The sequence below is a fragment of the Nocardioides sp. NPDC006303 genome, from assembly GCF_040613175.1.
GTDB lineage: Bacteria > Actinomycetota > Actinomycetes > Propionibacteriales > Nocardioidaceae > Nocardioides.
In genome coordinates, this window is the sequence record NZ_JBEXRR010000003.1 from 56675 (window position 1) to 114345 (window position 57671).

At 65.0% G+C, this 57671-nt stretch carries 49 protein-coding genes and 1 pseudogene (2 of these 50 running past the window's edge); 18 read left to right on the forward strand and 32 right to left on the reverse strand.

What is annotated here, in order from left to right:
* From ABZY89_RS03390 to ABZY89_RS03425, 8 genes are all read left to right on the forward strand, one after another.
* A protein-coding gene (locus ABZY89_RS03390; protein WP_355224633.1) for a M24 family metallopeptidase crosses the window boundary here: on the forward strand, positions 1–491 show its end. It extends 754 nt beyond the left edge of the window; the window shows 491 of its 1245 coding nt (coding positions 755–1245); its start codon lies beyond the left edge, outside the window; its stop codon occupies positions 489–491.
* 101 nt (positions 492–592) lie between these two features.
* Complete coding sequence (locus ABZY89_RS03395; RefSeq protein WP_355224635.1) at positions 593–1375, forward strand: enoyl-CoA hydratase-related protein; 783 nt, start codon at positions 593–595, stop codon at positions 1373–1375.
* Positions 1372–2535: a CoA transferase gene (locus ABZY89_RS03400; RefSeq protein ID WP_355224637.1), complete on the forward strand. Its 1164-nt coding sequence runs from the start codon at positions 1372–1374 to the stop codon at positions 2533–2535. The genes ABZY89_RS03395 and ABZY89_RS03400 overlap by 4 nt, the downstream gene beginning before the upstream one ends.
* Positions 2532–3500 carry a cyclase family protein gene (locus ABZY89_RS03405; protein WP_355224639.1) on the forward strand — a complete coding sequence of 323 codons (969 nt, stop codon included), beginning with the start codon at positions 2532–2534 and terminating at the stop codon, positions 3498–3500. Before ABZY89_RS03400 ends, ABZY89_RS03405 begins: the two co-directional genes overlap by 4 nt.
* A gap of 307 nt (positions 3501–3807) precedes the next feature.
* A complete protein-coding gene (locus ABZY89_RS03410; protein WP_355224641.1) occupies positions 3808–5190 on the forward strand; it encodes a helix-turn-helix domain-containing protein in 1383 nt (460 codons plus the stop codon).
* Between the two features lie 124 nt (positions 5191–5314).
* A complete protein-coding gene (locus ABZY89_RS03415) occupies positions 5315–6778 on the forward strand; it encodes an aldehyde dehydrogenase family protein (protein WP_355224642.1) in 1464 nt (487 codons plus the stop codon).
* A 100-nt stretch (positions 6779–6878) separates the two neighbouring features.
* Entirely contained in the window at positions 6879–8435 is a 1557-nt protein-coding gene (locus ABZY89_RS03420) for an AMP-binding protein (protein ID WP_355224644.1), read from the forward strand.
* 79 nt (positions 8436–8514) lie between these two features.
* Entirely contained in the window at positions 8515–9624 is a 1110-nt protein-coding gene (locus tag ABZY89_RS03425; protein WP_355224646.1) for an NAD(P)-dependent alcohol dehydrogenase, read from the forward strand.
* 107 nt (positions 9625–9731) lie between these two features.
* On the opposite strand, the gene ABZY89_RS03430 is transcribed toward ABZY89_RS03425, so the two are convergent.
* Genes ABZY89_RS03430 through ABZY89_RS03440 form a run of 3 tightly spaced genes read right to left on the reverse strand, consistent with a single transcriptional unit; the run spans position 9732 to position 12774 of the window.
* Entirely contained in the window at positions 9732–10310 is a 579-nt protein-coding gene (locus tag ABZY89_RS03430) for an NAD(P)H-dependent oxidoreductase (RefSeq protein ID WP_355224648.1), read from the reverse strand.
* 29 nt (positions 10311–10339) lie between these two features.
* A complete protein-coding gene (locus tag ABZY89_RS03435; protein WP_355224650.1) occupies positions 10340–11347 on the reverse strand; it encodes an SDR family oxidoreductase in 1008 nt (335 codons plus the stop codon).
* A 47-nt stretch (positions 11348–11394) separates the two neighbouring features.
* Positions 11395–12774, reverse strand: coding sequence for a VOC family protein (locus ABZY89_RS03440; protein ID WP_355224652.1), 1380 nt, complete (start codon positions 12772–12774; stop codon positions 11395–11397).
* A 187-nt stretch (positions 12775–12961) separates the two neighbouring features.
* Here ABZY89_RS03440 and ABZY89_RS03445 point away from each other — a divergent pair, with 187 nt between their 5' ends.
* Positions 12962–13888 (forward strand): lipocalin-like domain-containing protein, encoded by a 927-nt coding sequence (locus ABZY89_RS03445; RefSeq protein WP_355224653.1) that lies wholly within the window; start codon positions 12962–12964, stop codon positions 13886–13888.
* 182 nt (positions 13889–14070) lie between these two features.
* Here ABZY89_RS03445 and ABZY89_RS03450 read toward each other — a convergent pair whose 3' ends face one another.
* A complete protein-coding gene (locus ABZY89_RS03450) occupies positions 14071–15189 on the reverse strand; it encodes an alcohol dehydrogenase catalytic domain-containing protein (protein WP_355224654.1) in 1119 nt (372 codons plus the stop codon).
* Between the two features lie 225 nt (positions 15190–15414).
* Between ABZY89_RS03450 and ABZY89_RS03455 the strand changes: the two genes are divergently transcribed.
* A complete protein-coding gene (locus ABZY89_RS03455; RefSeq protein ID WP_355224656.1) occupies positions 15415–16320 on the forward strand; it encodes an IclR family transcriptional regulator in 906 nt (301 codons plus the stop codon).
* Between the two features lie 55 nt (positions 16321–16375).
* Here the strand turns inward: ABZY89_RS03455 and ABZY89_RS03460 are convergent, their stop codons facing one another.
* The 10 genes from ABZY89_RS03460 to ABZY89_RS03505 all read right to left on the reverse strand — a co-directional run bounded on the left by ABZY89_RS03460 (position 16376) and on the right by ABZY89_RS03505 (position 28703).
* Positions 16376–17587, reverse strand: coding sequence for a CaiB/BaiF CoA-transferase family protein (locus ABZY89_RS03460; RefSeq protein ID WP_355224658.1), 1212 nt, complete (start codon positions 17585–17587; stop codon positions 16376–16378).
* A gap of 75 nt (positions 17588–17662) precedes the next feature.
* Positions 17663–18322 (reverse strand): enoyl-CoA hydratase/isomerase family protein, encoded by a 660-nt coding sequence (locus ABZY89_RS03465; RefSeq protein WP_355224660.1) that lies wholly within the window; start codon positions 18320–18322, stop codon positions 17663–17665.
* A gap of 198 nt (positions 18323–18520) precedes the next feature.
* Positions 18521–18874: a cupin domain-containing protein gene (locus tag ABZY89_RS03470; RefSeq protein ID WP_355224661.1), complete on the reverse strand. Its 354-nt coding sequence runs from the start codon at positions 18872–18874 to the stop codon at positions 18521–18523.
* A gap of 496 nt (positions 18875–19370) precedes the next feature.
* Complete coding sequence (locus tag ABZY89_RS03475) at positions 19371–20177, reverse strand: alpha/beta fold hydrolase (protein WP_355224663.1); 807 nt, start codon at positions 20175–20177, stop codon at positions 19371–19373.
* A gap of 32 nt (positions 20178–20209) precedes the next feature.
* Positions 20210–21514, reverse strand: a complete 1305-nt coding sequence (locus ABZY89_RS03480) for an acyl-CoA dehydrogenase family protein (protein WP_355224664.1) — start codon at positions 21512–21514, stop codon at positions 20210–20212.
* A gap of 110 nt (positions 21515–21624) precedes the next feature.
* On the reverse strand, positions 21625–23412 hold the full coding sequence (locus ABZY89_RS03485) for an FAD-dependent monooxygenase (protein ID WP_355224665.1): 1788 nt from the start codon (positions 23410–23412) through the stop codon (positions 21625–21627).
* Between the two features lie 10 nt (positions 23413–23422).
* Positions 23423–25222: an FAD-dependent monooxygenase gene (locus ABZY89_RS03490; protein WP_355224667.1), complete on the reverse strand. Its 1800-nt coding sequence runs from the start codon at positions 25220–25222 to the stop codon at positions 23423–23425.
* A gap of 512 nt (positions 25223–25734) precedes the next feature.
* Positions 25735–26694: a fumarylacetoacetate hydrolase family protein gene (locus ABZY89_RS03495; RefSeq protein ID WP_355224669.1), complete on the reverse strand. Its 960-nt coding sequence runs from the start codon at positions 26692–26694 to the stop codon at positions 25735–25737.
* Positions 26694–27842: a cupin domain-containing protein gene (locus ABZY89_RS03500; RefSeq protein WP_355224671.1), complete on the reverse strand. Its 1149-nt coding sequence runs from the start codon at positions 27840–27842 to the stop codon at positions 26694–26696. Before ABZY89_RS03500 ends, ABZY89_RS03495 begins: the two co-directional genes overlap by 1 nt.
* A 300-nt stretch (positions 27843–28142) precedes the next feature.
* Entirely contained in the window at positions 28143–28703 is a 561-nt protein-coding gene (locus ABZY89_RS03505; RefSeq protein WP_355224673.1) for a TetR/AcrR family transcriptional regulator, read from the reverse strand.
* 181 nt (positions 28704–28884) lie between these two features.
* On the opposite strand from ABZY89_RS03505, the gene ABZY89_RS03510 reads away from it, so the two are divergent.
* Both ABZY89_RS03510 and ABZY89_RS03515 read left to right on the forward strand, forming a co-directional pair.
* Positions 28885–29676 carry an SDR family oxidoreductase gene (locus ABZY89_RS03510; RefSeq protein ID WP_355224674.1) on the forward strand — a complete coding sequence of 264 codons (792 nt, stop codon included), beginning with the start codon at positions 28885–28887 and terminating at the stop codon, positions 29674–29676.
* Positions 29677–29697: 21 nt separating this feature from the next.
* On the forward strand, positions 29698–30621 hold the full coding sequence (locus tag ABZY89_RS03515) for an alpha/beta hydrolase fold domain-containing protein (protein WP_355224675.1): 924 nt from the start codon (positions 29698–29700) through the stop codon (positions 30619–30621).
* Here ABZY89_RS03515 and ABZY89_RS03520 read toward each other — a convergent pair.
* Positions 30618–31547 carry an AraC family transcriptional regulator gene (locus ABZY89_RS03520; RefSeq protein ID WP_355224677.1) on the reverse strand — a complete coding sequence of 310 codons (930 nt, stop codon included), beginning with the start codon at positions 31545–31547 and terminating at the stop codon, positions 30618–30620. The two genes, ABZY89_RS03515 and ABZY89_RS03520, sit on opposite strands and share 4 nt — an antisense overlap.
* A gap of 126 nt (positions 31548–31673) precedes the next feature.
* Here ABZY89_RS03520 and ABZY89_RS03525 point away from each other — a divergent pair, with 126 nt between their 5' ends.
* A complete protein-coding gene (locus ABZY89_RS03525; RefSeq protein WP_355224679.1) occupies positions 31674–32468 on the forward strand; it encodes an alpha/beta fold hydrolase in 795 nt (264 codons plus the stop codon).
* Positions 32469–32584: 116 nt separating this feature from the next.
* On the opposite strand, the gene ABZY89_RS03530 is transcribed toward ABZY89_RS03525, so the two are convergent.
* Complete coding sequence (locus ABZY89_RS03530; RefSeq protein ID WP_355224681.1) at positions 32585–33910, reverse strand: aspartate aminotransferase family protein; 1326 nt, start codon at positions 33908–33910, stop codon at positions 32585–32587.
* A 99-nt stretch (positions 33911–34009) separates the two neighbouring features.
* Here ABZY89_RS03530 and ABZY89_RS03535 point away from each other — a divergent pair, with 99 nt between their 5' ends.
* Both ABZY89_RS03535 and ABZY89_RS03540 read left to right on the forward strand, forming a co-directional pair.
* Entirely contained in the window at positions 34010–35026 is a 1017-nt protein-coding gene (locus ABZY89_RS03535) for a phosphotransferase (protein ID WP_355224995.1), read from the forward strand.
* A gap of 26 nt (positions 35027–35052) precedes the next feature.
* Positions 35053–35769 (forward strand): GntR family transcriptional regulator, encoded by a 717-nt coding sequence (locus ABZY89_RS03540; protein ID WP_355224683.1) that lies wholly within the window; start codon positions 35053–35055, stop codon positions 35767–35769.
* 183 nt (positions 35770–35952) lie between these two features.
* On the opposite strand, the gene ABZY89_RS03545 is transcribed toward ABZY89_RS03540, so the two are convergent.
* The 13 genes from ABZY89_RS03545 to ABZY89_RS03605 all read right to left on the reverse strand — a co-directional run bounded on the left by ABZY89_RS03545 (position 35953) and on the right by ABZY89_RS03605 (position 49751).
* A complete protein-coding gene (locus tag ABZY89_RS03545) occupies positions 35953–37413 on the reverse strand; it encodes an NAD(P)/FAD-dependent oxidoreductase (protein ID WP_355224685.1) in 1461 nt (486 codons plus the stop codon).
* A 45-nt stretch (positions 37414–37458) separates the two neighbouring features.
* Positions 37459–38349: a 3-hydroxybutyryl-CoA dehydrogenase gene (locus tag ABZY89_RS03550; protein ID WP_355224687.1), complete on the reverse strand. Its 891-nt coding sequence runs from the start codon at positions 38347–38349 to the stop codon at positions 37459–37461.
* 22 nt (positions 38350–38371) lie between these two features.
* Positions 38372–39970 carry a long-chain-fatty-acid--CoA ligase gene (locus ABZY89_RS03555; protein ID WP_355224688.1) on the reverse strand — a complete coding sequence of 533 codons (1599 nt, stop codon included), beginning with the start codon at positions 39968–39970 and terminating at the stop codon, positions 38372–38374.
* Positions 39971–40027: 57 nt separating this feature from the next.
* Positions 40028–40273, reverse strand: coding sequence for a hypothetical protein (locus ABZY89_RS03560; protein ID WP_355224690.1), 246 nt, complete (start codon positions 40271–40273; stop codon positions 40028–40030).
* A gap of 90 nt (positions 40274–40363) precedes the next feature.
* Complete coding sequence (locus tag ABZY89_RS03565) at positions 40364–41269, reverse strand: phytanoyl-CoA dioxygenase family protein (protein WP_355224692.1); 906 nt, start codon at positions 41267–41269, stop codon at positions 40364–40366.
* A 31-nt stretch (positions 41270–41300) separates the two neighbouring features.
* On the reverse strand, positions 41301–42170 hold the full coding sequence (locus tag ABZY89_RS03570; RefSeq protein WP_355224694.1) for an NAD(P)-binding domain-containing protein: 870 nt from the start codon (positions 42168–42170) through the stop codon (positions 41301–41303).
* Between the two features lie 215 nt (positions 42171–42385).
* Positions 42386–43474 (reverse strand): Zn-dependent alcohol dehydrogenase, encoded by a 1089-nt coding sequence (locus tag ABZY89_RS03575; protein WP_355224695.1) that lies wholly within the window; start codon positions 43472–43474, stop codon positions 42386–42388.
* A 14-nt stretch (positions 43475–43488) separates the two neighbouring features.
* On the reverse strand, positions 43489–44472 hold the full coding sequence (locus ABZY89_RS03580; RefSeq protein WP_355224697.1) for an alpha/beta hydrolase: 984 nt from the start codon (positions 44470–44472) through the stop codon (positions 43489–43491).
* 154 nt (positions 44473–44626) lie between these two features.
* A complete protein-coding gene (locus tag ABZY89_RS03585; RefSeq protein WP_355224699.1) occupies positions 44627–46105 on the reverse strand; it encodes an aldehyde dehydrogenase family protein in 1479 nt (492 codons plus the stop codon).
* A gap of 85 nt (positions 46106–46190) precedes the next feature.
* Entirely contained in the window at positions 46191–46907 is a 717-nt protein-coding gene (locus ABZY89_RS03590) for a gamma-glutamyl-gamma-aminobutyrate hydrolase family protein (RefSeq protein ID WP_355224701.1), read from the reverse strand.
* A gap of 52 nt (positions 46908–46959) precedes the next feature.
* Positions 46960–48339: a glutamine synthetase family protein gene (locus ABZY89_RS03595; RefSeq protein ID WP_355224703.1), complete on the reverse strand. Its 1380-nt coding sequence runs from the start codon at positions 48337–48339 to the stop codon at positions 46960–46962.
* Positions 48332–48961 (reverse strand): hypothetical protein, encoded by a 630-nt coding sequence (locus ABZY89_RS03600; protein ID WP_355224705.1) that lies wholly within the window; start codon positions 48959–48961, stop codon positions 48332–48334. The genes ABZY89_RS03595 and ABZY89_RS03600 overlap by 8 nt, the downstream gene beginning before the upstream one ends.
* A 190-nt stretch (positions 48962–49151) precedes the next feature.
* Positions 49152–49751 carry a TetR family transcriptional regulator gene (locus ABZY89_RS03605; RefSeq protein ID WP_355224706.1) on the reverse strand — a complete coding sequence of 200 codons (600 nt, stop codon included), beginning with the start codon at positions 49749–49751 and terminating at the stop codon, positions 49152–49154.
* A gap of 492 nt (positions 49752–50243) precedes the next feature.
* Between ABZY89_RS03605 and ABZY89_RS03610 the strand changes: the two genes are divergently transcribed.
* Positions 50244–51116, forward strand: a complete 873-nt coding sequence (locus ABZY89_RS03610) for a phytanoyl-CoA dioxygenase family protein (RefSeq protein ID WP_355224708.1) — start codon at positions 50244–50246, stop codon at positions 51114–51116.
* A 689-nt stretch (positions 51117–51805) separates the two neighbouring features.
* Here the strand turns inward: ABZY89_RS03610 and ABZY89_RS03615 are convergent.
* The 3 genes and pseudogenes from ABZY89_RS03615 to ABZY89_RS03625 form a co-directional block, all read right to left on the reverse strand.
* The gene (locus tag ABZY89_RS03615; protein ID WP_355224710.1) at positions 51806–52969 is read right to left on the reverse strand and encodes an acyl-CoA dehydrogenase family protein; all 1164 of its coding nucleotides are present in this window, start codon (positions 52967–52969) and stop codon (positions 51806–51808) included.
* A 28-nt stretch (positions 52970–52997) separates the two neighbouring features.
* Positions 52998–53217 (reverse strand): annotated as a pseudogene (locus tag ABZY89_RS03620) (3-hydroxyacyl-CoA dehydrogenase family protein); the annotation flags it as partial.
* Positions 53218–54112: 895 nt separating this feature from the next.
* The gene (locus ABZY89_RS03625) at positions 54113–54712 is read right to left on the reverse strand and encodes a TetR family transcriptional regulator (RefSeq protein WP_355224712.1); all 600 of its coding nucleotides are present in this window, start codon (positions 54710–54712) and stop codon (positions 54113–54115) included.
* A gap of 279 nt (positions 54713–54991) precedes the next feature.
* On the opposite strand from ABZY89_RS03625, the gene ABZY89_RS03630 reads away from it, so the two are divergent.
* A complete protein-coding gene (locus tag ABZY89_RS03630) occupies positions 54992–56404 on the forward strand; it encodes an APC family permease (RefSeq protein WP_355224714.1) in 1413 nt (470 codons plus the stop codon).
* Positions 56405–56920: 516 nt separating this feature from the next.
* A protein-coding gene (locus tag ABZY89_RS03635) for a zinc-binding dehydrogenase (RefSeq protein WP_355224716.1) crosses the window boundary here: on the forward strand, positions 56921–57671 show its 5' portion. The gene runs 320 nt beyond the window's last position; only the first 751 of its 1071 coding nucleotides appear in the window; the start codon lies at positions 56921–56923; its stop codon lies off the right edge, out of view.

A 57671-nucleotide genomic window follows, 5' to 3' on the forward strand; every position in this document is an offset into this window, starting at 1 on the left:
TGGTGCTGTCCGAGATGATGCCGGCGGTCGGCGGCATCGAGGCGCAGGTGCAGATGTGCGTGGCGGTCGGCGATGTCGCACCTGAGTTCCACCGCGCGGCCGAGGTGGCGCGCGAGTCCTATGAGCGGGGCCTGGAGGCGATCCGTCCCGGCGTGAAGTTCGGCGAGGTCGCCGATGCCATGGCCGAGCCGCTCGAGAGGGCCGGAGCGTGGCACATCACGCCGCTGATCCACAGCCTTACTCCTCTGACCATGGTCGGCCGCGTCACGCGAGGCACCGACCGCAGCATCACCGACCGCTTCAAGCAGGTCGTTGAGCTTCCCGGCACCGACCTCGATGTGGTCCTCGAGCCCGGTATGACCTTCCAGCTCGAGCCCGACGCAGTCTTCGGCCGTCGACAGGTGAACATCGGCGGCAACGTCATCGTCACCGCCGACGGTCATGAGGAGCTCAACACCCTGCCCACCCGACTGCGCCTCGCCGCTTCCTGAGAAGCGTCGCGTGCCGGTTCCACCAAGACAGCCAGCACGCCTGACGCCTGCCCGGCGTACGTGTGCAGCATCTGAACCACACCTGAGGAGTCATGCCTTCCATGAACGAGCTCGAGTATGAGGTCGCCGAACATGTAGCGACCATCCGGCTCAACCGACCAGAGAAGCGCAACGCGTTCACGTTCGAGATGGTCGATGCCTGGGCCGACCGGCTTCTCGAGGCGCAGGCGGATCCGCTGGTGCGCGCCATCGTGGTCACCGGAGCAGGCAAAGGTTTCTGCTCCGGTATCGACTTGTCTTGGGTGGCCGAGCACGAGCAGAAGCCGTTGGAGTTCAAGCAGGCGCTCACCGACCACATCCACCGGGTGCCGCTGGCCCTGGAGAACGTGGACAAGCCCGTCATCGCCGCCATCAACGGCGACGCCATGGGCGCAGGGCTCGACATGGCACTGATGTGCGACCTGCGGCTGATCTCGGACAACGCCCGGCTGGCAATGTCGTACGTCAAGGTCGGACTGGTCCCTGGGGACGGTGGCTGCTGGCTCCTCCCCCGGCTGGTCGGGATGCCGAAGGCCCTAGAACTGCTGTGGACCGGTGACATGGTCGCTGCCGACCAGGCCGCCGAGATCGGCTTGGTGAACAGCGTCCACGACTCCAAAGGGCTCATGGACGCCACCTACGCGTTGGCGCGCCGTATCGCCGCCGCGCCGCCCGTGGCTGTGCGGATGATCAAACGTACGGCGTATCAGTCCCAGCGGCTGGACCTTCGGACAAGCCTGGATCTGATCTCTTCGCATATGGGTGTGGTCCGTTCCACCTCAGACTCGGTCGAGGCCTACCGCGCCTTCTCCGAGAAGCGCGTCGGGGAGTTCGTCGGCCGATGACCGCTCTCGAGGGACTCCGTGTCGCGGACTTCTCCCGGATCCTCGCCGGCCCGCTCACGACCATGCTGCTCGGCGACCTCGGAGCCGAGGTGGTCAAGGTCGAGCGCCCCGGAGGTGGTGACGACACCCGAGCCTGGGGACCTCCGTACGCACCGGGCGGCGGAGCGACGTACTTCCTGTCGGTGAACCGCAACAAGAACAGCGTCGTCCTCGACCTGGCAACCGACGAGGGCCGCCGGCAGGCTCAGGACCTCGCGGTGAAGAGCGGGATCGTCGTGGAGAACTTTCGGCCCGGGGTGATGGACCGCCTCGGCCTCGGATACGAGCAGCTCGTGTCGCTGAGGCCTGACATGATCTACTGCTCGATCAGTGCATTCGGGTCGGGCGACGGCGCGTCGTTGCCCGGTTACGACCTGATCGTCCAGGCTGTCGGTGGCCTGATGAGCGTCACCGGAGCACCAGAGCAGGAACCTCAAAAGGTCGGGGTCGCGCTGATCGACGTCATCACCGGGCTCTACGCCGCCCTCGGGGTGGTGGCTGCCGTGCGCCACCGCGAACGAACCGGCGAGGGTCAGCGAATCGAGGTCGACCTGCTCAGCTGCGCCCTGGCCGCTCTGTCCAATCAGGGATCCGCCTACACCGCCGGCGGGGTCGTGCCGCAACGGATGGGAAACCAGCATCCGTCGATCGCGCCGTACGAGACCCTGCCGACCGCCGGCGGCGAGCTCGCAGTCGCGGTCGGCAACGACCGTCAGTTCCGGTCGATGAGCACAGTGGTCGGCGTGCCCGACCTGGCAGACGATCCGCGCTTCTCGTCCAATGCGAGCCGAGTTCACCACCGAGAAGCGTTGCGAGTCGCGTTGAGCACGCAGCTGGCCTCAGCACCGGCAGCAGAATGGTCACGACTGCTCAACGAGGCTGGGGTTCCCGCTGGCCCGGTCAACGACGTCGCGGCCGCCTTCGAGTTCGCCAGGTCGCTCGGCCTGAACCCGACCGTCGAGATCGGCGGCACCGAGCTCACGCGCAACCCCCTTCGCATGGAGCGGACACCGGTGACGTATCGGCTGCCGCCACCACCGTGGTCGGACGACGTCTCGACCGGAACTGAACCAGAGACACCTGACGAGCGCGCGAGCGCACCGCAAAGGAGACCAGCATGAATGTGAAGACGACCGACCCTGTGGCCGCACGTTCCGTCACCGCAGGCAAGGTGAGCCGCAGCCCCTTCGGGCCATCGGACGAGATCGGCATGCTCAACCTCATGACCGACGAGTCTCGCGCCGCGGCATGGGCGGCCGCCGATCCGACGACGATCTACGACCTGTCCGTCGACTACCACGTGGGAATGCCGTCGTGGGACGGACTCGGCGACCCGACGTACCAGATCTGGATGTCTCACACACCGCACGGCAGCGTCAACGAGAACGTCCTCGGCATCGGGGCAGAGCAGAACCAGCATGTCACCTACTCGGGCGACTGCATCTCCATGTACACCCACACCGGGACCCATCTCGACTCGCTGAACCACTTCGGCCTCGACGGGATGGTGTGGAACGAAGTAAGTGCGGACCAAAGCCTGGGTAGCCGTCACTGGCTGAAGAACGGCGCCGAGCAGCTGCCGCCGGTCATCGCGCGCGGCGTACTTCTCGACGTTGCCGCAGCAGCCGGTGTCGATGTGCTTCCCGACTCGCAGGTCGTCTCCGCTGACGACCTCTCCGCGGTGATCGAACGCCAGGGCACCGAGATCCGCGAAGGCGACGTCGTCCTCATCCGCACCGGCCGCATGCGGCTGTGGAACGACAACAAGCGCTATCTGCACAACGAGGCGGGCCTAGACAGGGGCGCTGCGGCGCTCCTGGCCGAGGCGGGCGCCATGATCATCGGAGCAGACAACGTCGCGCTTGAGGTCATGCCCAGCACTGACCCGAACAACTGGCACCCCGTCCACACCTACCTGCTCGGCGAATGCGGAATTCCGATCATGGAGAACGCGAACCTCGAGGAGATCTCCGAGGCTCAGCTGTGGGAGTTCGTCATGGTGGGCGCCGGCCTGCGTCTACGCGGGGCGACAGCGTCGCCTATGCGTCCGCTGGCGTTCCCGATCCGCGCGGGAGCGCTGGCCTGAGAGGCGCTCCGCGAAGGACAATGTAGCGATGGACATGGGCGAGACGAGGGGGCTACGCCCCGAGATCGAGACGGCCTGGCACCGCGCTCAACTAGCGGGCCTTGATCCTGGCATGGAGGTCCGCGAGTCGGTGATGTCCGACGTCGATCGTCGTAGTCGACTCGCTCTGGCGGCCGAGCCAGTACTCGATCGAATGGCCCAAGACCTCTCAGACACGCGATTCAGCGTCCTGCTTGCCGACAAGGGATCGGTCATAGTCGACCGGCGCTACGGGGTGCGAAGCCTCACCGGTGCGTTGGATCGGGTCATGGCCGTTCCTGGCAGTCGCTACGTCGAGTCGGTTTCCGGAACCAACGCTCTGGCGACCGCCTTTGAGCTCCGTGCTCCGATCTCCGTGAGCGGTTCAGAACACTTCCTGGAGGCCCTGCACCAGTTCTCATGTTTTGGTGCCCCCATCGTGCACCCGGCGACGCGGCGCCTCGAAGGCGTCCTCGACGTCACCGGCCACGTCGAGGACGCCACTCGGCTCCTGGGACCATTCTTGATGCGGGCGGTCCGCGACATCGAGCAGCACCTGCTCGAAGGGTCGCGAGTCGCCGAGCAGAAGATGCTGGCCGCCTTCCAGATCCGCGCCGCCAACCGGCCGAACCCGGTGGTCGTCCTGAGCGATGACGTTTTCCTGGCAAACCGTCACGCGATCGACCTCCTCGGCACAGCGGACCATGCTCGCCTACGGGAGATGGCCATCGATGCACCGCGGAGCCGGACCGTGAGATCTGCCATCAGGCTCGCTGGCGGCATGGAAACCACGGTGCACTTCGAACGGGTCCAAGGAAGCCCCGGTGGGGTGATCTTCGACTTCGAACCGCTGGTTCCTCGTCCGCCCGTTCCTCGGTCCACCGCAGGTGCCAAGAGCTCGCCGCGCCGGATCGGCGCGATCGCCCCAGGCGATGTCGTCGTGATCCACGGCGAGCCCGGGACAGGACGTACGACAGCCGGGCTCGAAGCTCTGGGGGCTGATGCCCAGGTGGTCTCTGCTGCTGACGAGATCGAGGTCGGAGCGGCTCGTTGGTTGCTTCGGGCACGACGTGCTCTCGAGTCCGGTGGGCCGGTTCTGTTCGACGACGCGGACCTCCTGACGCCCGCAGCAGCAGGGCTGCTCGGCAAACTGCTCGACGCTCACGCCGGCGCCACTGTGGCCTTGGTCGCTTCGTCCGACCTGGTCCCCGCAGGAGAAAGCGCCATCTCGAACCAGCACGCGGCGTTGCTCGCCAGAGCATCGAAACGCCGAGAGGTCCTACCGCTCAGACAGCGCATGGAGGAGTTCCCGGATCTCGTCGCGTCGCTCCTCGTCGGCCTACCGGCAGGTGTCGGACGGAAGCTCACCCCCACCGCCATGCACATCCTGAAGTCAGTGTCGTGGCCGGGAAACCTCCGGGAGCTTCGCAGAGTCTTGATGGAAGCCACGTCAGCGCGCACCACTGGAGACATCACGGGCGCCGACTTGCCCGCGGCGTACCGGACCGGTCCCCGTCGTCGACATCTCGGTCTCCTCGAGCAGGCCGAGCACGACACGATCGTGGCGGTCCTGGCCGAGGAGGGCGGCAACAAGACCAAGGCGGCCGAGCGGCTCGGCATCGGGCGCAACACGCTGTACGAGCGCATCAGGCGTCTCGGTATCCAGACGTAGACCGTTCGTGAGGTCGGGAAGGGCGCGCCCCCTGGATCCACCGTCCCGAATCCGAACAGTTAGTGACGCTCGTCACGATGCATGGTCGGGGTGACCGATCCCTCAGACCCAAGGAGCGTCACCGATGACCACCCAAGCCGAACGCCGGGCCACGACCACCTTCGACAGCGACTACGTCTCGACGATCAACGGCCGACCCGCCACCTCGGACACGACGGCTCCGGCATTCAACCCGGCTACCGGCGAGGTCATCGCTCAGGTGCCGGTCATGAGCAAGGGCCAGCTCGACGAGGCGGTCGCTGCCGCGCGTGCCGCCTTCCCAGGCTGGGCCGCGACGCCGATCGAGGAGCGTCAGCGCATCGTCAGCGCGATCGGTGACCGGCTGGAGGAGCACGCCGAGGAGTTCATGGCGCTGCTGACCCGCGAGCAGGGCAAGCCGCGCGCCGGCGCGGAGTGGGAAGTCTTCGGCTCCGTTGCATGGTTCCGCGAGATCGCTAAGCAGTCACTGCCCGATGAGACGCTCCTCGACTCCGCGGAGCGTTCAGCCGTCACCCGATACACCCCGGTCGGCGTCGTCGGCGCCATCGTCCCGTGGAACTTCCCGATCCTTCTCTCGGTGTGGAAGATCGCGCCCGCTCTGGTCGCAGGGTGCACCATCGTCGTGAAGCCGTCGCCGTTCACGCCACTGTGCGACCTGAAGCTGGTCGAGCTCGTCCAGGACCTCGTCCCGCCCGGCGTGCTCAGTGCGGTCGCGGGTGACGACGACCTCGGCAAGTGGATGACCTCCCACCCCGACATCAACAAGATCGCCTTCACCGGGAGCACCGACACGGGCCGGCACGTGATGAGCTCCGCCTCCGGGACGCTCAAGCGGCTCACCCTCGAGCTCGGTGGCAACGACCCGGCCATCGTGCTCCCCGACGTCGACCCGGCCAGAGTCGCTCCCCAGCTCTTCTGGGCTGCCTTCCAGAACAACGCACAGTTCTGCAACGCCGCCAAGCGGCTCTACATCCACGAGGACGTCTACGACGCCGTCCGCGATGCTCTGGTCGCCTACGCGAAGACGATCAAGGTCGGCAACGGTGCCGACGCCGACACCGGCCTCGGACCGATCCAGAACGAACCGCAGTTCAAGAAGGTGCAGGAGTTCTTCGCCGACTCTCACGCCCAAGGCCACGCCTTTGCCCTCGGTGGTGAGATCGACACCGAGGGTGCCGGCTGGTTCGTCCCGGTCACCCTGGTCGACAACCCGCCCGAGGACTCCCGGCTGGTGGTGGAGGAGCCGTTCGGTCCCATCCTTCCCCTCCTGAAGTGGACCGACGAGGACGACGTCATCGCTCGCGCCAACGACACCATCTACGGGCTCGGAGCCTCCGTTTGGGGCAAGGACCTCGACGCACTCCAGCGGATCGCGCGACAGATCGACGCCGGCACCGTCTGGCTCAACGAGGTGCATCAGTACACGCCTTACCAGGTCTTCGGCGGTCACAAGCAGTCCGGCATCGGCGCCGAGAACTCCTTGCATGGCTTGGCCGAGTACACCAACTGGCAGTCCATCACCCTGAACAAGGATGCCGAAGCGGTCTGAGCGACCGAGTCGACGGCGAATCCACACAACGACCGGACCGGGCGGCTGGCTATCCACGACGCCCGGTCCGGAGCATCCACCGAGAGGACCCAGTATTCCGATGAGCATCGACACCGAGTCCGGGACCAAGAGCCGCCCCGACATGGTCGGCCCCGGTGACATCCTGCGGCTCAGCGCACAACGCTTTGGCGACAAGACGGCCCTGATCACCGCCGGCGGCACGTTCACCTACGCCGACCTGGACGACCTCGCTGCCCGCGCAGCCACCGGGCTGCGAGCCAACGGCGTCGAGCCAGGACAGGTGGTCTCCCTCTACGGCCCCAACACGTGGCAGTGGATCGTCGCGTACCACGCCGCCCTACGCGCGGGAGCCGTCGTCAACCCCGTCAACGTGATGCTCACCCCACCCGAGATGGCCTTCGTCGTCCGCGACTGCGGGGCTGTGGCGGTACTGACGTCCGCTGACCAGTTCGAAGCGATCCGCGCGATCGCAGACGAGGACAACGCGGTCGGCCTCGTCCTTGCCCTCGACAGTGAGGACGAGCGCGGCTTCGCAACGCTTTTCGACCATGAGCCGCTCGTCGATCCGGCGCCGGTGACGCCGGAGTCGATGTCGACCATCGGCTACACGTCCGGCACCACCGGGCACCCCAAGGGGGCAATGCAGTCTCAACAGGCGGTACTCCTCAACTGTTCGCTGACCGCGACGATGCATGGTCGTACCGAGAACGACGTCGTCGTCACCGCCCTTCCGGCGCCCCATGTCTACGGCAACGTCGCCATCAACGGCACCTTCCTCGTAGGCGGAACTGTCGTCCTGATGGAGCGATTTGTCGCCGAGGAAGGTCTCGCACTCATCACCAAGTACCGGGCGACGATGTTCGAGGGCGTACCCGCGATGTACTCGATGCTGCTGTCCTCCGAAGCGCTCGCCGACGCCGACCTGAGTGCGCTGCGGGTGTGCACGGTGGGCGGCCAGACAATCTCGATCAGCACCATCAACGCGTGGCAGAAGCGCTCCGGTGCCCCGCTTCTCGAGCTCTGGGGGATGACAGAGATATCCGGCCTCGGCACTACCCATGCCGTCCACTCGCCTCGGGTCCCCGGTTCGATCGGAGTATCGCTTCCCGGCGTCCAGGTACGTGTCGCCGACCTCGAAAACGTGAGTGTCGACGCTGCCCCTGGCACCCCCGGCGAGCTCATGGTCCGTGGACCGATCGTGATGATGGGCTATTTCGGCAACGATGCCGAGACGGCCAAGACGATCGAGGCCGACGGCTGGCTTCACACCGGCGACATCGCCACCGTCGACGAGAACGGGTACTTCTTCGTCGTCGACCGTCGCAAGGACCTCATCATCACCGGCGGCTACAACGTCTACCCGGCCGAAATCGAGCGTGTCCTCAGCGCACATCCCGCAGTCTCGATGGTCGCGGTCGGCCCCGTACCCGACGACGTCAAAGGCGAGCTGGCCTGTGCGTACGTCGTGCTGCGTGCCGGTACGAGCCCGAGCGAGGCCGAGCTCATCGAGTTCACCCGCGACAAGCTCGCTGCTTACAAGCGACCCCGGACCGTTCGCTTTGTCTCGGCGCTTCCGACCACGTCGACGGGAAAGATCATGCGCCGCAAGCTTTCAGAGGCTGCTCCACCCGCCTGATCAGCGGCGTCATCGAGCCCATCAGTAGCTGTCCGTCACCACCACTTCCCGCCCTACCGAACCAAGAGGATGAGACGTCATGACAACTCAAACCACCACCGCCGCGGTCCTACGAGAGCAGGGAGGCGCGCTCTCCCTCGAGACCGTCGATGTCGCCCGACCTGGTAAGGGTGAAGTGCTCGTGCGGATGGTCGGTGTCGGCATCTGCCATACCGACCTCGGTGTCATCGCAGCTCCGGCCGAGGGGCAGCTGCCCATTGTCCTCGGTCACGAGGGTTCGGGCATCGTCGAGGCCGTGGGTGACGGCGTCAGCACGGTGAAGGTGGGAGACCGCGTCGCACTGTCCTATGCGTCGTGCGGACGCTGCGACATCTGCGAACGCGGGCTGCCGATGCACTGTCGCGAGTTCATCGGCCGCAACCTCGTCGGGGCGCGCGTCGACGGCACCTCTCCCCTCTCCGTCGACGGCGAACCAGTCCTGGGCGCGTGGTTCGGGCAGTCCTCTTGGTCCGGGCTGTCCATCACCAACGAGCGCAACTGTGTCGTCGTCGGCGACGACGTGCCCCTGGAGCTGCTTGGTCCACTCGGATGTGGCATCCAGACCGGCGCCGGCGCCGTGCTCAACACCCTTGCGCCCGAACAGGGCTCCTCCATCGCAGTCTTTGCGGTCGGCTCGGTCGGCCTCGCCGCCGTCCTCGCTGCACAGGCGGCGGATTGCGGAACGATCATCGCCGTAGACATCGACGACGCACGGCTCGAACGCGCCCGCGAGCTCGGCGCCACCCACACCGTCAACTCAGCGCAGGTCGACGCTGCCCAAGCGATCGTCGAGATCACCGATGGTCTCGGCGCACAGTACAGCGTGGACTGCATCGGACTTCCTGACGCGGTCCGCGCCGCTATCGAGTGTCTCCAGACACCGGGTGTCTGCGCCTCGGTCGGGTTCCAGGGACTTCCGAACGAGATCGCAATCGACCAGGGCCACCTGCTCTTCGGTCGAACCCTGATCGGGGTGATCGAGGGCGACGCCGTCCCGCAGGAGTTCGTACCGCGCATGCTGGACCTCTATCGCCAGGGCCGGTTCCCGTTCGACGACCTCATCACCCCCTACCCGTTCACGTCGATCAACGAGGCCCTCGACGACGTCCATCACGGCAAGGTGACCAAGGCCGTCCTCACGTTCGAGTAGCTGACGGAGCCGGCGGGAGGCACTACGCCCGACCGACGTGATGCTCCTTCCACGGATCTGGTCCGCGGAAGAAGCATCACCTCAGCTATGAGCACGAGTTGCAGGACTTACCGCCGTTCGCCTTCTCGCAGCTGACGAAGGACGCGTTCGCGGCGGTCTATCTCGTCGAGCATCACGAAGGCGGCCTTCTCGAGGCCGTCCGACGCGTTGAACGTGTCGCCGTCAACCAGAGTGCTCACGTGAGGAATACTGACTGACTCGAGGGCCGGGATCGCCTTCACCGCCAACAGAACTGGGCGTAGTGCCTGGGTAGCACGGGTGCCGGCAGAGACTCCGCCGTAGCTGACGAACCCGACAGCTTTGTCGCGCCATTCCAGGTACAAGTAGTCGATGGCGTTCTTTGTCGCAGCGTTGAAGCTGTGGTTGTACTCAGGGACGACGAACACGACAGAGTCGGAGCTGTCGATGATCGCGCTCCACCGTTTGGTGTGGTCATTCTGATACTCGCGCAAGGCGGGGTGTTCCGGCTCGTCCAGGATGGGCAGGGAGAGATCGGCCAGGTCGACGAGGTCGACGTCGAATGCCTCGTGCTTCTGGGCCAGGGCGGCGAACCAGGCACCGACCGGCGCGCCGGCTCGACGTGGTCTCGTGCTGCAGACGACAACGGTGAGTCGTGGCTTGGACATGTGCGGTAGCCCTTCCTGGCGATGTCGGACTAGATGAAGAGATCGAGTTCGAGGTCGGACTCTGCGGTGCCGGGAACCGCCGCATAGCCCGAGAGGTCGGTCTCACCGCTACACCGAAGGACGTCGGAGTCGATGTGGCAGTGCCCCGTTTCGAGACCTGGTTTCGCCTCGAGGATCACCGCGGCTGCGTCGGCCATGATCTGCGGGCTGCGCGCGGCCCTCATGCCTTCGTCACCTCCCACGATGTTCTGCACCGCGGCGGTTGCGATGAGGGTCTCGGGCCAAAGACAGTTGGCAGCCAGAGATCCCCGATACTGCTCGGCAAGACCGAGCGTGAGCATGGTCATCGCGTACTTGGTCAGGGTGTAGGGAGCGTGCGTGGCCAGCCACCGCCGCGCAACGTTGAGCGGCGGGGACAAGGTCAGCACGTGTGCGTGCTCTGAGTTGAGCAGGTGAGGCAGTGCCTCGGTGACGAGTGAGAAGGTGCCTCGCACGTTGACGTCGAGCATCAGGTCGAAGCGCTTGGGGTCGAGGTCACCCCAGCCGGAAAGGTTGATCGCCGAGGCGTTGTTGACCACGATGTCGATCCCGCCGAATCTCGTTACGCATTCAGAGACGGCACGTGACACCGCTGCCCGGTCCCGGACGTCCCCAACGACGGCGAGCGCCTGGCCCCCAGCGGCCTCGATCTCCGCTGCGGCAGTGTGCACCGTACCGGGCAATCTGGGGTTCGGCGTATCAGTCTTGGCCAGCAGAGCGATGTTGGCGCCTTCACGCGCGAGGCGTAGTGCGATCGAGAGGCCGATGCCTCGACTTCCACCTGAGATGAGAGCGGTGCGACCAGTCAACGATGAATTCGTCACTGCAGTTCCTGCCTGTAGATGTGGTTCGGTCTTGGACCCGAGGAGCTCGGCGACGTGCAACGTCGAGACCTCGGCGACGTCGTCCAGCCGGACCGGCAGCTCATGCCGTCGGATCACACGACGTCGTCGGCTCGAGAAACGTACGGCGAGCAGCAGATGCGTCTCCGCGATCACCCCCGGCACCTCGTAGTGCCCCTTCTAGAGCGGCCTCCATGACGAGATCACCCGGTCGAGCGTGTCCGCACCAGCTGGGTCTCGAGGCGCTCGAGGGAGTCTTCCTGGACTCCGGCGTAGAGCTCGAACGGTTCGGCCACTGCAGCTCCGAGGGCGTGTTCGAGCGAGGCCTTCGCTTCAGATGCGGAGTATGACTTCTGCTCCGTGCCCCCGAGGTTCGACTGAAAGATGCCCGCGGCGCTCACTGGAAGGAAGTCCTCGTAGATGATCGGGCTCGCCTCGACGACTCCTTGGGCGATGAGCGATTCCAGGTCCGAGAGGTCGGCCCCCCTCGGGACCTCGTCGACGACGAGTCGGTAGTTGAAGTAGCCGAGCTCTTCGCGCCGCAAGACGGTCAGATCGTCCGGGAACCGACTGAATACTGCTTCGAGGTGCTCTTCGAAATCGCGCGCTTGCGCGCCCTTGGTTCCGCGGGCTTCTGCGAGCAGCTCTTCGTACAGGGCGCGGCCCTTGGGAGTCAGGGCAAGGCCGCGCTGCTCGATCTCGCCGAATCGGGCAGCGTGGGTCCCCATGACACCGTCATCGCCGCCATGGAACTTGATGCGCTCCTCGAGCGCCTTGAAACTGGTCTGCCGCAGCAAGATCGGGTGCTCGCGCCGCGGTGGCCCCTCGATGACATCCTTTGCGTCGATCCCCCGGGCGAGCATCTCCGCCTGAACTGCGTCGATGTCGAGGGTCCGCGGAGTCAGGTGATTGATGTGCGGACCTCGGAAACACGCGACATCAGCGACGAGGCGGTGAACGTCGTTGAGCTTCTTGTAAGTGCCAGCATCAACGACGGTGTCGCCGTGCCAACGGAACGTCTCCAAGACCTCGGTCACGAACTCCGCTGCAGCATCCTCTTCGAGCCCGCCGTCGCGTTCGTACTGCTCTGTGAGCTCAAGGGTGCGATCGGTGAAGATTCGGCGCTGGGACAGCAGTCGCGATGCCTCGTTCCTCAACTCCGCATCATCGATCAGCTCCAACCTCAACAACGAGGTGAAAACCCGGAACGGGTTGCGGTTGAGGCCGGCCAGATCCACGGGCCGGAAGGCCGTCGAATGCACGGGGACGCCCGCGACCGAAAGGTCGTAATAGCCGACAGGGTGCATTCCCATCACGGCGAACATCCGACGAAGCGTCGCGAGCTCTTCGCCCGTTCCCACCCTGATGGCACCGTGTCGCTCTTGGCCGAGGCGCTCGTACTCGCCCCGTCGCCTCAGGTCTGCTTCCATCTCGGCGTCGGCGGAAAGGACCCTCGCATTGACGCCATCGACGATGTCCAGCAGGTCCCCGTACAGCGGCACCTCGGTGCGATACATCTTCGACATCGCCATGAAGAACGCGGTGCGGATCTCGTGCTCTGACGTGAAGCCGGGGATGGTCATGACGGGGGTCCTTTCGTACGACGCTCGGCGCAGACGGAGAGATAGGAAGGCGCCACCATCGACACCTGACCCGCATTGCGGACCAATTGGTTCGTATTATGGCACAATATGACCGGCCTCTATGGCTGTCAACACCCCAAGCCTCACCCAATCGACCACACCAACGAACACACGAGGGACAGATGCCATGAAGCCCATTTCCGTCGACGGCAGACCGACCCTGCTTCGCTGGCCGCGAGATGAAGCCGCTCACCTCGACTTCCCCTGGGAGGTCTGGTGGGTCACCGCGGAAGTCGAGTCAGTCGCCGGCCGCCGGTTCGCGGCTCACTTCATGGCTTCGCACACCGCTGGCCGCATGATGCGCATCCACGTGTCGTTGCGGGAGATGGACGACGGACCCCTGTTGTCACGGCACCTCAAGTCCGCGTCGGCCGTGGCGGGAATTGCGACGGATCGCCTCTCATTGCGCGCCCCGCTGGGTAGCTTCTACGGGTCCTTCGCGGACGGGTATCGGGTGGCTGGCGACCTAGAGGGTTCCGGCGGGTTCGACCTCGCGCTTGACCCTGCCTCTCCTGTGCTGCTCAACGGCGGAGCGGGTTCGTTCTTGCTTGGAGAGGCCGTCACAACGCAGTACTCCGTGCCAGGTCTCCGCGTCAGCGGGAAGATCCTCATCGGGCGGGAGTCCCACCAGGTCGAGGGCTCCGCGTGGTACGACCGCCAATGGATACGGCACGGCCGCTTCAGTGACACGGGCGGCGCGTTTGCTTGGTTCGGGGTCGTCCTCACAGATGGGCGAGCGGTCAGCCTCTGGGACACCAGTGTTCGGCCTGGCGGCGGCTCCACCTGGGCAACTGTGCTTCAACCGGACGGCACGCACATTGTGACCACAGCAGAGACCGAGGTTATCGGCGGGGAGGCGATCTCGTCTGAATCGGGTCAGACAATCCCTCACGGCTGGGTCCTGTCGATGCCTGGAATCGACGCTCGGCTTCAGGTCCGTCACCGGCTCGCTCAAGAATCGAGTCGTACGTTCTACACCGGCGTCTTGGAGGTGACGGGAACCGTCGCTGGAGACTCGGTTCAGGGTAGGGGGTTCTGCGACCTCGTCGGCTGACGAACCCAGGCCCAGCTGGCCGCTCACTGCGGCCGTGACGCGTTCACAGGCCATCACGAGGCGACGCGTCGGGGAGGGGTCGGGCTGCCACGCGAAGCGACTGCCCCAACCCGCTACCCCGCCAGATAGACCAGGAAGCTCCGCCGGAGCTCACGTGGACACCGCCGCACCCCAGCCGCCGATCAGCTTTCCCAAGGGGTGACGACAAAGTTCGACCATCCTCCGTTGCGCTCCTCGATCGTCGCAATCGCGTCGTTCACGCCTTCCAACGAGAACTTGGCATGCTCGAACAGGTCGAGGTTCACCAGCCCTGACGCAGCCAGATCAGCCATCTCCTGTCCCTGCTCGGGCGTGAACCACATGTTGCCCACGTAGGTCTGGTCAAAGTTCATGACGGCCAGTGGGCTGAGCGCGACCTCCTCGATGACACCACCGACGTTCACGTGGGTTCCTCCACGAGAGAGTGCCGCAGCTGCGGCCAGGAAGGCCTTGGCGGGACTGCCGGTGGATAGCGCATCGATCACCACATCGGCGCCGGCACCATCGGTCACGGACCGCGCCCAGTCCGCGATCGACTGATCACTGTCGACAGTCGAGTGGACATGAATACGGTCAGGTGCGAGCGCCTTGATCTTCTCGAGGCGCTCGACATTCCTACCTACACCCAGAATCCGCGGCGCGCCCAGAGCGAGCGCGAACAGCGCTATACCAACGCCGAGCGTGCCCGAGATCCCATTGATCAACACGCTGGTGGTCATGTCCACGTTGGCTCGCCGAAGTGCGGCATACCCTGTGCCGAGGTAGCCCCAACGTGCGGCCGTCTCGAAGCTCAGGGAGTCCGGCAGCCGCACCAAGCTGTACGGCGGGGCTGTCATGTACTCGGCAAAGCCCCCGTGGGGGTAGTCACCCATGGACTCCGGAGACTTGGCCCCGGACCCCAGGTAGCCGTTGAGCGCCATGTGCTCGCAGGCCATGACGTGCCCCTTCCGGCATTGCGCGCAGTTGGTGCAGTAGCGCGCGGGGTTGACGTAGACCCGATCACCCACCTCGAACCCGTGCACCAGTGATCCCTTCTCGACGATCACGCCCGCTACATCGAGCCCGTACACCGCAGGAAGATCGAGCAGGTGAAGACCGACGGGAGGAGGAGTGTGGATCACATTGGTCATGTTGGGAACGACCCCGCACGCTCGGACCTCAATGAGGACATCCGATGGTCGGACCGTGGGTTTGTCGATGAGGTCCACCGTCATCGGCTTCTGGCGTTCATGGAGGCGGGCGGCCCGCATCTGCTCAGTCAACTCAATCTCCTCATCTCTGCATCCGTGGTTTGGCTGCGGCAAGTGCAACGTCGACCGGCCGTCAGCGAGGTCACTGGTACGGGGGTGAACCCATATCCGGGAGATGCTCGAAGCGATTGCCCAGTCGACGAAGACCATCCGTCGGTCCTTATAGCGGACCAGTCGGTCCGCATTAAAGAACACTATGTGCCGGGAATGTGACTGTCAACACATTCCACTCAGATCTTGAGTTCCGATGGCGACGGCGACGAGTCGTCTGCCCCCAACCCCTTGCAACGAACCTCACAGGCGCGGTTTTGTGTCGCTGACGCTTGCGCCAAACCATGCAACTGGACCGATCGATGCCATACTGGTCTGCATCGTGGACCGATCGGTTACAGAAGGGGGCGCCGCGTGCGCAGTGTGCGAACGACGTTCAAGATCCTTGAGGCAGTGGCTGAGAATCAGCCGATCGGACTGAGCGAACTCTCGCGCCGACTCGAGCTCCCCAAGAGCACGGTGCAACGCAGCTTGGCCACGTTGTCAGATCTCGGTTGGATCCGTACGGACCGCAAGGACTCCGGGCGCTGGACGCTTGGAGACCGCGTACGCACGCTGAGCGACAGCGTCGACGATCTCGGTCGCCTTCGCGAAGCCGCACTGGGTGCCCTTCAGCGGCTGAACAACGAGACGCTGGAGACCATCCACCTCGCGGTCGTCGAAGGCAGCACCATGCGGCTGGTCGAGCGTCAAGACAGCAAGCACCCACTTCGGCTGGTCAAGCCGATCGGCACCCGCAGCCCGCTTCATGCCAGCTCTACCGGTAAGGCCGCACTCGCCTTGCTCCCCCAGACCGAGATCGACGCCTACATCGCCGATGGGCTGTCCGCCGAGACCATCCACACGCTGACCGACCCGCAGAAGCTTCTCGAGGATCTCGAGCAGGTCCGAGAGCGCGGATACGCCCTGGCAGACGAGGAACTCACCGACGGAATTCGGTCGATAGCAGCCGCCATCACGCCAGAGGACCGCCCCGTGGCGTCCATCAGCATCTCCGGGCCCGTCAACCGCCTGGGACCAGACCTGATCGAGTCCTACGGCCGTCTGGTTCAGGAGGCGGCCGAGGAAGCCGCCAAGAATCTTCGATCGTGACACCCACGGGCGATATCCACACACGTGGGCGTCACTGACGTCCTGTTGCGCCTGACTAGGCCTGTAGGGCGCAACCTTCGGTCAGAAGCCGCGCGATCTCGCCCTCGGAGTAGCCGGCAGCGGCAAGGACCTCAACGGTGTGCTCACCAAGGACGGGCGGGTGGTGGCGGATGGGGAGGAACCGACCATCCGTCCAGATCGGACCTCGCAGGAGTCGGCTTTCTCGCTCGCCTTGAGCGACGGTCTGAACCATCTCGAGAGCCTGGACCTGTGCGTCTCCGAAGACCTGGTCCATCGTATAGATGGGCCCACTCGGCACTCCTGCCGCCCGCAGCTCTTTGAGCCACGCATGAATCGAGCGCTTACCAAACAGGTCATTCAGTTCGGCGGCGAGTGCGTCTCGATTCGCAGTTCTGAGAGCCGGGGTGAGGTACTCCGGACGCATTGACAGATCAGGGGCGCCGAGGATGTCGCACAGCACACGCCACTGGGCGTCGGTCCCTACCGCCACGTTCATGCTGCCATCCGCCGCTTGAAACGTTCCATATGGAGAGATGATCGGATGGTCGTTGCCCTGCGCTTCAGGCACCTCTCCCACGGAGAGATAGCGCTGCGCCTGAAACGACATCAGGACGAGCGCGCTCTCGAGAAGCGACGTGTTGATGCGCACGGCCCGCTGGTTCCGGCTGCGGCCGACCAGTGATGCCACGATGCCCAGAGCTGAGAACATCCCAGCCACCATGTCCGAGATCGGCACGCCGACTCGCATCGGTGTCTGATCCCCGGCGCCCGTGACCGACATCAGCCCGGACATGCCCTGGGCGATCTGGTCAAGCCCGGCATCCCGTCGCATCGGGCCGATCTCGCCGAATCCTGAGATGCTGGAGATGACGAGGTCGGGCCGCGTGGACTTGAGGGTCTCCAGGTCCAGATCGAGCTTGGCCAAGACGCCTGGACGGAAGTTCTCTACCAAGACGTCCGCGTCCGCCACCAGTCGCCCCAGGATCGCCTTGGACTCTGGCCGGCGCATGTCGAGGGCGATGGATCGCTTATTTCGATTGGTGCTCAGGTAGTAGAGCGAGGCATCGTCGTCGCCATAGGGCGGCCAGATGCGTGTGACGTCTCCACCAGGAAGCCCTTCTACCTTGATGACCTCCGCACCCAGATCGCCGAGCAGGGCTGTGCAGAAAGGCCCGGCGAGCGCTCGAGTCAGGTCTACGACCTTGATTCCAGCAAGCGGGAGGCGGTCAAAGTGTTGGTCGATCACGGAAGGGCATCCTCATTGACTGGGTCTGTTCTGAAAGCGATGACAGGGACAGTTCTCAGGCGCTGTGCGCAACAGCTAGTACGCACTCACGGCGGCCGGGGAATCCGCGAGCTTCCGCAGGAGTGCACGAGTCCTCGCGACGGTGTGCCAGTCGCCCTGCGCGACTTCGGCGACGAACTGCTCCAGGGGGATGTCGAGTCGGTCCGTGCACTCGTCCACCAAGCCGGCGTGGTGAGCCTGGTCTCCACTGAGGGTGGCGGCGGTGCACATGAAGTGTGCTGCTCGACTCGGGCCAAGGAGCTGGATCAGCCGATCCATCGAGGCTTCGTCGTACACGATCCCGTGGCGCACCGCCGGCACACGGAAGAAGGACTCCGGCGTAGCGAATCGCAGGTCACAGGCCAGGGCGATGCTGCATCCGCCTCCGACGCAAGCCCCGTCGATGACGGCCACACTTGGGGCCGGGAAGCTCGCGATCGCGCTGAGCGCTCGGACGGCCAGTTCGCGGTACTGAATCGACACCTCGCCGGTAGAGGTCTTCACCGCCGAAAGGTCTGCGCCGGCACAGAAGACGCCACCACTTCCCTGGATGGCCAGCACGCGTACGTGCTGCAAGGCCGCCGCCTCGGCAAGGAGGTCGACGATCGCCTCCCACATCTCGGCGGTGACTGCGTTCCGCTTTTCGGGGCGGCGTAACTCGAGCACAGCCAGGCCGGCATCGACGGTCAAGTGCACGTGTTCGGTGACTGTTTTTGCCACAAGCTTGGCCTTTCACTCCATGACATTCCCCGCCAACAACCGGACGACCCGGTGAGTTGAACCGCTATGCGGTCCACACGGTTCATATAGAGGGACGATATCCGGGTTCATGAGCGGCTGTCAATCGATGCGGCCCGCGCGAAACCGCGCGAGACAGGCCGCCAACAGTCGGCGTCAGGCCTCGCGCTCAGCGCCGACGAGGACGACTGCCAGCAGGGCCGGCTTGTCCGCCTTGTTTCGCCAGGCGTGCCGCGCACCCAGCTGGACCACGACGTCGTGCTCCTTGAGAAGCACCTCCTGCTGGTCGTCCACCTCGAGGTGGATCTCCCCGTCGAGGACGATGATGTAGTCGATCGAGTCGGTCCGATGCATACCGGGACTGTCCGGCTCTTGAGCGGCTGCCATCTCGGGGTGGAGGCGTACGAACTCTTCTCCCGCCGCCGCGGCATCGAAGTCGTCACGCAGAGCCCAGGAGTCCGGCGGGATCTGGAGGAGGACCAGGCGGGTCTCCCCCGCCTTCGGGATCATCGGCGTGTCTGTGTCGACCGTGTCGGCGACACCATTCGTCAGAATTCGCGGCCTCGCAGGCTCAGCCCAGGCAAAGGACGACGCCATCCCGCGCATCGCCTCGAAGATGTGCGTCCGAGGCGGAACACCGTCGCTCAGAACGACAGCCTTGCCCTCTTTGTGACCAGTGACTACTCGACGGATCATGACAACCCACTTTCTCGGACGAGCCGGCTCGCTTGGCCGACAGATTTGGAGAGTTTTTGAACTGCCCACAGACACATAGCGGGATCGCGATAGCGGGCACTGTCCCAGGAGCGCTGATGCGCTTCAGTGAACCACCATGCGGACCATATGGTTCACATACAGGGACGCTACGAGCGAATGTGGAACGTGTCAAGGGTCACATCGACTCGGATGCGACACGGCGGCGATGGAAGGATTGGCGCAGGCGCGCTTGGCACCACCGGCAGTCACCAGTGGTATCGATGCACCTTTCGCGTGCCGTTCGGCGTGCTCACATCCGCCGAAGAAACTGCCGGAGCTCGCCCGTGAACGCTTCAGGCTCTTCGACAGGGGTCATATGTCCAGCGTCCGCGAGGGACGTGAACGCCGCGCCAGGGATCCGGTTGAACAACTCCGACGCCGGAAGGCGGCATTGCTGGTCCAGGGCACCTACCAAGACATGAGTAGGAACCTTGATGTCCTCCACGGGCCGCTCGCTGATCGGCGCCCGCCCCGCGAGCACACCACGCAGCACGCTCGAGATACGCGAAGGGTCGCAACCGAGCATCATCGTTTCCATGTGGGAGCGGCAATCGGCGCTGCGGTTCACGTAGTCCACGAACGTCGGAGACACGAGAAAGTCCTCAACGGCCGCGCTGAACTCGCCGTTGTCGATGCGGTCCGCGACGCGATGCATCGACGCTCGATGTTCTTCCACGTCAACAGAACCCCCACCGACGTCTGCCAGGAACAATCCGGCGACGAGCCGCGGATATCGGGCGGCGACATTGAGGGCCACGCCGCCGCCCATCGAGAACCCCACGAGCACAGCCGATGAGATTCCCAGCCTCTCCAACAACGAGGCAGTCAGGTCGGCGAAACCGTCCTCGGTGAACGGGTAGTCCGTCGTCAGAGCCCGTGACTCCCCATGCCCAGGAAAGTCCAGGGTCAGGGTCCGGGTCGTGCTGGCGAGCTCGGCAACCTGGTGACGCCACATGTCTGAGCTGCACAGGAAACCGTGCAGCAGGACAACCGGAGTCTCACCCCGTCCCTGATCGCTTACAGCGATATCAGCGCCGGACAGCTGGATCTTCTTCATTCGCAACGCTCCTGAACTCCGTTCTGGTCGCCCTACGCCTCGGCGTAGCGAGCACGAGTGGCTGCCCCGGCGCGAGTCGCTGCTTCAAGGTCGATGACCTCAGCCCATGCGCCTGTGCGAGAAACATCGATGGACTGTTGACGGCGTAGCTCCAGTCGAGCGATCTGGTTGCGATGGACCTCGTCTGGGCCGTCAGCCAGGCGGAGATAGCGGGCAGTCACATAGGCAGCCGCAAGTCCGTAGTCATTGGTCACCCCAGCGCCGCCGAACGCTTGCAACGCCCAGTCGATGACGCGCGTCGCCATGTTGGGAGCGACCACCTTGATCAACGCGATCTCCGACCGCGCGACCTTGTTGCCGAATCGGTCCATGGCCCAGGCGGCCTTGAGGGTGAGCAGGCGTGCCTGCTCGATCATCATCCGAGACTCGGCGATGCGTTCTAGGGTCACCGTCTGCGCGGACAACGGCTGTCCAAACGGCGCCCTCAGCTCTACTCGCCTGCACAGTCTTTCCAGCATCCGCTCGGCGAGACCGATCAGACGCATGCAGTGATGGATGCGGCCGGGACCGAGACGCCCTTGTGCGATCTCGAACCCTCGGCCCTCACCCAGCAGGATGTTGGTAGCAGGTACTCGCACGTCCGTGAACTGGACCTCCGATGCCTTGTCGAGAGTTCCGACGTACCCGAAGATCGGCAAGGGTCGAATGACGTCGACACCGGGGGTGTCCGCCGGCACGAGGATCATGGACTGCTGCGCGTGGCGATCCGGGGAGTCCGGTGCTGACTTGCCCATCACGATCATGACGCGGCACCGTGGATCGGTTGCGTTCGTCGTGAACCACTTGCGGCCGTTGATGACGTACTCATCGCCGTCGCGGACGATCGAGGTCTCGATATTGGTCGCGTCGCTGGATGCGACAGACGGCTCGGTCATCGCAAACGCGGACCTGATCTCGCCATCGAGCAGAGGCTCCAGCCAGCGCGCCTTCTGCTCTTCAGTGCCAAAACGGGCAAGCACCTCCATGTTCCCGGTGTCTGGCGCTGCGCAGTTGAAGACCTCCGGAGCCATCAGGGAGCGGCCCATGATCTCGCAGAGTGGCGCGTAGCCCAGATTGTCGAGTCCGCTTCCTCCCTGGCTCTGTGGCAGAAACAGGTTCCACAGTCCTGACGCGCGAGCCCTCGGCTTCAGCTCGTCGATGATCGCAGCATGCCCGTACGGTCCGGCCGCCTCCGCTTGCTCGAAATGGATCGCCTCGTTCGGGTAGATGTGTTCAGCCATGAAGTCTTCTAGCCGCTTCTGCAGCTCGACGACGTGGGGCGCGTATTCGAAGTCCATGATGTCCTCTGCTCGGGAGATGCAGGCATACGCCGCATAATCGCGTCCACGATCGGGAATGCCGTCTCGCCCGGCGCCGCCTGTGTCGCCAGCGCATCGGACTTTTTCGGCTACTGGCTCGTGACCGCACTTTCCTTCTCCGACTGAACGACTTTCGCGCCAGTGGCGAGGATGTGGTGGAGGGCAGCGCGCAGCTCGGCAGCCGGGGACTCAGAACGATCAGCAGCACGCCATCCGATCACCCGGTCAGGACGCACCAGCAACGCCCCACGGTCACTGACCTCCCGCAACCGGGCCCAATCACCGACCACGTCGTCATACTCACACCGATAACCCACGCTGTAGACCGGGAGCTCCACACCCAACTCCTCACTCACCTCCGCCGCCGCCTCAGCCCACGGCTCTCCCCCAATACCCACGATCAGACAGAACCGCCCGTGACCGGCCAGATCGAGAGTCGAGATCTGACGCCGCTCGTGCTCGATCCACGCATGCGGCAGATAGCCACCCGGATGAGTCGTCGGGTGGTAATACAGCAACGGGTCCCGCGTGTACTCCGGGAATGGAGTGCCATCATCGACCACCGCACCCGAGGTGTACCGATGACCCAACTCCACACCCTGCGCATTCGAGCGGTAGTTGTGGAGGAACAGAGCATCACGAAGACGCTCACGCCTCTCCTCAGCTCCGTCCTCGTCGGACGTCAGCTGGTTCAGCGACGCCCAACCCTCCGCCGTGGACTGGTCCCGACGCAGGCCCAGAGCTTCGATGGTGGGGACTTGGTTCATCAGGTTTGTGATGGCCCGCTCGACGATGTCGGCACCGACAGGCTGGCGCTCCTGTTCGTAGCTGTCGAGCAGGTCCTCCGCGGCGCGCCCTGAGGTGACGAACGCCAACTTCCAAGCGAGGTTCCAGGCGTCCTGGATGCAGGTGTTGCTTCCGAGACCGCCCGAGGGAGGGTGGCGATGGGCAGCGTCCCCGGCGATGAACGCACGACCATGGCGGTAGGTCGTGGCCACGAGCTGGTTGACCTCCCACTTGCTGATGCCCTTCACCCGAACGGCAAGCTCGTCGTCACCGACGAGGGTGCGCACGGCGAAGGTGATCGCTTCGTCGGAGGTGTCGGGGTCCCCTGTTGACGGGTCGTATTCACGCACCAGCATCCAGTCGTCCCATGGGCGTACGCAGACGAACGTGCCTGACCCGACCGGTGAGTCGCTACCAGGCTGCATCAGCGTGTAGATGACGCCCGGCCGGTGAGCTGTGTATTGCGTGAGGTCGGTCTCGATCCACGCGTTGACCATGTGTCGTAGGCCGGCTTGGCCCTCGAACTCGAAACCGAACTGCTCCGCGACGCGCGACCGCCCTCCGTCTGCACCGACCACGTACCGCGCATGCACCTCGTACTGCTCGCCGGTGTCGACATCACGGCATCGGGCCACCACACCGTTTTCAGTTTCGGCGACCTCGAGCAACTCGTTGGAGAACCGGACATCCGCACCTCGTTTCCGCGCGGCGTCGAGGAGTACAGGCTCGAGAACGTGCTGCGGTGCGTTCAACGGCGGACACGGGCTCGAGGCGTGGTAGTCCGCTGTCCGGTGTCCCGTCCCGTACGCCTGGTAGCGGTACAGTTCTCGACCCGCGAAGCTGGTGGCGAGGACGTTGTGATTCATCTGCGAGAGGGGGACCGCGACCTCCTTGACCGCCTCCTCGAGCCCCAGGTCCCGAAGCACTTCAACCGCGCGCTGGTTGGTGATGTGAGCGCGAGGCTGGGGTGCCGTGCCGGGGTGCTTGGCGATCGTCAATGCGTTGACTCGGTGGTCCGCAAGTGCGACCGAAAGAATCAGACCAGTTACTCCAGCACCCACGACCAGAACATGGACTTCAATGATCTTCACTAGCTGTTCCTTAGTTGTCCGTTGCACCGGCGAGTCGGCTTGAGGCGAACGATTCGGTCGTCTTGCCGAGACCTCTGGCGAGGATGTGGTGGAGGGCAGCGCGCAGCTCGGCAGCCGGGGACTCAGAACGATCAGCAGCACGCCATCCGATCACCCGGTCAGGACGCACCAGCAACGCCCCACGGTCACTGACCTCCCGCAACCGGGCCCAATCACCGACCACGTCGTCATACTCACACCGATAACCCACGCTGTAGACCGGGAGCTCCACACCCAACTCCTCACTCACCTCCGCCGCCGCCTCAGCCCACGGCTCTCCCCCAATACCCACGATCAGACAGAACCGCCCGTGACCGGCCAGATCGAGAGTCGAGATCTGACGCCGCTCGTGCTCGATCCACGCATGCGGCAGATAGCCACCCGGATGAGTCGTCGGGTGGTAATACAGCAACGGGTCCCGCGTGTACTCCGGGAATGGAGTGCCATCATCGACCACCGCACCCGAGGTGTACCGATGACCCAACTCCACGCCCAAGGCGTTTGATCGATACTGCTGGAGAGACATCGCCTCGGTGAGTTGGCGACGTCGATCTTCGGCACCGTCGTCGTCCGACGCCAGCTCGTCCAGCGCCGCCCAACCCTCCTCGACCGACTGCCCCGGGCGCAGACCGAGCGCGTCGATCATCGGCATCTGGTTGTGCATGCCGATGATCGCTCGTTCGACCACGTCATGACCGACCGGCTGGCGCTCGTCGTGATAGCTGTCCAGGAGCTCGTCGCCCGCGCGCCCAGAAAGCACGAGGGCGAGCTTCCAGGCGAGGTTCCACGAGTCTTGGATAGAGGTGTTCGCCCCCAGCCCTCCGACAGGGGGATGCCGGTGCGCAGCATCTCCGGCAAGGAACACGCGCCCACGTCGATAGCGCGTCGCGACGATCTGGTTCACCTGCCATTTGCTGGTCGACTTGACCTTGACCTCCAGGTCAGGGTCGCCGACCATGCTGCGGACGTAGTCGATAACCGCCTCGTCGGACAGGTCGGGCTCCCCGCCGGTCGGGTCGTACTGGAACGACATCACCCATTCGCCCCACTTGCGGATGCAGAGCGCCATGCCGCTGCCCACGTAGGAGTAGCCGCCCGGTTGGATCATCACGTAGATGGCTGCCGGTCGGTGTTCGGTGTACTTGGAGAGGTCGGCTTCGATCCAGAGGTTGGTCATGTGCCGAAGCCCTGCCTCACCCTCGAAAGGAAAGTCGAGCTCGGTGGCGACTCGCGAACGGGCACCGTCTGCGCCGATCGCGTACTTGGCTCGGATTTCGTACTCTTCACCAGAGTTGAGGTCACGAACGACCGCTCGCACCGAGTCCGTGGACTGATCTATCGTCAGCAGCTCGTTGGAGAACCGCACATCAGCACCGAAGTCGAGCGCGGTCTCCAGGAGGATCGGTTCGAACAGGTGCTGCGGGGCGTCGTAGCCGACGCAGGGGCTCGCGGCGGCATAGTCGGCCATGCGATCACCGTTGCCATAGGTGCGGTATCGGAACAGTTCACGGCCGGCGAACGTCGTAGCCATGACGCTGTACCCCATCTCCGGCAGCCGGATGCCGACATCATTCCAGCGTTCTTCGATGCCAAGGTCGCGAAGGACCTCCGCTGTGCGCTGATTGGTGATGGTGGCTCGAGGCTCTGGCGCGGTAGATGGATGGCGGGTGACAGTGATGCTCTCGACGCCGTGCCGCGCAAGAAGCGCCGTGGCGGCAAGGCCTGCAGGTCCGGCGCCGACGATCAGAACATCGGTCTCAACTGTTCGCACTTGGTCCCCTGCTCTCTGTTGCCACGTATGTGCGAGTCGGTCACCCCAAGCCTTGGTCCGTATTACGGTCCGACCGGCTCACATAGAGGGACGTTACCGGGATCATATGTGACTGTCAACACATACCTCGGAGCCTGCGGCGGGGTGCACTGAGAGGCGCGCTTCTGCGGTCGAGCGGAGGCGCGGCGCCACCGAGGTGCATCACGCCTCGCGCGCATGTTGGTACCAGCGGCGTACAGCAGGCCGACGGAACCTCGGCCGCCGCAGGCATCCGTCAGAACGGACCGGCTTTTGCGCGAATGACACCGGGCGCTCGCGCAGAGACACTTGCCGACGCCAGTGCAATGGCGTGCGCCCTTGCTCGGAGACCCCGCAGCACGCCGAGCCGTCGGCGACGGAATCGTGTCAACAGACCGGCGGGGTACTCATCCAGACGATCGCGCCACGCGAGCGCACCGAGCACAAGAAGTCGTCTGGGCCATAGAAGCCGCCTCAACGGCTTCGAATCTTGATCAGGACAGCTGGTCACCGACGACGCGAGCCATCAACGTGCCCAGACGAGCAGCGCTGACCTCGACCCGATCGCCGGGCTTGAGAAAGCGATCCAATGGGAGCGTGCCGTCGGCGGCAGGACGAGTCGAGTCGACCGCTGTGCCGGCGCCGGTGCCTCCGCCGAGGAGGTCTCCGGGCAGCAGAGTGAGATCCTCCGACATCTGCTCGAGCAGTTCCCCGTACGTATGGATCATGTCGCCGGAGTTGAACTTCTGTCGCAGGTCGCCGTTGACCCTGGTTTCAACACTGCAGTCGAGCGGATCCACCTCACCCACGGATATCCAGGGTCCGAGCGATGTGGATCCATCGAAGATCTTATGGGCGTAGAAGGGTCGCTTGCTCTCCGCAAGCGTTCGCCCTCGAACCGACCAGTCGATGACGAGGGTCGTGCCCCAGACGTGGTCCCGCCAGTCTTCCGCCGCGATCCGTTTGCCACCACGCGCCAAGACGATGGCTACTTCGCCCTCGTAGTCGAAGTAGCCATCAGATCCTCTGGGAACAGTCACTTCGGATCCCGGACCGACCGGCGGTGAAACGACCCAGAATCCTCCCGCTGGACCACGTCGTGTTCGCTCTCGAATCTCCGCTGCCGTGACGTCCTGGCCGTGGTTGACCAGTGCAGCGGCCACGTGGTCCGGGTTGTTGCTGCCGGCAAAGGCCAAGCGGCGGCCGGGAAACGGCGCGTGAAGGTGCGCGTTCTCCAGCTCGACATGCAGGTCCGGGCGATCCGATCCCTCGAATCTCTCCAGGAGCTCCCCGACCATGTCGAGCCCTCTTTCGCCGGATTCGATAAGCGTCAAGAGGGAGGCGAAGACCCCTCGGCACGCCGGATCACTGTCAGCTGCTTTGCCCAGATCAAGGATGCGATGATCCTGAATGGCTCCCAGACGACGCTGGTCTCCGTAGACGACGATCCGCATCAGGCGAGCGCCTCCGGGTCGTGGAACACGAAGCCGCCCGCGACAGAGAGGTCGTGCAGCTCCGCCGGCGTGGCCCCCTCCGCCATCCGCCGGCGGACTTCCGCCATGGCTCGTTCGTGGCCCGCCGGGGAGTTCAGCGTCACGAACTGCGTGGAACGGTCCTGTTTGTTGAGAAAGCCGTGCGTGCAATTTCGGGGGCAGAATGCAAAGCCACCAGCCTGGAGGTCAACGCTCTCCGTCGCGCACACCATGCTCAGCACGCCGCCGGTGATGAAGAAGAACTCCTCTTCGGTTGGCTGGTGGTGCGGGGGCGCTCCCATGCCGGGCGGTCCGGACAGGAGATTGACCATAGCGGTGCCTCCGGTGACGTCTCCGTTGATCAACTCCTTCCGTCGCGTGACACCCTCGGTCTCGGCGTCGTACTCGTCCGGGGTCGAGATGATCAGCCTGGGGACCGGGGGCCGTGCAAGGAAAGCAGCTCGCAGGCGTTCCAGATCGCCGTGTCCGGTGAACTGAAAGTCGAGTGGTTCGAGGTCAGTGTTCGTGAGGCCGTCATTGGGGAGAACTTCGTCGTCGAAGCGAATGCCATGCGCCGCAAGTGCCGTGTTGATCGTCTCACCGTCACCGTCGGCCGCCTCGCGGATTTGGATCTCGCGTGCGGCCGCGAACGCTCGATCGCTGCCGGCCGGCGAGTGCACAACGGCGAGCGTCACCGGCTTGCCCGAGGAGTTGCGGAAACTCTGCCGCGTCAGCGGCGGCGAGTAGGCGAGAGCGTGCTTTCCGGCCTTCTCGACCGTCGACCCGATGCCGACTTCGACCTCACCGTCGACGACCAAGACATAACTATGCGCGTCCTCATGGTAGTGGGCAGCTAGTTCGGCCCCAGGCTCGAGGACGACGGAGTGGTATGCGAATCTCCCTGCACTCTGCTCCCCACGAACGAGGGTGCGGACATCCAGCCCACCCCAGGAGTTGTCGACGCCCTCGTCACGGCTCGTCGCGAGCACAGGGACGGCTGTCAACAGGGACCATCGCTGGCGGAGTGCTACGAGGTCAGAAACCTTCGCGATCTCCGCCTCGATTGGCGGACGCGCCTCGGCGATGGACGAATCGACCCGCCGGTTCTCCACGTCGGTGAATATGCTCACTGCATCCTCCTGGCGGCCCATGGTCCGTCGAGCATCGATACTCCCTCATCGAGAGGGACCTCAGTGCGGACCGTTCGGTTCACAATGCGGAACACTAATTTGGCTGCAGCTGGCGTGTCAACGGCCAAACAGATGCTGGTCGATGCTTGACGCGAGCAGGGGCGCGTACCCGACGACCAGGTCGTACGGGCCTGCCGGCTCGACCCCCTCGCGGCGCCGCAAGCGCGACGCGTGACCCCATCGCGGCCGGCCCCACTCGGTTGCCCGCGGACCTCCAGTGAGCCACCCACCCGGAGGCCCTCAGCCGTCGGATGCCAGGGCTTTGTGAGTCGACTCCAGGATTCGTTCCGACAGCTCCGTGCCGGCCGTGGCCCGGGCAAGCAGGATCGCTCCGACCAGGCTGGCGACCACCGGAAGACCGTCGTCGCCATCCGCCGCCATCCACTCGGCGAACCTCTCGACCCCCACCGCATAGGTCGCGCGCACACCACCGGCCGCAGGCTCGCGCGCCACGTCGCCCGCGAATCCGGCGGTCGGACAGCCTGTGCCGGGCTCGTCCCGGTGTTCGGCCGACAGGTAGAAGTCGACGAGAGCGCGCCGCGAGGCGTCGTGATCCTCGTGCATGGAGTCGAACCCCGCCAGCAGGCGATCGAGGTCACCGAACGCGACCTCGATCGCCTCCGCGACGAGGGCGTCCTTGGAGGAGAACTGCTTGTAGAAGCCGCCGGTGGTCAGCCCGATAGAGCTCATCAGCTCGGCGACGCTGATGCCGTTTGCTCCGCGCTCCCGGAAGAGCTGGGACGCCGCCGCGACGGCGCGCCTACGATTCTCGGTCGCTTGGGCTTGGGAGACGCGGCTCATCACTCACCTCGAATTAGATGACAACTCACATCTATCCTACCTGGCCCTCGCCCCGAACCCGATCATCCACGGACCCCTGACAGCAGGAAGGGCTGGACTCTTCTTAGATTATCTGCGTAATCTAAGGACAGCTGGCGAACCGCTGGCGCCCTTCTCCGACAGACCCGAAATGAGATCTCCCATGACCACGCAGAACCCGAACGCCCTTGTCACCGGCGCATCCACCGGCCTCGGCGCCGCCTACGCAAACCGCCTGGCCCGCCGCGGCTACGACCTCGTGTTGGTCGCCCGGAACGCCGCACGACTGGAGGCGTTGGCCTCGGACATCCGCGCGCACACGGGCCGCACAGTGGACGTCATCGCTGCCGACCTCACCGACGCCGATCAGATCTCCGTGGTCGAGGAGCGCCTGCGCACCGACGAGAGCATCGAGGTCCTGATCAACAACGCCGGCGGTTCACTGTTCACGCCGCTGGCCACGTCCGATGCAGCGGCATCCGAGGCGCTGATCAACCTCAACGTGACCTCGCTGACTCGGCTGACCACCGCGATCCTGCCGGGCCTGACCGCTCGCGGTCGCGGAACCGTCGTCAACATCTCCTCTGCGCTGGCTCTCAACGTGCTGCCCGTCAGCGCCGTCTACAGCGGGACCAAGGCATACGTACTGACCTTCACCCAGGCGCTGCAGCAGGAGCTGGCCGAGAGCCCCGTCACTGTGCAGGCCGTGCTCCCGGGTGCGGTCCGTACGGAGTTCTGGGACGGCTCCGGCCTCGATCTCGCGGCATTCCCCGACGAGTGGGTCATGAGCGCCGATGACGCCGTCGACGCTGCACTCGCGGGCCTGGACGCCGGCGAGCCAGTCACCATCCCGTCGCTACCGGAGATCGGCGACTGGGAGTCGTTCGAGAAGGCACGCCAGACGCTCATCCCCAGCCTGTCGCTGCAGGTTCCCGCCGACCGCTACCGCGCCTGATCGCGCCGGGAAGACATCGTCATGGGAATCAGTCAAGAAGCAGAGCAGTTCGCCGACGCCTTGGGAAGCGCGACAGCGAAGACAGCGACACCCGGTCTCGAGATGTCGGTCATCCGGGACGTCATCGACGCCTCCTTCCAACGGATGTCGACCGAACCCGAAGGCGTGACCTACGCAGAGGTCGACGCCGGCGGCGTCTCAGCACTCTGGTGCATCCCGGAGGACGCCGAGCCGGGCCGGGCGCTGCTGCACTTCCACAACGGTGGCTCGGTCATCGCCTCCATGTACTCGGAGCGCAAGGCCGCCGGACATCTGGCCAAGGCAGCGGGCGTACGTACCCTCATCGTGGACTTCCGGCTGGCACCGGAGAACCCCTACCCCGCCCAGCTCGACGATGCCGAGACCGCCTACCGGTGGCTTCTCTCGCAGGGCTACGCACCACGCACTATCGCCACCACCGGACACTCCATCGGCGGCACCCTGGCCGTGTTGCTACCCCTGCGCCTGCTCGCGAACGGCGAGGAGACACCGGCCGCTGTGGTCAGCATGTCGCCGTGGTGTGACCTCACGATCCAGAACGAGACGATCGAGACCAACGCCTCCACCGACAGAGCACTCTCGAGGGACGCACTCGAGCTGTTCCGAGCCGCATGGTTGCAGGATCCCGACCTGAGTCCCGCTGACCCGAAGATCAACCTCCTGGCCGCGGACCTCACTGGCCTTCCCCCGACTGGCCTCTACTACGGCGAGTACGAAGTCCTCGCCGGCGAGGACTCAGAGTTCGGCCGTCGACTGGCCGAGCACGGCGTCACATCCGAAGCCCATTGCCTACCGGGCGGACAGCACTCCTACATCCTCGGTGCCGGACGGGTCCCCGAGGTCGACGAGTCGATCCAGCACATGGGCCAATGGCTCCGCCGGCACCTGGGCGACCGAGCAGGCTAGCGATCGAGCCTGTGCTCGGAGGGTGTACGCCCGAATCGCTCACGGAAGGCGGCGTTGAACGCAGTGACTGATCCGAAACCGCTCGCGTACGCGACGGCAGTCACCGTGCGACGCCGCCAACCGGGATGGGTCAGACGTTGCGCGGCCAGGTCGAGCCGAGCCTCGCGGATCAACGCGGCCGGCGAACTGCCCTCCCGGCTCAGTCGCTCCTGAAGCGTACGCAGCGAGAGACCCAACTCCCGCGACAACGCTCCCGGGCCGTACGCCGGATCCGCACAGCTGTGGCGCACCAACGCACGGACCTGCTCCGTGAGCCGGTAGGTGCGGCCAGCCTCACCACGGGCGATGAGCTCGAACGCCAGCTCAGCGGCGGTCACGAAAGAGCCCCCGTCAAGGGCCTGTGCCTGCTCGGCGACCTCGGCGACCATGGCCGCGAAGATTGCGCCCGCGCCTTCACTCGTATTCCAGAGCCGAGCACCTTCGGGCGGTCTCGCTTCCGGCCAGGCCGTGCCCGGCACCGACAGGATGAAGGCACGAGTGTGCTCGTCATGGCTCAGCGCGAACGACCGGGTCATGGACACGAGCGCGGCAGCGCCAGGTCGGACCTGCGAGCGACGTCCGGCTGCCTCGACGACGACCTGGCCCGAGGTCGGCATCACAACGCGCAGACTGTCCTCCCCATCACGGTCGACGTCAACGGACCGGCGCTCGTAACCGATCGCATCGGAGGAGAAGACGACCAGCTGCACACCGCCTGCGCGCTGCACCCGCGTCTCGCCGTGGAAGTCATCGGAATCGGCGAAAGCGAAGTGCAGGGTCCCGTGGTTGGCGGTGACGTGCTCACGCCAGAAATCGACCCGCCGATCACGAGGCACCGCGTCAGCCCTTGTCGCGGCGATCAGGTAGTCCAGCCCTGCCTCGACCACGGTCGTCACCTCCTGCGCAGATCCGTCGATGGCCCGCGCGAATCCGCAAGACCCACAAAGCCCGCGTGACTACCGTCACAGCATATGCGGTCGCCGGCCGCACGAGAACGAACGGAGTCGGTCCCCATGGAATACGCCGAGATCAATGGCAGGCGCATCGCATACGAGCTTGCCGGCCCGCAGGAAGGCGAGGTCGTCCTGCTGAGCCACTCGCTCTTCTTCGACCACACCATGTTCGACCCGCTGGCCGAACTGCTGCACGACGCGGGCTATCGAACCCTGGCCTACGACCACCCAGGCCAGGGCGCCAGCTCCCGAGTCACGCTTGCCGAACTGTCGATGGACGCGCTCACCGAAGCCGTCGCCGCCTTGGTGCGCACCCTCGACCTCGGCCAGGTGCACGCGGTCGGCAACTCCATGGGCGGCTTCATCACGCTGCGGCTCGCGGCCCGCCACCCCGACTTGCTACTTACAGCAACGGCGATGGGAGCCTCCGCGGAGGAGGAGTACCAGCTCGCTGAGTTCGGCCCCCTCGCGGAGGCACTGGGCCAGGACGGCGCCGCCGCGGCCAACGTCGAGACGCTGCTCTACATCATGTTCGGCGACACCAGTCTTGCCAACGGCGGCGACGTCGTCGACCACTGGCGCTCGTACATGTCCGCCTTGGACACCTCGATCGGCGCGGCCGCCTATCAGGTGATCCACCGCGGCCGCATCTACGAGGAGCTCCAAGGCGTGAGCATCCCGGTGCTCGCGATCGCCGGCGACGAGGACCACGCATACCCTCAGCCCATCTCGGGCAGCAACATCGCCGCGGCTACGCTGGGGCGCCATGAAACCGTCTCGCCCGCCGGGCACTCGGTCGCACTGGAGCAGCCCCAAGTCGTGGCTGAGCTCCTCATCAAGCACTTCACGAGCTGACGGATTCGGAGGATCACGAGCACCTGGAGCCCGTTGCTGGGCAGGTACGCGCGTCGTCCTCGGCCGACGGGTGCACGGACACGTCGTCCGTGCGTCCGTCCCCCGTCGTACGCCGCTCAGCGCCCGCTTTGGGCGACGCTCTCGACGAGGGCTTGCAGGAAATGGTCCGCCGAGGACTCGGGGAACACCAATGGCGGGCGGATCTTCAGCACGTTGTCATACGTTCCCGACGCACTGATCAGGATCTGTTTCTCGCGCATCAGGTTGACGACCCGACTGGTCCGGGCCGGATCCGGAAAGTCGCCATCACCGACCAGCTCGACCGCCAGGAAGAGCCCGGCAGCCCGGACCTCGGCGACACCGCTCTCGCCCGCCAGGCGATCCGCCAGCTCGATGGCCATCCGTCGGCCGAGTGCGTCGGCGTGCTCCAGCAGCCTTCGGTCCTCGATCTCGTCGAGCACCGCGTTCGCGGCCGCAATGCTGACGGGGTTGCCGCCGAAGGTGTTGAAGTAGCGGACCTGCGATCCGAAGGCCTCGAAGTGCGCAGCGCGACCGACGACGCCGGCGATCGGGATGCCGTTACCCATGGGCTTGCCCAGCACGACCAGGTCGGGGTCGATCCCGTGCCGCTCGAACCCCCACCAGTGAGAACCGGTGCGCCCAAACCCGCTCTGCACCTCGTCGGCGATGTAGAGCGCGCCGTGGGCCCGCGCTCGCTCGCGCACGGCTGCCAGGACCGCGGCGTCGGGCAGCTGCAGGCCGTCGCTGGACAGGACCGAGTCGATCAGCACCGCCGCGACCCGGTGACCGCGCGCCTCGAGCTCCGCCACGGCGGCGTCCGTACGCCGGGCGAACTCGTCCGGACCGGTGGTCCCGTCGCGGACGGAGTCGGGGGCATCGATGAGGGCAACGTGGTCAGGGATGGAGTTGTTCGGCCCAAAGCTCGGCGACACCTCCGCGGCCGCGGTCGTCACGCCGTGGTAAGCGTGCCGGGTCACAATGACGCCAGACCTCCCAGTGACGGCCCTCGCGACCCTCAACGCCAGGTCGACCGCCTCGCTGCCGGTACAGGTGAAGATCACCTGGTCCAACGGAGACGGGAAGAGTGCGGTCAGCCACTCGGCGTACGCCACCACCTCGTCGGTCAGATAGCGCGTGTGGGTGTTCAGCCGACCGAGTTGCTCGTGCACGGCGTCGCGCACCCGCTTGTTCGAGTGCCCGACGACGGGCACGTTGTTGTAGGCATCGAGATATTCCCGTCCCGCGTCGTCGACCAGCGTGACCCCGTGTGCGCTGACCACGTGCAGCGGACGGTCGTAGAAGAGGCGGTACGCCGCCCCCATCGCGGCACTCCGTCGGCGCACGAGGTCGCGGTCGGCAGAGTTCAACGCGCTCTCCCGCTGGGGGTCGAAGCTGTTCACCATCAACATGCGATCCGTCATGCGACTATCTTCAGGCATACATTGCTCATCAATCAAGGCCACTGTCTGAACTATTTGCCATTATTGCTGACCACTTCGTAGGATGACATCGTGGTGAAGATGCGTGAGGACGTCACAGACCTGACCCCCGAGACCGTTCGCGCCCTCCTGTACCAGGCGTGGGGGCTGGTACCGGACCGGCTCGACGTGATGAGCGGCGAGATCGCGACCGTGTGCCGCGTCCGGGTCGGGGGTGAGCTCCTGGCCGTCAAGTCGCTGCCGGGGACTCCCGACGACGGCGCCCTGGTGAACTGGCAGACCGAGGCCGTCGCCGCCCTTGCCGCGGCTGGGCTGCCGGTCCCCGGGGTACTGCCGACCGTGGACGGAGCGCTGGTCCACGAGTCGGTCGAGTCGGGTCGGCAGGTGTTCACGACCGTATCCGCCTGGCTTCCCGACCCGCCGCTCGCCACCGTCGACGTCGACCAGGACCTCCTCAGGGCGGTCGGCGTCATGACCGGCCGCGTCAGCGCGACCCTGGCCACGTTCCCCGCTCCCCCGGTGCCCGCCCAGCACGAGTGGGAGCTCTTGCGGACGGCCGACACGATCCGCGCCGTCCTGGACCGGGTCGTCGACCCGCACGTCGCCAGCCTGGCCTCCCTGGTCGCGGCTCGGCACGACACGATCGTCCGCTCCGCCCTCGGCGAGCTCCCACACTCGGTCGTGCACCACGACCTGCACGATGACAACCTGCTCGTCGGCCGCACCCCGACCGGCGGCCGCGGCATCACCGGCATCCTCGACTTCGGCGACATGGTCGTCGGCCCCCGCATCGCTGAGTACGTCGTCGCCGCGGCGTACGTGTCCCGCCACACCGCCGACCCCGTGTCGTCGATCCTCGAGGTCGCGCGGGGATGGCACGGCGAGCAGCCTCTCAGCGCCGCGGAGCGGAGGGTGTTGCTGACCGGCGTCCAGTCACGGTTGGCGCTCAACGCGGCGGTGTGGTCCGCGCGCTCCGCCGGCCCCCGCGGGTCCTATGCTTCGTCCCGGTCGGCCGGGACGGTCGAGGCCTTGGAGAGACTGCTCGCAGTCGATCCGGCATCGTTCGAGTCACGGCTCCGCAGCATCTGCCCCGAGTGACGTAGGCCCGACCCCAAGGAGATCCGATGAGCACGACGTCACCATCCCGCACCAACGAGGTCGTCGACCTGCTGCGCATCGCGATCCTCGACGGCACCTTCCTGCCCGGGACGGCGCTGCGCGAGGTCGCGCTGGCCGAACGCTACGTCGTCTCGCGGCGGACCGTCCGCGAGGCACTGCTAGCCCTCAACGAACAGGGGCTGGTCGTGCACCGGCACCACACGGGAGCGGTCGTCCGCACACTCGACGCTGACGACATCCGTGACCTCTACCGGGTCCGGCGCCTGTTGGAGTGCGAGGGGGTGCGCCACGCGCTGACCTGCGAGCCGGACCTCAGGACCGCCGTCGGCACGGCGCTCGAGCGACTGGAGACGGCTGTGCGGAGGGGTGGGATCAACACCGTCGAGCTGGCCGAGGCGGACGCCGCCTTCCACGGCGCCATCATTGCCCTCAGCGGAAGCCGGCGTCTCGACGACTTCTACGCACACATCGGCACGCAGATGACCCACGCCATCACGGTGATACAGCGTCACGACGAGAGCAACGACATCCCACCGGAGTCGACCATCGCCGAGCACCGGGAGATCGCCGAGGCACTGCACTCGGGCGACCTGCTGCTGGCGCAACGGCTGATCCTCCATCACATCGATCGGTACGAGTCCCTCCTACTGTCCGCAGTCCCCCGAGATGCCGGTCCATGGGACCACCTTGCGCCTGGATCCCGATCCATCTCCGCAGGATGATGCCCCATCCCCGCACAGACCACCGACGGCGGATTCGGACCTCGTGCGATCGATGATTCTCAGAATGGTGGCTGCAGGCGACGCGCCGACGTCCGCGACACTTAGCTCACCCACCGGCCAGGGTGGAAAGGGGGCTTCCCTCTCGTCGCAGTTGACGCCTTCAGTCCGTCCGCGGTGCTGGCGTCACTTGCTGAAGATGAGGAACCCGTCCTGCGGATCTTCCTCCAGCATCTCCTTGGTCGCCTCGTAATCCTGGGGGTTGATCCACGGCGCCGCCCCGGTCTGCCGCGGGAAACGATCGAGCGCTCGCTGGAAGTAGCCAGAGTTGACGTCCGCGATGAACGGAAGCTGTGGAAGGTTCGTGCACGCCGGGTCAAGGGTAGGGGTGACCTTGGTGGCGTTGAGGTCGTCCATGCGCTGCAGGACGCCTACCCAGAATCGGTTGACGAGCTCCAAACGCAGAGTCCAGGACGAGTTGAGGAAGCCGAAGGCGAAGAAGAGATTGGGCACACCCGAGTAACCCAGTCCCTTGTAGGTATACCGCTGGGAGAAGTCGACCTTCTCGCCATCCACGAAGTAGTCGGCCTCTCCACCCACCGCGAGGTTGAGACCAGTCGCCTTCACGATGATGTCGGCGTCGACGAAAGTTCCGTCAGACATCCGGATACCTGCCGGTTCCAGCGTGTCGATGGCCCCCGTAACGATCTCAGCCGTTCCGTCTGTGATTGCCTCGAACAAGTCCCCGTTCGGAACGAAGCACACCCGCTGGTCCCAGGGAGCATAGGAAGGCGTGAAGTGGCGCTCACGAATCTCCCGGCCGACCAGCGCGTCGATAGCGTCGAAAAGCATCTGCTTGTACGACTCGGGGTCACGACGAGCAAGTTGGAACTTCTCCTGCTGACCGGCGAGATTGCGGAGCCGGATCCTCTTGAAGGCCTCCTCCGCGCCGAGCTCCGCACGCAGCGCGTTGAGTTCTTCGTCCTCGTCGGGCTCCGTCGCGAGGTAGGTGGGCGAGCGCTGCACCATCGTGACCAGCTCGGCCTGACCCGCCATGCTCGGCACGAGAGTCACCGCCGTCGCTCCGGAACCGATGACCGCAACGCGCTTCCCGGCGTAGGCCAGGTCCTCGGGCCACTGTTGGGGGTGAACCATCACGCCAGCAAAGGAATCCTCGCCGGGCAACTCGGGGTTGAAGCCTCCGCGATAGCTGTAATAGCCGGACCCGGAGTAGAGGAAATTGCAGGTGAGGCTGCGCACGCCTTCCGCGGTCTCGAGCTCTAGGGTCCAGCGGTTCTTCTCCGAGTCGAACGCGGCGCTGCGCATCTTGGTGCCCAGCCGCAGGTGCGGAGCGAGACCGTGCTCGTCGAGTGTCTCACCGAGGTACTCCTTGATCGCTGGGCCCGACGCGATCGCTTTGGCCGCCGTCCAGGGCTTGAAGCCAAAGCCAAGGGTGAACATGTCGCTGTCAGAGCGGATTCCCGGGTAGCGGAAGAGGTCCCAGGTCCCTCCGATGTCGTCCCTCATGTCGATCATCACGAACGACTTGCATGGGCACGACCGCTTTAGCTCGACCGCTGCGCCGATCCCGGAGATGCCAGCCCCGACGATGACGACGTCGAAGTGTTCGGGGGTGGAGTTGCTCATGTGAATGGTTCTCCTTCTGCGGGTCGGGACCGTGGAACGGCCGACTCACGGACGAATGTCAGAGTTGGTTTGGCCCGCGACGGCGGCGCCAGGCACGTCGTAGGTATAGAAGCCACGTCCGGTCTTGCGGCCCAGCAGTCCCGCACTCACCATGCGGGCGAGCAGCGGAGGCGATGCGTAGAGCGGCTCCTTGAACTCCTCATAGAGCGACGCGGCGACTGCCTTGACCGTGTCGAGGCCGATGAGGTCGGCGAGAGCGAGAGGTCCCTGCGGGTGAGCCGCACCACGGACGAGACCTTGGTCGATGTCCGCCGCGCTGGCGAAACCAGATTCGACCATCCGAATTGCTGACAGCACGAATGGAATCAGCAGGCTGTTGACAACGAACCCGGCGCGGTCCTGACAGTCGATGGCGTGTTTGCCGAGGGCGTCCTCGACGAATGACCTCGAGCGCATCACCGTGACAGGGTCAGTGAGCAGGCTGGGGACGAGTTCCACGAGAGAGAGGACCGGCACCGGATTGAAGAAGTGGATCCCCATCACGTGGGTGGGCCGGTTCGTTGCGACGGCAAGCTTCATGATCGGGATCGAGGAGGTGTTGGACGCGAGAATCGAGTCCTGCGACTCGACGATCCCGTCCAAGGCCGCGAAGAGCTTCAGCTTCGCACTCTCGTCCTCGGCGATGGCCTCGACCACCAGGTCCCGGTCCGCGAGGTTGCCGAGGTCAGTGGTGATTCGGACACGGTTCATGACCGGTTCCACCGAATCGATCCGCCCCTTGGCGGCAGCGCGCTCGAGGGATGCCCGGAGTCGCCGCTCCCCTGCCATCGCGGCGGTACGCGACGACTCCGCGACGACGACGTCCAGGCCTGCGCGAGCACTGACCTCGGCGATACCTGCACCCATGAGGCCGCAACCGACCACACCTACATGCATCTGACTCACCCGCCGCCCCCGATCAGCCCTGAATCCGACTGCTGTGACCGGCCCAGGCCTGCTCGCGCAGCGCGAACTTCTGAATCTTCCCCGTAGAGGTCTTAGGGAGGTCTTCGACGATCTCGACCTCTCGAGGCGCCTTGTAGTGGGCGATCTTGGAGCGTACGTGATCGATAAGCTCCGACTCCGTGACGCTTGCGCCGGCACGCACCAGCACGAAGCCCTTGGGACGCTCTCCCCACTTGTCGTCCGGGATACCCACGACCGCCGCTTCGAGGATCGCCGGGTGGCTGACCAAGGCCTGCTCGACCTCGACCGTGGAGATGTTCTCTCCGCCGGAGATAACGACGTCCTTCGCCCGGTCCCGCAGCTCGACGTAGCCGTCTGGATGCATGACGCCCAGATCGCCGGAGTGGAACCAGCCACCGCGGAACGCCTCTGCCGTGCCCTCCTCGTCTCGGTAGTAGCCCGCCATGACGTTGTTGCCACGCATGACTATCTCGCCCATAGTGGCGCCATCTGCAGGGACGTCGTTCATCTGGTCGTCGACCACACGCAGGGCCTCGGCCTGGATCATCCCGACACCCTGTCGCGCCTGCAGCCGGAAGCGCTCGGCCTCTTCGACCCTCGACCAGCCGGGCTGCATCTCGCATACCGCGTAAGGGCCATAGGTCTCAGTCAGGCCGTAGACATGGATGAGCTCAAAGCCCATCTCCGTCATCTGGCTGATCACCGTGGGACTGGGCGGCGCACCAGCCGTGGTGACAGTCACAGGCCGAGTGAGAGAGGCTGCTTCCGGCGCAGTCATCATCGTGGTGAGGACTGTCGGCGCCGCATTGAGGTGAGTGACGCCTTGGTAACGGATCGCGTTCCAGATTGCTTCGCCCCGCACCTCAGGCAAGCACACATGCTGCCCCCCAATGGCGGTAATCGCCCACGGCGTGCACCATCCGTTGCAGTGGAACATCGGCAGAGTCCACAGATAGACCGACTCGGTCGTGTGACGGCTGTGGAGCAACTCTCCCAGGGCGTTGAGATACGCGCCGCGGTGGGTGTACACGACGCCCTTCGGCCTGCCGGTGGTGCCGGAGGTGTAGTTGAGTGCGATTGGTCGCTGCTCATCCTCAACTGACCATGCCAACTCGGGGGTGTCGATACCGCGCTGGAGCAGCTCGTCCCATGAGGCGAAGCCCTGCAGATTCCCACGAGACGCCACCAACTCAGGTACGGACTCGATTACCCGCTCATTCATCTCCGCAACGGCCCGAGTTGCAAGGTCAGAGAAACGGGGGTCGACGAGTACCAGGCGGGCTCCGGAGTGCTCAAGGATGTAAGCGACTTCGGCCGCTGACAAGCGAGTGTTGATAGCCACTAGGACTGCCTCAGCCAGTGGGACCGCGAAATGGGCGATGAGCATTTCCGTCACGTTCGGCATCAGGACGGCCACCCGGTCCCCAGCCGAGATACCAGAGCCACGGATCGCCTTGGCCACCGCCTGCGCCCGAGAACGGAAGTCGGCGTATGACAGGCTTGCGCCTTCGTCGAGGATCGCAGGCTTGTCAGCCCAGACGGTCCCCGCACGCTCTAGGAAGGCTAACGGCGTCAGCTGGGTGTCATTCACGATTGTCATTGGGAATCCGATCGGTCAGAGGGTATAGCTCAGTCGGCAGGCGACTGATCAGGAAGATTCGACGCCGAGCAATGCGCGAGCGATGGCTTGAGCGTCAGCGGTGGGCAAAGCCTGGAGCACGACGGACAGGTCACTGAGCGTCTGGCCAAGTCCGGCATACGTCCGGCCCGAGGCGATGGTCGCGGCCGAGACCAGGCGCAGCGTGGCGTGATCGAGCGTCGCAACTTGATCCGCGGCGCCTTTATCCCCGAGGTGCCTGGTTGCGGCGACTGACCCATTACGAATCTCGCGCACGTCGACCCCCTACTTGGTTGATCGACTTGAGCATTACCCACGCCCTGGTGCGTGACAGAGGTCGCCCGAGCCACAGGCGGCACGTGTCGGTCATACCCGGCCCGGGATTCGACCGATCTCCTCGTACTCCGCGGAGTTCAGGATGTCCATCGGGTCGGTCATCTGGCCGTCCTTCTCCACGAAACCGAGGAAGCTTTCGCCAGACTCCCAACCAAGGAGGCGCTGCACGTCCTCGGGGAAAGACTTGACCTTCTCCAGCGGGATCGAGAGGTACTGGTTCTCCTCCTGGCGGAGAAAGGCGAGGTCGAAAGCCATGGTGAGGCCAGTTCTCGGGCCATCAGATGTGTTGTTTCCACCACCGTGGTAGGTCGACCCAATCCAGATCAGCGCGGAACCTGCCTTCATCTCCGTGGAGACGGCTTCGGACACCTTAGGGGCACGGTCGTCGTCCCACTTGTGGCTGCCAGGGATGACCTGCGTGCCGCCGTTCTCGTGGGTGAAGTCCGTGATGGCGACCATGATCTGGACACGCGCCTCGCGGCCGTAGTCGGGATGACGCCACATCCACACGGTGTCATCGCGGTGCAACACCTGTGCACCCTGCCCGGGCTGGATGTGAATCGCTTGAGTGGTGCCGATCTGGATCTGCGGGGTGATCTCAGTCCGCTCCTCCCCGAAGAACACGTGTAGCGGCTTCTGGAGGATCGCCCGAGCAGCCCCCTGGTAGATGGGGTTCGTCGCGACGTCGATCATGTGCTCGCTGCGCGCAAAGAGCGCACCTGCGCGACGGGTCTTGGTGCCGGCGAACTCGGCGTCGACTCCCTCGGGGACGCTGTTGATAGCCAACTCGATATCGCGCTGGAGGCCTTCGAGGACGTTCCCCCCGAAGAGGTCTTCGACAATGACACCTCCGTCCCGCTCGATGATCGCGACGACATCGTCGACGCTGGCAGTGTTGGGAAGGGTGGTCAGACCGACCATGGTCATGCCTTTCATGTCGTAGTTGATATCCAGGGATTTGAAAGCTTCAGGAACGTTGGATCGAGGTGCTGGTGACCTGCGAGAGGAAGCCCAGCTCGCCGCAGCCAGCCGCCTCGGCGATCTCGAGGTTGTGCATGTGCGCTGTCATCAGCGAGGCCCGCTGACCGACCCCGAGCATCGTGTGACGCCACTGGCGAATGGCTGCCAGGTAGACAGACAACGTGGCTTCCACCGTCGTGAACTCGTCGCCCTCCAGCTTCTTGGCCATGCCGAGAGCCTCCTCCTTGAGAAAGTCGAGCCAATAGTCCAAGGCGATCTCCGGGCGGGAAGGGTCGATGCCGCTGGCACGCAGGAACGAGAACGCCTCACACAAGGCTCCGAGGGCGACACTGTGGAAGGTGCCAGCGAGCGCCGCGTCCAAGACGTTGGCCGCGCCCGGTTCGGTGCCAACGAATGCACTCCGGCCGGCAACCGCCTTGATGGCTTTATTGTGGTCGGACCAGACCTGCGCGTCGCCGGAGCAGTTGATGAGCGCCGCTTCGGTCGCAATGTCGCTGGGGTAGCACTCGATCGCACCGTCGAGGTAGCGCGCTCCGGCCGAAGCCGTAGCCTCAGCCAGCTCGACGGCTTCCTCCGGTAGGCCCGTCATCAGGTTGATGACGTCCTTGCCCGCAAGAAGTCCCTCATGGCCTCTCAGGGCGTCTTCGGCTGCGGCGCGATCCAAGAGCAGCAGGATGACGGCGTCACCCGCCCGGAGCGCCTGGTCCACGGTGGCGCAAAGAACAATGCCCTCCTTCGCGAGCGGAGCCGCCCGCCCCGGAGTCCGGTTCCACGCCGAGACTTCGTAACCGGCCTGCACCAGGGCACGCGCGACCGCAGCTCCCATGAGACCGGTTCCCAGAACTGTGTACCGCACGACACTCCACTCCTTTGGGCATATGACTTGGGCATTTGCTCAAGTTCATTGACCGTATTCCGAGAAGTCACCGAGCGTCAAGCAATTCGGGTGACATTTCTCGCAATCTGACATTGGCATGTCCTGCCTGCGGCGAATGCGAGCAGTCCCCACACCTTCGGTGCGGGGACTGCCGGGCTGCGCCTGGAGCGTGGCCAATCAGGATGCTGTGCCGATCAGTCGGCCGCGGGCATGTCCAAGACCACGCGCAGGGTGTCTGGATGCTTCAAGAGCTCGAACCCGCGCTGGATCTCGTCGAAGGCCAGGCGGTGGCTGATCATCCCGTCGAGGTCCAGCCGGCGCTGGCCGTAGAGGGCAGAGAGCTGGGCGACATCGACGACGAACCGGCTCGATCCGATGAACGCTCCTTGGAGTCGCTTCTCAGTGAAATAGAGCTGAGAGGCCGGCACCTGGATAGGGGTGCTGTCAGGGACCATGCCCAGAACAGTGCATGTTCCCCCAGGCGCCAATGCCTGCATGGCAGCCTCTACCGTCTCCCTGCGCCCTACCGCTTCGAAGGAGAAGTCGACGCCATTCGGCACCAGCTTCCGGAGTTCGTCTTGAAGGGCGGAGCCACTCGTCAAGATATCTGTCGCCCCGAACCGGGCAGCTGCCCGAAGCTTGGCCTCCGCCAGATCGATGGCGATGATCCTCGAGGCTCCCGCCAATCGGGCACCCTGAACCGCGGCCAAGCCGATCCCGCCACACCCGATCACCGCGACCGTATCCCCCACCCGAACGTCGGCACTGCGAACGACGGCGCCCACGCCGGTCAGCACCGCACAGCCGAACAGCGCCGCAACAGGCAGAGGCAGCTCGCGATCGAGCCTCGCGACACCGTTCTCATGGATCACCAGCATCTCAGCGAACGCTCCGACACCACCCATGACCCCGACGGCCTCGCCCGCGTCGTTCACCAGGCTGGGACGCGGACGCTGCCGTAGCCGTGCACGTTCCTCGCAAAGCGAGAGCCTGCCCGTCACGCAGTACATGCAGGTGCCGCAGAACATGGTGAGACTCGTGACCACATGGTCACCGACGGAGACGCGCGAAACGTTTTCGCCGATCGACTCAACCACGCCAGCTGCCTCGTGGCCGAGCACCTCGGGAAGATCCGTTTGGTGCGTGCCGTCGATGTAGTGCAGGTCGCTGTGACACAACCCGACGTGATGCGGTCTGATCCGCACCTCGTTCGGGCCGGGCTCATCAACGTGGAGCGTCTCGATGTCAAGTGCACCCACGCGGTTGAGCACCGCAGCGCGCACGGCAGTCCGTGTAGTCACGACCGACCTCCCTGCGCCGAGCCAGCCGTCGTAGACCTGAACTGCTCCGAGATGAACCCAGCCGCGTCCGAAACCGCCTGATCAGCCTTCGCAACCAGCCCGGTCAACGCGAAGAAGCCATGGTAGACACTGTCATACCGCTTCAGCCGGACAGGGACGCCGGCGGTCTCCAGACTCATCGCGAACGCCTCGGACGAGTCCCTGATGGGATCGTGCTCGGCGGTCAAGATCATGGTCGGCGGAAACCCATCGAGCGACGTTGCGAGCATCGGCACGGCAAGCTCGTCCGGCGTTGCTGATCCCAGGTAAAGGTCCCAGAACCACACGACATCCTTCGTGGTGAGGAGGGGCGCATCAGTATGCTCTCGGTAGGACGCCCGATCGTTGACCAGCTCGGTCGCTGGATACACCAGCACGACGCTGTTGATCGCAGGGCCACCGGTTCGGGTCGCCCGCAGCGCGACCCCCGCAGCGAGATTCCCGCCGGCACTATCGCCAGCGATGCTGATCTGACTTCGGTCGACTCCGATCTCGTCGCTCGCGCTGACCAGCCATTCGAACGCCGCCCAGCAGTCATCGAGAGGGACCGGGTACTGGTGCTCGGGAGCCTGCCGGTAGCCGACCGAGAACACCCGGCTGCCAGATCGCTGCGCGAGGTGTCTGCAGGCAGCATCCACACTCGCGAGGGACCCGATGGCCCAGCCGCCCCCGTGGAGATAGAGGATCGCGCCTCGCGAACTGCTGCTGGGGCGATACTCGCGCACAGCGACGCGGTCACCGGCTGCGTCGATCTGATGCTCTTCGACGGCTTCCAGGCTCGGGCCTGTCGGCACCGAGTCGAACATCAGCAGCGCTCGGCTCTGCTCGACGCCCAGCTCGTGAAAGGCCGCAGGCATGTTCCTGTCCAGTTCGACGAGCAACTTGGCTGCGTCCGCATCGAAAGGAGCCATGTCCCAACGTGGTTTCCGGCCCGCGCTCATGGCTGCGCCTCCTTCGTCACTGTGCTGAGCATGGCTTCGATGTAGCCCTCCACGGTCCACGGCTCGACCGGGTCTGCATCCCCGATGGCGGCGCGGTCGATTGAGGTCGAGTCGACAGCACGGCCGGTCTGCGGCTGTCGTTGGTTTTGATTACTCACAATGCGATCCAGGTGGTCTTGAGGTGTGTGAACTTGTCGATGGCGTGGGCGCTCTTGTCTGCTCCGTGCCCGGACAGCTTCCTTCCACCGAACGGGACGGACATGTCGCCTTCCTCGAAGCAGTTCACCCACACTGTCCCGGCGTCGATCCGCCGTGAGACCTGGTGGGCACTGCTGATATCGCTCGTCCAGACCGAAGAGCCGAGACCGTAGGCGGAGTCGTTCGCGAGACGGACGGCGTCGTCGAGGCTCTCGGCCGTCAGGACGGACAGCACTGGACCGAAGATCTCTTCCTGTGCCAGTAGATTCGACGCATCGACCCCCGTGAAGACGGCCGGCTCGACGTACCAACCGTCCCGCGGGTCCTTCTCGGCTGAGCCGAGAGCGAGACGTGCACCGGATTCCATCCCCCGGCGGACGTGGGCGAGCACGTTGTCGCGGTGCTGGGAGCTCGCCAGCGGCCCGATCTCGGTGGCGGGGTCCAGCGGGTCACCGACCACCCGCTTCGCGAGCTTCGCGGTCACCGACTCGACGAACTCCTCGGCTACCTCCTGGGCGACGATCGCCCGCGAGGCCGCCGAGCAGAGCTGGCCCGTGTTGAACGTGATGCCCCAGGCAAGTGCGTCGGAGGCAGCGTCAAGGTCGGCGTCAGCGAGCACCATGAAGGGGGTCTTGCCACCGAGCTCGAGCCAGACCGGCTTGGCGTTCGACTCCGCGGCATAGGCCAGGAGTTGCTTGCCCACCCGCGGTGAACCGGTGAAGGTCAGGCAGGCGACGTCGCGGTGGAGCGCCAGACGGCGACCCGCAACTGCTCCCTCGCCGGTGACGACGTTGAGTACGCCAGTCGGCAGGCCCGCCTCCTCTGCCCAACGAGCAAGCAGTACGGCGGAGAGCGGTGTCTGCTCCGCAGGCTTCACCACCATGCTGTTACCGGCGACAAGCGCGGCACCCAGCTTCCAGCTCAGCAGCGTCACCGGCATGTTCCACGGAAGAATGGCAGCGACACACCCAACCGGCTCCCGCGTCACCAAGGCAAGGGCGTCAACCCGCCCGCGAGGGGCCTCGTCCATAAGTTTGTCCGACAGTTCGCCGTACCAGCGAATGGTTTTCTCCGCCGCCCGCGCCTCGACCTCCAGCGCCGCGGTGACAGGCTTGCCCATCTCCAGCGAGATGACGAGTGCGAGTTCCTCGCTTCGTTCTGCGATGAGGTCCGCCCAACGCTGCAGCACCTGACCGCGCTCTGTCGGCCCCATCCTCGACCAGATACCGCTGGTGAACGTCTGCACAGCCACAGCGACGGCATCGTCCACCTCAGCGTCGCCAGCGGATGGCACGGAGGCCAAGGTCGAGCCATCCCGAGGCGTGAGGAGCGGAAGGACTCCAGCTGACGCATGGTCGCGGAGCTCTCCTCCAATCCACAGTCCGGGTTCGGGGACGAAGTCCGCGGCTGCGGTCATCCAGGGGGATTCGGTCATATCGTGGTTTCCGATCTGCCATCAGGTGGCGAGAGTGTCCGCACCGCGGCGGTGTCATGGCTGCGGCGGAAGGTTGACAAGGGATTCAGCAAGCCTCAATGCAGCCGAAGGCCCGGTCGGTAGCAGCGTTGATCAGCCACTGGAACGACCCATCCGGTTCCTCCAGCCATTCGGGGTGCCACTGGACACCGAGCACAGGGCGCCCCGGCATCTCAAGGGCCTCAGCAGTGCGGTCGGCGGCCCTGCCTGTTACGACGAGGCCGCGACCAGGCGCGTCGACGGCTTGGTGGTGCAACGAGTTGACGGCGACTTCTTCGCCGAAGAGTGCCGATGCGACGCTCCCCTGCACCGTGGCTACGGTGTGCACACGGTCTCCGGTCCCTTGCCCGGGCGCCGTGTGGTCGATGACGTCGTTGGCAAGATGTGGGACGAGCGTCCCGCCGAGCGCGACGTTGATCAGTTGCATTCCTCGGCAGACCCCCAGGATGGGGATATTCAGCTCGAGCGCCGCATTGATCACGTCCAGCTCGTAGGCGTCGCGCGTGGGGTCAACCTGACCCACTGCGCACATCGGGTCGCCACCCCACCGCGTCGGCTCTACGTCCTGCCCACCTGTGATCACGATGCCGTCGAGACGCTCGACAACCGCGGCGCGCCCCGCTTCGTACGGGAGCTCGACCGGCAGCCCACCGGCTGCAGCTACAGCCGCGGGAAAGGCCGAGAAGTGCATGTCGAAGGAGTGCTTCTGGTAGCGCCCTTCCAGCAACGGCAGGGTCGAACCGGGGAATCGTCGTCCCGTCAACCCGATGAGGGGGGCAGCGGGCTGGTCGGAGCGAGGGCGAGTCCGGCTCATCTCAGACCAACTCGAAGTAGCGCTGGAGCTCCCAGGCGCTCACGCCGTTGTCTGGGTCGCCGCCACCGGTGTGGAAGCGCAACCACTCCCATCGCCGGGTTCCCAGCCAGTAGTCGACCAGCTCGGGGCCCAGCGCCTTCGTGAGCGCAGAGTCCTGGCGCAATGCGTCCACTGCGTCGACGAGATTGCCCGGTAGCGGATCGACCCCACCTGGCAGCGACCATGCCATGACGTCGAGCGGAGCCGGCGGCTCCTGCCGGTTGTCAAGGCCTTGCCTGCCCCCTGCCAGGAAAGCGGCGAAGGCAAGGTAGAGGTTCGCGTCGGACGACGGGATCCGGTACTCGAGGCGGGACTGCTTCGAGTCACGACAGATCGCACGGATGGCGGTCGACTTGTTTTCGACGCCCCACGTGATCGTGGTGGGCGGCCCGTTGAGCTCCTCGATACGGCGGTAGGAGTTGATCGTCGGGAAGGAGAACGACGTCGCCGCGGCCATGGTGTCGAGCGCGCCCGCGACGAACCACTCCATCTCCAACGACGGCTGACTCGGTCGCTCGGCGTTGTGGAAGACGTTGACGCCGTCCTTCGTCAGAGACAGGTTGATGTGCGCGCCCTGTCCGTAGTAGTCGCTCGACCAACGAGCCATGAACGTGACGCTGTGGTCCTGTTCGAATGCGACCTGCCGCATGACGAACTTGACTCGGTTGTAGTTGTCGACCGCCGACATCGCATCGCTCGGCGGCAGGTTGAACTCCACCTGTCCCGGCGCGGACTCGTCACACCACCCCTCCCATTGGATGCCCATCGCGTCGAGACGCTCGCTGACCGCATCCATATACCGGTTGAACTCCAGCGGACGCCCGAGGACATAGAGCGCTCCAGCGCCGCCGCCGAGCGGGCGCAGGTCGCAGAATCCAGCGGCACGGGCCACGGCGATGCTGTTCTCGAAAACCGTGGCCTCGATCTCGATCGCTGCCGTGAGCGAGTAGCCGGCGGACTCCAGCTCGCGGACCTGCTTGCGCAGCGTCGAGCGAGCGCACGTCGGCAGAGGGTTGCCGTCACGATCAGTGATGTCACAGATGACAGCTGCAAGCCCCGGAGCGACGGGGTCCACGACGAGGGTGTCGAAGTCAGGCTGCAGGAAGATGTCTCCCATCTCGCCGCGCCAGGTGCCGAAGTCGAACCCGACCTGAGGCTCGTTTGCGAGGTCCACCCCGAAGACGACGTCACAGAAGCTGTAGCCCTTCGCGACGCCCGAGAGGAACTTTGCAACGGAGAGATACTTTCCGGAGGCCACCCCGTCGAGGCTGATTGTCTCGAGGCGGATCGTGCGGATGTTGTTGTCCCGCACCCACTGCTCGATGTCGTTCTTGTCAGACATCCCACATCACCTTCATCGAAGCCCCGGCGACGACCGAGAACTGGCTGAACGTTCCTTTGATAAGCAGGCGGCCCGCGTACACGGCGTCCGCGAAGAACTCCGTTCCCGCAAGGAGGGCCTGCAACGCACCGGCGGCACCGTGGATCTCGTAGGTGCCGTCACCCCCGTCGAGGAGGACTTCTCTCTCGGTGCCGAGCTCGACGATCCGCAGGCTCGGCATGGCCGGGAGATTTCGAACGAGCCCCCAGAAGGCGGCAGCCAGCTCGGTCCACTCGGGCAGCTCGGGATTGAGCAGGGTCGTTGCCGCAGCGGCGAGTGCATCGTCCGGATCGGCGGACAATGGGACGCCAGGAGTTGTCACATCGACAACCATCACGACATCAGCGTCGGAGTCAGCGCCGTGCTCAACCCGCACGCCGGAGTCGTCGCACCGGATCGTCGCCTTCTGCGGGTCGGATTGAGACTTCAGAGCGACGACGCCGCGGAACTCGGCAAGACGGGCGGCGCCCTCGTCACTGAGATTGTTTAGGTCAAGAAGTCGTGCCGTAGCACGCGCGAAGGGCGGAGCGTCATGCGCGTGCGTGACTGTTGCGGCCCGAACCGCGATAGAAGTCGTACTCATCTGTGGATCGCCTACCTGTCAAAAGTGGAGCAGTTGCCCAAGTCGGATGCCCAGATTAGACGTACATCACATAGGCGTGTCAAGGGCGACGATGGCAAGTCGCGTCGAACTGCTTCGAAAGCCGTTAGGGTCCACCCGCAAAAGCAGCACAGCCCCGCCTCGCAGTTGCGAGACGGGGCCGGACTACGAGTCAGGCTTCCTTGCGCAGAGGCGGTAGCACAGCCCGAACCTCAACAATGGCGTTCTCGATCACAGCCGCCATCCGGTCATCATCGAGGGCGATCCACTGCATGGCGTGTCCGTCGAGAGTTGCGAGGATCTGACGAGCCAACATCTCGAGATCGATGCCTGCCTCATCCGGCACGCGCGCTTGGCTGAGCAGTTCGACGGTCGCATCGATGTACGAGCGATAGGTCTGCCTCGCGAGATGCCGCGAATCGGGATTCCGCAGCGCCCAGAAGATCAGTTCGTACTGCGCCTGCTGCAGGTCGCGATCCAGTAGCATCCAGTCGAGGTAGCCGCGAAGCACCGCGGCCGCGCCGTCGCGAAGCCCCATGCCGGGAATGACATCACGACCGGCCTTCGTCGGACCTTCACTCAGAGCCTGTTCGAAGACAGCCTGGAAGAGTTCTTCCTTCGTGTGGAAGCAGTAGTGCAAGCTGGCAGCCGGCATCTCCGCCACCTCAGCGATGCGCCGCGTAGTGGCTTTCGCGACACCTTCCGCGGCGATCACGCGGATCGCCGCATCGACGAACTTCTTCTGACGCTCCCTCAGCGGTACGTGCGGCACAAACGTCCTCTCCCTTGGCGCGAAGGTACATTATCCGTCGAAACGCAGTGCGCGACACACTCAACACACGCCCCCCGCTCGAAGCAGCAAGCCGCTCGACGTGCGAGATCTCGTCCTCGCACCGACGTCTATGAGCGGCTTGGCAACCAAGATACTTTGCCAAGTTGCACTTGGAACGCGAGCTGGCCGCTTCGATGTGCGACGCGCTTCAGACCAGACACGGAATCGTTCACCGTGGCGTCTTGAGCGGCGCAACGAAGAGCGGCTCGCCCACGCCGGATGGTAGTCGACACATGCAGACATCTGCGCCAACCGTCAAGGAGGGCCGATGCTGCACCGCTACCAGGGCACGGCTCTCAGATCAGCCGATCTGTTGATCGCACGATCAAATTATTTGTGATTTCTATTGCACTTCTTCTCGACTAGGAAGAACCTTGACGTCCTAGGGCGCTTGCCCCAATCACTTGCCCAACTCAGAAGTGAAGGATCGTCATGACCGAGACCATCACCAAGACCCCACGGCTTCGGGCCGTTCCCCGCGAGACACCTCTCGCCGAGATCCTCTCCATCGTCAAGGTCGACGGTGGAGTGATCCTCAAGGGCTTCCTCACCCCCGACCAGATCGTCCGTTTCAACACCGACATCGAGCCGAGCATGCAGCAGCTCGCCGCAGGCTCCGAGCACGAAGACCCTGACATCGCCGAGTTCCACGGGTCGAACACCAAGCGACTGACCAACCTGATCACGTTGAGCAAGACCTTCCGCGAGGAGATCGTCGACGACGACCTCGTCCACCAAATCGGGGACGCGACCTTCCTCGAGGAGTCGGGAACCTACTGGATGGGAACCGCCCAGGTCATCGAGATTGGTCCAGGCAACGTCGCGCAGGTGCTGCACCGCGACCTCGAGAACTACTTCCCGTTTGTCGGGATGGGCCCCGCCGGCCCCGAGGTCATCTGCAACTTCCTGATCGCCCTCACCGACTTCACCGAGGAAAACGGCGCAACCCGCATCGTTCCAGGCAGCCACACCTGGCCCGACTACACCGACCGTGGCAAGCCCGAAGACACCATCCCGGCCGAGATGGAAGCGGGCGACGCCCTGTTCTTCAGCGGAAAGCTCGCCCACGGCGGCGGCGCCAACAAGACCGAATCCGAGTACCGTCGCGGGGTCGCGTTCACCCTCAACCCGGGTTACCTGACTCCCGAGGAGGCCTACCCCTTCCTCGTCGACCTCGAACTCGCCAAGACACTGTCACCCCGCGTGCAGCGCCTCATCGGTTTCCGTTCACAGTTCCCTACGGGCTCACCGGGCCTGTGGCAGACCGACTACGCCGAACTCGCCAACCACCTCGGCCTCTCCTGACAGACTCACCCGCCCGGAGACCATCCGGCAGCGACTTCGCGAGCCCCGCCGGCTCGCGAAGTCGAGTCGTTCGCGGCAGTTGATCGGCCGACGAGGACCCGCGGCGGGCGCCATCCACAGAGCCGTGTCGGCGCACTCAAGGCACTATCCGCAGACGGAGTCCCGGTCTGGCCTCACCATCCTCATATGACCAACGCCAGCGACCTATGCTGAGCTGCGCCGGCCGCGTCACGATGTACAGCGCGAACAGCCCCTCGGAACAGGCCCGAGTCGCGTTCGCCAAGCCTTGACCGGCTCCGCCGGCCCTTGAGCGGCCGTACTCCAGCCGAGGTCGTACGGGACCAAGTCCCATGGAGTTCGGTCGACTTGCAGCCGACGATCCACCCGACCGCGCCTCGGCCATCGGTGCGTTGAGCTCGAAGGGGTCGATGGGGTCCTGACACCGTTCACCCTGCTCCGCTTGACGGGGCGACCTATACGTACCGTTGACCGCTCGCGTCTCACCGGACTTGAGATCGGACAGGCGGGAATGGGGACACGGAAGTCGTCGTGCTGGGGCCATCCCGACGGATGGCCCCAGCAGGTCCACATCGCGACTGGTCGTTGGCTTGGGAGCTTCCCCTGTTGGACGGGAGTCGTTGTCGGCCCGCCCCGGCGCCGGACAACGTCCCTCAGTGGCTGGGTCGTGGTCAGCTACCGATCAGGTTGCGCGCCATCACGACGCGCTGGACCTGGTTGGTCCCTTCGTAGATCTGCGTGATCTTGGCATCGCGCATCATCCGCTCAACCGGGTAGTCCTCGGTGTAGCCGTACCCGCCCAGCAGCTGCACGGCGTCGGTCGTGATCTCCATGGCAACGTCCGAAGCGAAACACTTCGCAGCCGCCCCGTGGAATGAGAGGTCGGCGTCCTCGCGTTCGGACTTCGCCGCCGCCACGTAGACCATGGCACGTGCCGCCTCGAGCTTCATTCCCATGTCGGCCAGCATGAACTGGATGCCCTGGAGGTCCGCGATGCGCTTGCCGAACTGACGTCGTTCCTTGACGTAGTCCAATGCGAAGTCGAGGGCTCCCTGCGCGATTCCGACCGCTTGCGCGGCGATCGTGACTCGGGTGTGATCGAGGGTCCGAAGGGCAAGCTTCAGACCCTCACCCGGCTGACCGATCAGCCGGTCTCCGGGGAGTCGCACCCCGTCGAACAGCAGCTCCCGCGTGGGCGAGCCCTTGATGCCGAGCTTCCGCTCCTTCTCTCCCACGCTGAATCCCTTGTCGGATTTCTCGACGACAAACGCACTGATGTTGCGTCCCCGCGGCCCGTCTGGGTCGGTGACCGCGAGCACGGTGTAGTAGTCGGAGAAGCCTGCGTTCGTGATCCACGACTTCTGCCCGTCCAGCACCCACTCCTCACCGTCACGGCGGGCCCTGGTACGCATCGAGGCGGTGTCGCTGCCGGCCTCCCTCTCGGACAGCCCGTAGGAGAACGCGGCAGAACCAGATGCCAGCGGCGTGAGATAGCGAGTCTTCTGCTCCTCGTCAGCAGCCAGCAGCAGCGGCAAGCTGCCGAGTTTGTTGACCGCCGGAATCAGCGAGGACGAGGCACACCCCCGGGCGATCTCCTCGATGACGATGCACGTGGCGAGCGCATCCGCACCCGCTCCCCCGTATGCCTCCGGGACGTGCGGCGCATGGAGGTCTGCCGCCCGAAGAGCGTCGTAGGCGGCGATTGGGAACGCGCTCTCGCGATCGACCTCGGCGGCGTGCGGAGCGACCTTGTCCGTGACGATGTCGCGGACCGCCGCGCGGAGCTCCTCCTGCTCGTCATCGAGCCGGAAGTAGTGGAAGTCGGGATTGGTCATGTCGGTGTCGTCCTTGCGTCGGGATCTATCAGTGGTCGTAGGTGTAGAAGCCGCGTCCGGTCTTTCGACCGAGCAGATTGGCGCTGACCATGCGTGCCAGCAGTGGCGGCGGGGAGTAGAGAGGTTCCTTTAGCTCCTCGTAGAGGGACTCGGCAACAGCCTTGACGGTGTCGAGGCCGATTAGGTCGGCAAGGGCGAGCGGCCATTGAGGCGTGCGCGTCTTGTACGAGACCTTCGTCGATGTCCTCGGTTGTGACGAAGCCTGGACGCCGTCCGTGAGTGGAACAGCGAAGTGCGCGACGAGCATCTCCGAGACATAGGCACCAGGACTGCCAACCGGTCACCTGGCCCGAATCCGGAGGCACGCAGACCCTTGGCCAGCAGTTGGACGCGGTCCACGAATTCGCGTACGTCAGCTGGGCGTCGCCGTTGACGGCAGCGGTCTTGGTCGCCCAGACACGTGCCGCGCGCTCGAGGAGCGGGGTGAGGGGCGTCGTCGATGCATTCATCGTCGTCTCCATTTCGGCGTCCGGTGGCGTCGGGAGGTGCGAAGCGTGGTCATCCGTCGAGCGTCCTGTGGTTCAACGCCGCGACCCGGCATACGCCCGCGTGGTCGACAAGTGGCGATCGCCGCCGCAGCGGCGTTCTGGTGTCCAGCGTGTTTCGAGCGACCATCTCACCCATCGATCCAATCTGGGCACCTGACTTGGGCGTTCGCCCAGAGAAGTGTTGCTTGCCACACCCGCCGTGTCAATGAGACGGAAGCGGTGCGCCGCCTGAAGATGAGCACATCGCGGCGATGACGGACGTTGACGTCGGCGGTAGAGCGCTTCGGCGACCTCGCCGCAACCAGGCCGCGAAGGTCGGCCCGACCACCACAAACGCATTGCCGTCGCCTTGGCCCAGCAAGCGTCGAGTCGGGCACTCGATCCGTCCTTCTCTACGCAAGCCCCGGATTCCCAGCCAAGGAGGCGGTGCACCTCCCAGCAACGGCTAGGCCATTCGAGCGAGTAGAGATCCTGCCCACCGATGGAAGGGCGAGATCGAAGATCACAGTGGGGCCCGCGGGACCCGCCGGCGGAGATCCCCTTCACCCGCAAACAGGCCCTCAATGAAACGCGCCGGATCATGCAGCCCTGGCGGTCAATGGGCCGGGATAGTGAGACCGCCGCCAGGAAGCGCCGCCTGAATCTCACGTATCGCGTTCTCGACCACGGACTTCGTCGCGCTGTCATCGAGAGAGATCCACTGCATCGCGTGACCATCGAAGACGGCGATGACCTTGCGAGCCAACATGTCGAGGTCCACGGCCCCGTCGGCCTCACCTTGCGCACGCCGAAGGAGCTCGATCGTCGCATCGATGAAGGCCCAATAAGTCTGCTTGGGCAGGTGTCGCGAACTCGGACTCCGCAGCGCCCAGAAGATCAGTTCAAATTGGGCTTGCTGAGCGTCCCGATCGAAGATCATCCAGTCGAGGTAGCCACCGACGATCGCCGCGACTCCCTCGCGCAGCCCCATTCCCTCGACGACCCTCCGCCCCGCCTCCGTCGGCCCCTCACTGAGTGCCTTCTCGAAGACCGCCTGAAAGAGCGCTTCCTTGGTGCGAAAGCAGTAGTGGAGGCTAGCCGCGGGCACAGCAGCCATCGCAGCAATGCGACGCGTCGTCGCGCGAGCCACCCCTTCGGCGGCAATCACGCGGATCGTGGCATCGATGAACAGCTTCCGGCGCTCCTCGATGGGCAAGTGCGGCACAACCAACCTCGCTTTCTCTCACAGAGCATCGGCAACTCGACCGCAAAATCTGCCACCTCCGAGCGCGATGAATTCTGGCTTCCACGTAAATCCTGCTCCGGACACCTTGACTTGAGGTGTGGCGTGGATCACTATGTCCAAATTGGGCCATGCGCCCAAGTCAATCGCCCAACGATCTCGATCGTACCCCAAGGCCACCGTTCCAACCGGCGCCGGGCGCTGGGGACAACCGATCGCAAACCCGAACCCCAACAAGCAGGAGCTGTCACGATGAGTGAACATGTCGGCGAGGATGCACAGGCATCCGCCAACCACCACGAGGTGCAAGGTCTCGACTCAGGTCACCTGACCCGCAACCAGATCGTCGGACTGGCATTAGCCTCCTACATTCCAGCGGTTGGACTCGCCTCGGTTCCTGTTCTCTTGCTTGGCACTGCAGGAAACGGCAGCTGGCTCGGAGCCCTGATCGCAGCAGTCGCCACCGCGCTTGTCGGGGTCGCCATCATCACGTTCGCACGACGGTTCGTGGTGACCGGATCGCTCTACTCCTACATCGCCTATGCGTTCGGCCCGTGGGCACGAGCTTTGATGGGTGCTGGCCTGCTCCTGGGGTACATCGCACAGGTCGGCGCGATCGCCTTCCTCGTCGGGTTGTTCGGCGGCAGTTTCCTTCTGTCCATCGGCGTCTCGTCGGGTCTTGATGTCGGTGTCCAGATGGTCATCTACACCATCTCGGTGTTGATCGCGGCCACCATCGCGTATCGCGGTCTCGACACCTCGGTGCGAGTGGCGATCGGGCTAGCAGTGATCTCCGTCCCGCTGATGCTTCTGATCACCGTGGCCGTGGCACTCAAGACCGGCGTCGACCTGTCCTCACAGCTCTCCGTCGAGGGCGCCACGTCGAGCGGGATCTTCCAGGGAGTCGCGGCTGGCGCCGCCTTCCTCGTCGGCTTTGAGAGCTGCGCCGCGCTCGCCGCCGAGACCCGCGATCCCAAGCGCTCGGTTCCGATCGCTGTCATGAGCATCCCCGTGGTGCTCGGAATCACCTACGTTCTCGCCACGCTGCTCCAGGTCCCTGGCCTGACAGCAGCCGGAGACGCGTTGGCCGCCGGTACGTCGCCCGCAGCCGCCCTGGCCGGTGAGGCCGGACTGGGTACCAACGTGGCCAAGGCCACCGACCTCGTCCTCGCAGTAGCGACCTTCGCGGCCCTGATCGGCTTCGTCAACTTCGGATCACGATTCGTGGCCACCCTCGCGGCCGACGGGTTGCTCCCTCGATGGAGCGCACGCACGCATCCGCGCTTCCAGAGTCCCTCCAACGCCATCGTCCTCATCTCGGTACTCGGCCTGGGCGCGATCCTGCTCCTGGTCGCGCTGAACACTGACGACATCTTCAGCGTGTATTACTCGGTCGCGACGATCATCGTCTACTTCTGGGTGGTCCCCTACCTCCTGATCTGCGCCGGCGCGATCAAGTTGCTGCTGGGCGAACGGCGTCTGACCCCAGTTGTTTGCGTCAGCGCAGCCGTGGGCGCTGCCGCAATGGGCTGGCTCTACGTGAACGGCATCGTCAATCCCCCGGCCGCACCGGTTGACGCCATGTCGTGGGTCGCACTGATCGCCGTGGCTGCCCTCTTCGTTGTCTTCCTGGCGCTCGGCGTTCGAGCCCGCAACCGCCGATGAACCAGGGCGGCCCTTGCCAAGGCCGGGGCCGCCCTGTCTTTTCTCGGCAACCCTGGATTGGATCCGCCTAGATGATCTCGCTGCTGAGAACGGGGCTCATGGGCTCCGCCCTCGGCCGACGCCTGATCGACGAACTCGGCGGTCTGACGACTGACGACCACGAAAGATGTCTGTCGCGGGCACGTCAACCAGGTTCAACCCTCCGGACTTCGCCGCAGTGACGACGGCCAACGGGACTTGACCATGAGTTAGTCCAGTGCCGAAGCCCAGACTGGCAACTGGGAGCTCGACCAGCGACCCGACATACGCGACCCGCTGCACGCCGGACCATTCGTCTATGCCTGGCCCCATCGGGAGCGGTAGTTCGCCCCTTCAAGAAACGGAGCCGGACCGTCAGCTCGCTCGTCGCAAACCTGCACCGTCCTATCCGTGTCGACGACGCGGACCGGACGCAAGGATCTGTCAAGTAGTACCATTCTGATCACTCGCCCAAGTCAAACGATCACGAGGTGTGTCTTGCCGACTCCTGAAGCGACCTTCGGTCTGCCGAAGTCGATGCTCGCCGCCCGCCTGGACACCCAGGCCAAGCGCATCTCTGTCGAGCGCGTACCCCTCCCCTCCCCCGGTCCGCGAGACGTGCTCATACAAGTCAAGGCCTGCGGCATCTGCCTGTCCGATATCCACCTCATCGACGGCACGATCTCGACTCGGCACACGGTCGTAACCCCGGGACACGAGCCAGCCGGCATCGTGACCTCGGTGGGGCGCGATGTGCCACGTTGGCGCGCGGGCGATCGCGTCATCGTCGATTCGGGCAGGTCTTGCGGTGAGTGCGAGAGCTGCGCGCGCGGACTACGGGATCGCTGTACTGATCCGCGCATCATCGGCGTAGACACCGACGGAGCTTGGGCACAGTACGTCTGCGTGCCTTTTGAATGCCTATGCCCAATTCCCGCAAACCTACCGTTCGATCAGGCCGCGCTCATGGCCGATGCAGTCAGTACGCCGTTCGCAGCGTTGGTGCACACTGCCGACGTTGGCCCCGGCGACTCTGTGGGCCTATGGGGAATCGGCGGATTGGGGTATCACGCAGTCCAGATCGCCGCCTTGTGCGGCGCCGCCCCTGTTGTGGCGATCGACCCGCGGGAGTCGGCACGCAGCAGAGCCTTGCAGGTTGGGGCCGATGTGGCTTTGGACCCGACGGCAGCGGACTTCGAGCAGAGGATCTCGGAGGTCACGAACGGACGTGGCCTCGACGTCGCTGTCG

What these genes read in the sequence shown, in the direction of transcription:
- ABZY89_RS03395 (WP_355224635.1), top strand. Translation starts at nt 593, where the DNA reads ATGAACGAGCTCGAGTATGAGGTCGCCGAACATGTAGCGACCATCCGG.
- ABZY89_RS03400 (WP_355224637.1), top strand. Translation starts at nt 1,372, where the DNA reads ATGACCGCTCTCGAGGGACTCCGTGTCGCGGACTTCTCCCGGATCCTC.
- ABZY89_RS03405 (WP_355224639.1), top strand. Translation starts at nt 2,532, where the DNA reads ATGAATGTGAAGACGACCGACCCTGTGGCCGCACGTTCCGTCACCGCA.
- ABZY89_RS03410 (WP_355224641.1), top strand. Translation starts at nt 3,808, where the DNA reads ATGGCCGTTCCTGGCAGTCGCTACGTCGAGTCGGTTTCCGGAACCAAC.
- ABZY89_RS03415 (WP_355224642.1), top strand. Translation starts at nt 5,315, where the DNA reads ATGACCACCCAAGCCGAACGCCGGGCCACGACCACCTTCGACAGCGAC.
- ABZY89_RS03420 (WP_355224644.1), top strand. Translation starts at nt 6,879, where the DNA reads ATGAGCATCGACACCGAGTCCGGGACCAAGAGCCGCCCCGACATGGTC.
- ABZY89_RS03425 (WP_355224646.1), top strand. Translation starts at nt 8,515, where the DNA reads ATGACAACTCAAACCACCACCGCCGCGGTCCTACGAGAGCAGGGAGGC.
- ABZY89_RS03430 (WP_355224648.1), bottom strand. Translation starts at nt 10,310, where the DNA reads ATGTCCAAGCCACGACTCACCGTTGTCGTCTGCAGCACGAGACCACGT.
- ABZY89_RS03440 (WP_355224652.1), bottom strand. Translation starts at nt 12,774, where the DNA reads ATGACCATCCCCGGCTTCACGTCAGAGCACGAGATCCGCACCGCGTTC.
- ABZY89_RS03445 (WP_355224653.1), top strand. Translation starts at nt 12,962, where the DNA reads ATGAAGCCCATTTCCGTCGACGGCAGACCGACCCTGCTTCGCTGGCCG.
- ABZY89_RS03470 (WP_355224661.1), bottom strand. Translation starts at nt 18,874, where the DNA reads ATGATCCCGAAGGCGGGGGAGACCCGCCTGGTCCTCCTCCAGATCCCG.
- ABZY89_RS03475 (WP_355224663.1), bottom strand. Translation starts at nt 20,177, where the DNA reads ATGAAGAAGATCCAGCTGTCCGGCGCTGATATCGCTGTAAGCGATCAG.
- ABZY89_RS03480 (WP_355224664.1), bottom strand. Translation starts at nt 21,514, where the DNA reads ATGGACTTCGAATACGCGCCCCACGTCGTCGAGCTGCAGAAGCGGCTA.
- ABZY89_RS03495 (WP_355224669.1), bottom strand. Translation starts at nt 26,694, where the DNA reads ATGCGGATCGTCGTCTACGGAGACCAGCGTCGTCTGGGAGCCATTCAG.
- ABZY89_RS03505 (WP_355224673.1), bottom strand. Translation starts at nt 28,703, where the DNA reads ATGAGCCGCGTCTCCCAAGCCCAAGCGACCGAGAATCGTAGGCGCGCC.
- ABZY89_RS03510 (WP_355224674.1), top strand. Translation starts at nt 28,885, where the DNA reads ATGACCACGCAGAACCCGAACGCCCTTGTCACCGGCGCATCCACCGGC.
- ABZY89_RS03515 (WP_355224675.1), top strand. Translation starts at nt 29,698, where the DNA reads ATGGGAATCAGTCAAGAAGCAGAGCAGTTCGCCGACGCCTTGGGAAGC.
- ABZY89_RS03525 (WP_355224679.1), top strand. Translation starts at nt 31,674, where the DNA reads ATGGAATACGCCGAGATCAATGGCAGGCGCATCGCATACGAGCTTGCC.
- ABZY89_RS03530 (WP_355224681.1), bottom strand. Translation starts at nt 33,910, where the DNA reads ATGACGGATCGCATGTTGATGGTGAACAGCTTCGACCCCCAGCGGGAG.
- ABZY89_RS03535 (WP_355224995.1), top strand. Translation starts at nt 34,010, where the DNA reads ATGCGTGAGGACGTCACAGACCTGACCCCCGAGACCGTTCGCGCCCTC.
- ABZY89_RS03540 (WP_355224683.1), top strand. Translation starts at nt 35,053, where the DNA reads ATGAGCACGACGTCACCATCCCGCACCAACGAGGTCGTCGACCTGCTG.
- ABZY89_RS03545 (WP_355224685.1), bottom strand. Translation starts at nt 37,413, where the DNA reads ATGAGCAACTCCACCCCCGAACACTTCGACGTCGTCATCGTCGGGGCT.
- ABZY89_RS03550 (WP_355224687.1), bottom strand. Translation starts at nt 38,349, where the DNA reads ATGCATGTAGGTGTGGTCGGTTGCGGCCTCATGGGTGCAGGTATCGCC.
- ABZY89_RS03565 (WP_355224692.1), bottom strand. Translation starts at nt 41,269, where the DNA reads ATGAAAGGCATGACCATGGTCGGTCTGACCACCCTTCCCAACACTGCC.
- ABZY89_RS03580 (WP_355224697.1), bottom strand. Translation starts at nt 44,472, where the DNA reads ATGAGCGCGGGCCGGAAACCACGTTGGGACATGGCTCCTTTCGATGCG.
- ABZY89_RS03585 (WP_355224699.1), bottom strand. Translation starts at nt 46,105, where the DNA reads ATGACCGAATCCCCCTGGATGACCGCAGCCGCGGACTTCGTCCCCGAA.
- ABZY89_RS03595 (WP_355224703.1), bottom strand. Translation starts at nt 48,339, where the DNA reads ATGTCTGACAAGAACGACATCGAGCAGTGGGTGCGGGACAACAACATC.
- ABZY89_RS03600 (WP_355224705.1), bottom strand. Translation starts at nt 48,961, where the DNA reads ATGAGTACGACTTCTATCGCGGTTCGGGCCGCAACAGTCACGCACGCG.
- ABZY89_RS03610 (WP_355224708.1), top strand. Translation starts at nt 50,244, where the DNA reads ATGACCGAGACCATCACCAAGACCCCACGGCTTCGGGCCGTTCCCCGC.
- ABZY89_RS03615 (WP_355224710.1), bottom strand. Translation starts at nt 52,969, where the DNA reads ATGACCAATCCCGACTTCCACTACTTCCGGCTCGATGACGAGCAGGAG.
- ABZY89_RS03630 (WP_355224714.1), top strand. Translation starts at nt 54,992, where the DNA reads ATGAGTGAACATGTCGGCGAGGATGCACAGGCATCCGCCAACCACCAC.